This is a genomic window from Parachitinimonas caeni (genome assembly GCF_030129945.1).
Lineage (GTDB): Bacteria > Pseudomonadota > Gammaproteobacteria > Burkholderiales > Chitinimonadaceae > Parachitinimonas > Parachitinimonas caeni.
The window spans coordinates 57,672-113,636 of record NZ_JARRAF010000013.1; the positions used below are offsets into that span (position 1 = coordinate 57,672).

Below are 55,965 nucleotides of genomic sequence, written 5' to 3' on the forward strand. Positions count from 1 at the left end.
CAGCGCGGCGTAGCGCTCGTCGTCGGGATGGACCATGACGGCGACGTCGCCCAGCATGGTTTCCGGGCGAGTGGTTGCAACCGTGACATGACCGGAGCCGTCTACCAGCGGATACTGGATATGCCACAAATGGCCGTCTTCCTCGGTGTTTTCCACCTCAAGGTCGGAAATCGATGTTCCCAATACTGGGTCCCAGTTCACCAGACGCTTGCCACGGTAAATCAGGCCCTGTTCAAACAAGCGGACGAAAATGTCGCTGACAATTTCCGAGCGCACGCTATCCATCGTGAAGTATTCACGCTGCCAATCCACCGAGCAGCCCATCCGGCGCATCTGGCTGGTGATGGTGCCGCCGGACTTTTCCTTCCACTCCCATACCTTGCTGATGAACGCATCGCGACCGAGATCGTGACGGCTGATCTTTTGCTCGGCCAGTTGGCGTTCGACCACAATCTGGGTTGCGATACCGGCATGGTCAGTACCTGGTACCCACAGGGTATTGAACCCTTTCATGCGGTAATAGCGCGTCAACCCGTCCATGATGGTCTGGTTGAAGGCGTGGCCCATGTGCAAGGTGCCGGTGATATTGGGGGGGGGCAGCTGGATACTGAACGAGGGTGCGGCAGCATCCATGCTGGGGCGGAAGTAACCGGCATTGTCCCAATGCTGATACCAGCGGGATTCAATGGCGGCGGGGTCGAAGCTCTTGGCTAGTTCCATGATGGCTAGGGGAAAAGGAAAAATCGGTGGGTACAGTGCTGAGCACTGCGAAACCACCGATTATATGTGAATAATCCCCGAATTCCGTGCGCGATAGCGCAGCGATCCGGCTATTTGTGTGCGTCTACCAGACTGGTAGCGAGTCGGTTAGCCGGTATCTGTATGGAAAAGCGACTACCTTTGCCGGGTTCGCTCTGGATATCGAGCTTGGCCTGATGGCGTTGCACGATATGTTTGACAATGGCCAGGCCGAGCCCTGTGCCGCCGGTGGCGCGAGAGCGGCCCCGATCAATCCGGTAAAAGCGCTCGGTCAGGCGAGGAATATGGATGGGATCGATACCGATGCCAGTGTCCTCGACCGAGAAGCTGCCTTGTGCGGTTGTGGCATCGTATTTCCAGCTGACGCGGATTTCGCCGCCATCCGGCGTATAGCGCACGGCGTTGGACACCAGATTGCCAAAGGCACTGTGCAATTCATCGTAGCTGCCGTACATCGGCGGGGAGTCGTCAATGCTCAGTGTGATCTGGTGCCTGCCCTGGCTTAGCCCTCTCGCTTCAGAAGCGACCAGTTTGACCAGCTCTGCCACTTCGAAGCGCTCATCCCGAATATCCACGCCGTTTTCCAGCCGTGACAGGGTCAGCAGGTCTTCAACCAGCCGTTGCATACGCATCGCCTGCTCATGCATCAGGCGCAGTTGCTGTGACCGCAGTTGCGGGTCGATATCGGGAATGTCTATCAGGGTTTCAATGAAGCCGCCAACCACGGTCAGCGGGGTGCGCAGTTCGTGTGAGACGTTGGCCACGAAATCGCGATGGATGGTTTGTACCCGTTCGATCTGCGTGATGTCGCGAGACAGCAGAAGCTTGCGGGTCGAGTCGAAGGGCACCAGCTGTACCGACAACACCACCTCATTGCCTCGCAGATTGCGCAGGATCATCGGCTGGCCAAAGTCTTGGGCGCTCAGATATGCATTGAAGGCGGGCTGCCTGACCAGATAGGAAATCTGCTGGCCCAGATCCTGTCGCCGATCCAGGCCCAGATGCAGCATGGCTTTGGGGTTGCACCATTCGATCCGGTTCTGCTCATCCAGAACTACCACGCCTTCCGGCATGGCTTCGCCTGCCAGCACGAAGCGATCAAGCGCAGCCGACAGCATGCGCTGACTTTTGTGCTGGGCCCGCACCAGACGATAGAGGCGGTTATAAACAATATCCCAGGCACCAAAGCTCTCTGGCACCGTGTCCTGCTGCGGGTCGGTCAGCCAGTTGCCCAGCCGCACCAGATTGCGGGTGTGAATGGCCAGAACCAGCAGGGTGATGATCAGCATCACCCAGAGCGCGGTAACTGGCCCCGCAAAGAGATAAACGATGCCTGCCATCAAAGCGCCAGCCAGCAGGGCGCTCGCGGTACGCCACCAATACACCAGCGAGCGCATCATGGCTGCCCTCGCGGCTTTGAACCTTCATGACCTTGCAAACCAACCTCCTGTCGGCATCAGCCTATACGTGCGCTGATAACCGATAGCCCGTGCCGCGCACGGTCTGAATCAACTCGTTATGGCCTGTGGGCTCCAGAGCGGAACGCAGGCGGCGGATGTGAACATCCACTGTCCGCTCTTCAACAAACACATGGTCACCCCAGACATGGTCGAGCAACTGTGCCCGCGAATGAACGCGCTCCGGGTGGGTCATGAAGAAATGCAGCAGGCGGAATTCAGTCGGCCCCAGCTCGACAGGCGAGCCGTTGCCCGAAACTCGGTGGGTGGCAGGGTCGAGTTTCAGGCCTTTGACTTCAACGGTGTCGTCGGTCATCTGCGGGGCACGCCGGCGCAGGACTGCCTTGATGCGTGCCTGCAGCTCCCTCGGACTGAAGGGCTTGGTGATGTAGTCATCCGCACCACTTTCCAGTCCGTGGATCTTGTCGTGCTCGTCGGAGCGGGCGGTCAGCATGATGACAGGGACGGTGCGGGTACGCTCGTCGGAACGCAGCTTGCGGGCAAACTCGACGCCCGACATGCCGGGCAGCATCCAGTCGAGCAATACCAAGTCAGGCAGGGCATTGCGGACCATGTTCATCCCGATTTCGGCGGAGTCGGCCCTCAGGACATGGTGACCTGCCTGTTGCAGATTGAACGCAATCAACTCCTGAATTGCCGGCTCATCTTCCACCAGCAGAATATTGGCAGCCATGGGTGCAAAACCTCATTTGTGTCGGCGGGAACTTTGCAAGCTTAAGTAGCGCGCATGACGTTAATATTACAAGTATCGATGCGGGTCGTTGCGGCCGCACACATTGGGCCAGTCGGATGCCCTGTTTGGCCCATATCTTGAGGCGATGACAGAGGGCTCTGTTGGGAAAACTGGCAGGGCGCACGGTATCATCGCAGTCTGCCCACATTTTTAGTTTCTCAAGATCTATGTCTGGCCTGACGCCTAACACCCCCAATCCAACCGAAATTACCCTGCACAGTGAATCACGCCTGCTTGACATCGCTTTCGATGACGGCAGCCATTTCAGCCTACCATGCGAATACCTGCGCGTTTTCAGTCCATCAGCCGAAGTTCGTGGTCATTCGCCCGATCAGGCTGTGCTGCAGGTAGGGAAGCGCGATGTAGGCATCCGCGCTATTGAGCAGGTTGGGCACTATGCGGTCAAACTGATTTTCAGCGATGGCCACGATAGCGGCCTCTATAGCTGGGATTATCTGTATGAACTGGGGAAGAACCAATCAGCACTCTGGCAGAGCTACCTCGACCAATTGGCCGCTGCTGGCGCTTCGCGTGACCCTTCCTGATTTACTGGAGCATTTGAAATGAGCGAACCTACAACCCATTTCGGCTTTGAGACAGTCGAAGAGTCGCAAAAGGCACAGAAAGTCGCCGAAGTCTTTCATTCGGTGGCGCGCAAATACGATGTGATGAATGACCTGATGTCGGGTGGTCTGCATCGGCTCTGGAAAATTTTTACCATTGAACAAAGTGGCGTGCGGTCGGGTCACAAGGTACTGGATATCGCAGGAGGAACCGGCGATCTGTCATCCGCCTTTGCCAAGCGCGTGGGCAAGACCGGTGAAGTCTGGCTGACCGACATCAACAGCTCGATGCTGGGCGTGGGGCGTGATCGCCTGCTGGATAGGGGCTTTACCGTGCCAGTAGCCCAATGCGACGCCGAAAAACTGCCGTTTCCCAGCGATTACTTTGATTGCGTTACCGTGGCGTTCGGCCTTCGTAACATGACCCACAAAGATGTCGCGCTGAGCGAGATGTACCGGGTTCTTAAGCCGGGTGGGCGCCTGCTGGTGCTGGAGTTTTCCAAAGTCTGGAAACCGCTGGCCCCGGTTTATGATGCTTACAGCTTTAAACTGCTGCCGCAGATGGGCAAGTTGGTAACCAATGACGCGGATAGCTATCGCTATCTGGCCGAATCGATCCGTATGCATCCAGGCCAGGAAGAGCTGAAGCAGATGATGAGCAATGTAGGGTTTTGCAAAGTTGATTACTTCAACCTGACGGCCGGCGTGGTGGCGCTGCACAAGGGATTCAAGTTCTGACATCACTTTCTCGAAGAACCTGAATACACGGTGCGACAGCGTGCTGGCATTGAATGGAGCTGCGCATGAGCGAAATGTCCGAGACACCTCAAATAAAGGAAGGTCGTATGTCCCGCTTGCTGGCCGGTCTGGCCATTGTTCTGGTTGGCGCCTTGTTTCTGGCGCGCAACCTAGGCGTCGATCTCTCGTTTATCTGGTTCGATCACTGGTGGGCGACTTTCCTGCTGATTCCCACTGTCTTGCAACTGCATCGTGCCTGGGTACGCTTTCAGGCCAATGGCGGGTACTTTACCGGTGAGGTGACCAGTGCGCTGGTGGGCGGCATCGCCTGCGGCATGGTGGCAACCTTGTTCCTGTTGGGGTTGAGTTTCGGCCGCTGGTGGCCCTTGTTTGTGATCCTGGCGGGGCTGGCGGTGATGCTGCCAACGCATCGCACCCGCTGAGGCCCAGATGCTCGCGGGTATCGACAACCTGGGCACTTTTGTCGCGGCCGGCCTTGTGCTGAATCTGTTGCCAGGGCCGGATAACTTCTACATCGTCGGGCGAGGATTGGCCCAAGGGCGCAAGGCAGCAGTGTTGTCAGCAGTCGGCATCGCACTAGGGTCTCTATCGCATACGGTATTGGCTGCCCTGGGTTTATCCGCCGTGCTGGCGCAGTCAGCACTGGCATTTACGATCGTGAAATGGGTCGGCGCACTTTATCTGGTCTGGTTGGGTTGGGGCTTGTTACGCCAGACCGCGGCGCAGCCAGACTTCAGTGTTGATCCGGCTGTCAGTGGCCGGCGCATTCTGTGGCAGGGCTGGTTGACCAATCTCCTCAATCCGAAAGTCGCGCTGTTTTTCCTGGCGTTCCTGCCACAGTTCATTGATGCCAAAGTGGCTAACGGCCCACTCCCTTTCCTGCTACTGGGAACCCTCTTTACGGTAAACGGCTTGATATGGTGTCTGATGCTGGCGTTTTTCTCGGCTGAGATGGGGCGCTATTTGCGGCGCAGTCAGACCTTGGCCCGCTGGCTCAACCGTCTGACGGGGTGGATGTTTATCGGACTTGCCGTGAATCTGCTGCGGACTAATCTGAAGCACAGTGCAGGTTGAATGTCTGTATGCGAAATACGATCGCCCGTTGAAAGATCGGAACCGGATGTGCTTGTGTTGGAGCCAAATAGGAGAATTTGATGTTCCGTATAGCGCCATTGCGGCATCTGCTTGCGCAGAATGCGCACCTTAGGGCGGATCTTGCTCGTCATGCCGGCAAGACAGCTTGCATCGTCGTCCTGCCGTTTCGCGTGTCATTCAAAATTGAGGCGGACGGCCAGATTTCTGATAACGCCAGCGCAAGCCCTGACGCTACCCTGACAATTTCGCCATTTCTGCTGCCTCGCTTGGCATTGAAAGATCCGACGGCACGTCAGGCAATTGGCTTTGCGGGCGATTTGCCATTTGCGACTGAGCTGGGGCAAGTGATCGCCAGCCTGGAGTGGGATGCGGAGCAAGATCTGTCTCGGGTCGTCGGTGATGTTGCCGCACATCGGCTTGCGCAGACTGCGCGCGATGCCGTGGGCGATCCGGGGCGGTTGGTCCGAAATCTGGCAGACAGCGCTTCAGAGTACTGGAGTGAGGAAGCTCGTCTACTGGTAAGACGGCCGACCGCCGAGCAGCTGTTCGGCGGTATCGAATCTTTGCGAGATGATGTTGCCCGACTGGAAAAGCGCCTTGAGGCGCTGGAGTCACCGGAGAAGACATTAGAGAAGAATTTGGACCATGCTGATCAACACGCTGGATGAACTGGAAGCCGTCAGAGAGCAGTGCCGCCGGTTTGTAACCTCGCGTGCTGCGATTTCCGCTGGCGCGGCAGCGGTACCGCTACCGGGCCTCGATATCGGGACCGATGCGGCAATACTGGTTGCCATGATTCCTGAAATCAACCGTCGATTCGGCTTGAGCCACGAACAGCTCGATACGATGGACCCACAGGCCAAGCGTGTGATTCTGATTGCAGTGACCAGCATCGGCAGCGAGTTGATCGGGCGGTTCATCACCCGTGAGATCATTCTGAAAGTGCTCACCAAAATGGGGCTGACTGTGAGTTCACGCATGGTGACGCGCTTCGTACCGGTACTCGGATCGGTGCTTTCTGCTAGCGTCAGTTTTGCGGCAATGAAGGCGTTGGGCAATGCTCATGTCGAGGATTGTTACCGTGTCGCCAGACAGGCGCTGGAATCCCGCCTGGCACTTGAAGATCTGACGGTGATAGAAGGCATTTCCAGTCGCGAGTAAACACCAACTATTCCTCAACGCCCTGTCTCTTCCGAATCCGGCGGTCAAGGTAGGCGGGCTTCCCCTCACGGCCTCGGGTACACTTGCCGCGGTCTGTTTCCTAGTTCTGAGTGCCTCATGTTTGTGCTTCGTTTGTTACGCATTCTCTACACCATTATCCGATATGGACTTGACGAGTTTTTATTAGGTCACGAGCGGATTCGCGGGCTTGAAAAGCTGGTCAAGACGGTGTTGTTCTGGCGTAACCTGCACCAGCCCAGAGCAGTCAGATTGCGGCTGGCACTGGAGTCTCTTGGCCCCATTTTCGTGAAGTTCGGTCAGGTTTTGTCTACCCGGCGTGATTTGATGCCACCCGATCTGGCTGATGAGCTGGCGAAGCTGCAGGACCGTGTGCCGCCCTTTGAATCTAGCGTGGCCGAAGCAGTGATTGAGGCCAATCTTGGGCGCAAGCCAACCGAGCTGTTTTCGCGTTTTGATCCGATCCCCGTGGCCTCAGCATCGGTGGCGCAGGTGCATTACGCCGAGTTTGCCGATGGGCGGTCGGTTGCCGTCAAGGTGCTGCGGCCGGGCATAGGGATCATCATTGAGCATGATCTGAGCTTGTTGCGGGTCATGGCTTGGCTGGTGGAAAAAATCTTCGCCGATGGTAAGCGCCTCAAGCCTCGCGAGGTTGTTTCCGAATTTTCCCGCTATCTGCACGATGAGCTCGATTTGCAACGTGAGGCAGCCAATGCCAGTCAGCTGCGGCGTAATTTCCAAGGGTCCGATATGCTGCTGGTGCCTGAAGTATTCTGGGACTACACCAGTCGCGAGGTGCTGGTTCTGCAGTGGATGCAGGGCATTCCCATTTCCCGGATTGCTGAATTGCAGGCGGCAGGAATTGATTTGCGCAAGCTAAGCCGCTTCGGCGTGGAGATTTTTTTCACCCAGGTGTTTCGTGATGGCTTTTTCCATGCAGACATGCACCCCGGCAATATTTTCGTAGCACCTGATAATCGCTATATCGCGCTCGATTTTGGCATTGTGGGCAGCCTGTCGGATTACGACAAACGTTATCTGGCCATCAATTTTCTGGCGTTTTTCCAAAGAGATTACAAGCGGGTCGCGACGGCACACATCGAGTCGGGGTGGGTGCCGGAAGGGACCAATGTCGAGGCATTGGAAGCGGCGGTACGGACTGTGTGCGAGCCGATTTTTGATCGGCCCCTAGCTGAGATTTCGTTCGGGCAGGTTTTGCTGCGCCTCTTCGAGACATCACGTCGCTTCAATGTCGAAATTCAACCACAGCTCGTATTGTTGCAGAAGACGTTGCTGAATATTGAAGGCTTGGGGCGTCAGCTTGATCCGCACCTTGACCTCTGGCAAACCGCCAAGCCTTTTCTTGAGAGGTGGATGAATGAGCAGATCGGTTGGCGTGGACTGATCCGTCAGATCAAGCACGAAGCGCCTACGTGGGCAGAGACCCTGCCCCAACTACCTAGAGCATTGGTGCAGCTGGCGAATCAGCAGCATCAGCAACAGCTACTCAAGACGACCACACTATTGCTGGAGGAACAACAAAGACGTAATCGTTGGTTGGCGATTCTGGCCGGTTTGTTGGCAGCTTTGCTGATTACGCATTGGATATAACGAAGCTGGTCCCGGCCTATCAAAGAAAACGGCCAATGCTTGTTGGGCATTGGCCGTTTTCTTTGCGCTTAATCCATCATCAGGTACTTTTGCAGGTCAGAGAATTTTCGTGTGATATCAACAGAACGCTTGAACTTGTCGGCATCTGCCATGCGCTCATTGTTCATTACCAGCTGTTGTTCCTGAAAGAGCAGAACATCAGCAATCCGGCTCAATTGTTTGTTGCTGGAACGCTTGAAGCCAATAATACCGCGTGCTTCTTTAAGCATTTCTCGCTCACGGCTGGCTTTGCCATAGCTGAAGATCAGCTGCTCAATGGCTTTTTTGGTTTCGTCATCCAGATCACGGCGGTACAGGACCGGGTCCGCCGGGATGGCTTCTGAGCGCCAAATGACCTTGATACTTGCGTATTCCATCGGGTTTTCGTCTTTGAATTCCCCTTCAAGGTAATCCGAGGCCACACTGGCGACACTGACCTGATGCATGGCAACTGCCATGAAGTTGTCCTTGTGATTGCCAACACTGACTTTCTTGAACACCTGGGAAGGCGAGACGTTGTTGCGGCCAAATACGTAGTAGTTGGGAATCAGTGCGCCAGACGTTGATTGTGCTTCGCCCGTCTGATAGGTGTACTTGCCGCGTTGTGAAAGAAAATCCTGGATCGTATTGATTTCGCTATCTTTGTGCGTAATCAGCAAAGATTGAAACCCGCCACCGCCCTTGAGGTTGACCACATGGGCAAATACCTGAGCATTGGCTTGCGATACGGCCTCCAGTGCTGGGACATGCCCCATGATCGCCACCTGGACTTTGTTCGCTTTCATCTGCGCCAGCAGATCATCGTGCTTGCTTGCAACATAACCGGAAACGGTCATCTTCAACCGCTTTCCCATGTCGTCAAAGATGGGTTGCCATTTCGACAGCTCTTCCTTGGCATCCGAGTTGTTTCGGCTGTCGGAAAATGTCATGCCAACGACCAGCTCGCCCTTGGGGGCAGGAGCCGCGCCAGCGAACACTGGAATAGCGAAGGCTAGGCCGATCAAATTCGCAAGTCGCATCTGTGCTTTCCCTAATGGCTATCGACTAAAGCCTCTGATAATAGCAAAGGAAATTTCTGTATGCGACAAATTTACCAGCAAAATCATACAATTATGACAATTGGGATTTTTACTGTTGCAAGCCGCCGCCGAGTATCGGGCTTTGGTCTGATGCTCGGCGGGGAAGGAAAAATTTACTTGGTAAGCAGATAACGCTGCAGATCGGCGAATTTGCGCGAGACTTCCTCGTGCTTTTTGTTTTTCTCTTCCATTGTCAGCTTTTCATCCTGCATCAGGCTCTGTTGGGCTTGAAACAGCTCAATGTCGGCAACCTGCTGCAGCTGCGCATTGGTGGATTTTTTAAATCCTGTCAGACCACGAGCTTCTTTGAGAGTCGCTTTTTCTTCTGGGGCCTTGCCATAGCCCAGGAAGAATTTTTCAACAGCCTGCTTCATGTCTGCAGGCAGGTCTTTGCGATACAACAAAGGATCGTTCTTGAGTGGGTCTGAACGCCAGATGACCTTTACCTTGGCGTATTCGGCTGCGTTTTCTTCCTTGTAGTCCCCTTCCAGCAGGTCAGAAGCGACGGTTGCGACGTCAACCTCTTTGTTTGCAACGGCCAGGAAGTTGAGCTTGTGGTTGCCACGAGTCACCTTTTTGAATACTTCCTCAGGGGTCACGCGGTAGCGGCTGAAGGCGTAATACAGCGGGACGAGGGTTGAAGAGGTGGATTTCACGTCGCCAAGCTGAAGCGAATATTGCTTGTTGCTGGCAAGCATCTGTTCAAGGTTGGTGAGCTTGCTGTCTTTATGAGCAATGATTAGCGACTGGTAGCTATCTCCACCTTTTATCTTGATAACCTGGCCAAAAACCTGAGCGTTCGCCTGAACCAAGGCATCCAGTGCCGGGACGTTGCCCATGAGTGCAACATGAACCTCGCCCTTCTTCATCCGCTCGACCAGGTCTCCAGCTTTGGTACTGCCCACGCCAGTGACTTTAACCTTCAGCTGCTTGGACATGGCATCAAGCATAGGTTGCCATTGTGCGATTTCATTCTTAATTTCTGCTTCGGATTTGACGCTTAAAGCCGTGAAGCCAAAAACCAGTTCTTGCGTTGGTGCGGCAAATGCGGTTTGTATCAGCAGTGCCGATGCTGCCAGCACGGTATATGGCATCAATTTCATACTCGCTACTCCTCATCCAATCAGAGTTAACACAGTGGCCTGCGCAATGTTGATCCGGCTTGCCGATGATTGAAACATAGGCTGACATCATCGCATTTACAGAATTTTACTTGGCAGGTACTAGGGCAAAGCCAGGTCGGCAGATAAGCTTAATTATCATGCCAGTTTGCCTTTCGGAGTCCATTTCGCAGCTGCAAGCGCTGTCAGAGAGAAAAGCCCATGGCCTGCAAGTATCTGGCTGACTATCGAGCTTGATTGCGTCTTTCTGGCGATACGCGATGGCAAAGCTTGAACTGGAGTGATCCCAATAGGTTGGCTGCCGGCTTGTACTACAAAACTACCGATTTCGTCGAGCATTGCCTGATTGATGAAGAGGTGGCGTGCAGTGGCAAACCCGGATCTTGCTGGCAGATTGTTTTCCGGGGGCGTGGAAGGCAGTCTTCGCTTTTCGTCCCGAATTGTTGTTGCCCTTGCTTGTTGTTGGTTGGGCGTGTTCTACCAGAGGTGTGCCATGCGTTTTGTTCTTTATGGCTTATTGCTGTTTGCGCGTATTGGATTTGCCGCTCCGCTCGGAGAGGAGGGGGCTCGCCATTTGTTGAACCGGAGTGGTTTTGGTGCGAGTCCGCAGGAAGTGACGATGTTTGCACGGCTTGAGCGTGCAATGGCGGTTGATCAGTTGCTGGCCCAGGCTCAGTCGGTCGCCATGACTCCGCCTCCTGGCTGGGTGAACGAACCATTGTCGCGGCGCGGTGAGGCGATGACCGAGGAAGAGAAGGTCATGCGCCTGGAGGAGCAGAAACAACGAGGCTTTGAACTACGTGGTTGGTGGTTGGCCGAAATGGCTAGCACTGCGTCGCCTTTGACTGAGCGGATGACCTTGTTCTGGCACAACCACTTCACCTCGTCCATGCAGAAGGTCAAGCATGGTCAACTGATGTATCGACAGAACTTGCTGCTACGGCAGCATGCACTTGGCAGTTTCTCTGATCTGCTGCATGGGGCCGCCAAAGATCCGGCAATGTTGATTTATCTGGATGGCGTGAGAAACCTGAAGGGGGAGCCCAACGAGAATTTTTCCCGTGAGGTCATGGAGTTGTTCACGTTGGGAGAGGGGCGGTATACCGAGAACGACATTCGGGAAGCGGCACGGGCGTTCACGGGCTGGGGGGTGGATCGGGATAGCGGGGAGTTTCGCTTTCGACGAAATCAGCACGACGATGGCAGCAAAACGATCCTTGGGCAGACCGGCAATTTTGATGGGGATGATGTGCTCGATTTGCTGCTGGGTCGGCCAGAGACGGCAGATTTCATCACACGGAAGTTATGGCGTGAGTTTGTGTCGCCTGTGGCTGATGAGCGCGAAGTCAGACGCCTGGCAACAGTTTTCAGAAGCAACCGCTATCAGATCAAGCCGCTGCTGCAAGGTCTCTTTATGAGCGAAGCCTTTTGGGCGGGTGCCAATCGGGGCAGTTTGGTTAAGTCTCCCATCGAATTGACGGTTGGTACCCTGCGGACTTTTGAATTGCGCCCACCGGACTGGCGCCCGGTGATCCAAGTGAACCGGGCGATGGGCCAGGACTTGTTCAATCCCCCCAATGTAAAAGGGTGGCCGGGAGGTGATGCCTGGATAAACAGCCAGACTCTGCTTTTGCGCAAACAGACATTATTGCGCCCCTTTGTTGGTCCTCCTATGCGTGGGGATGCTGAGGCTGACTCTCGCCGATTTGAAAACCGACGGGCACGAATGGAGTTGCATTTGAGTCGCTGGCTGGATCAACTTGGGAACGACATGGTGCGGGCCACCCGTCTGTTACTACCATTGCCGGCAGATTCACTGCCAGTGGGTACGGCATCGGACCGAATATCTGCTTTGTTGCAGCACCCTTATTACCAGTTGAAGTGAGGTTGTGATGAATCGTCGTCAGTTCCTTAATCTGAGCCTAGTAGGGCTGAGCGGATTGCCGAGTATTAGTGGGGCGGCGAATGTCGGTAGTCACGCATCCAACAGGCTGTTGATATTGGTCGAGTTAAAAGGCGGCAATGATGGGCTCAATACAGTGGTTCCTTACACTGACCGGCTCTACTATCAAGCCCGACCCAAGTTGGCAATTCCGGCGGCCGATGTCCTTCGCCTGGATCACCAACTTGGTTTCAACCCGGCGATGCGAGCACTGCTTCCGATATGGGAACAAGGTGAATTGGCTGTGATTCAAGGCGTTGGTTATGCCTCCCCAAATTTGTCGCACTTTCGTTCCATTGAAATCTGGGAAACCGCTTCGAATAGTCAGCAGTACCTGAATCAAGGCTGGTTGAGCCGGCAATTTCTTCATCTGCCACTGGCCTCTCGCATGATCGCGGATGGCGTGATTCTCGGCAGTCAGGAACTGGGTCCGCTAGCTGGTGGGGCGCGGGCATTGGTGCTGAGTGACCCGGCAAGCTTTATCAAACAGGCAAGGCTGGCGGCCGGTGCCGCGCCCGCAACCAATCCCGCGCTGGCTCACCTCTTGAAGATAGAAAATGACATCCGGGGTGCTGCGCAGGGGCTTGGTGGAAACGCCGCACTGCAGACTACATTCCCTGAACATGGCTTTGGCAAGACAGTAAAAACGGCCTGTGAAGTGTTGGCTATCAATCGCAATATCGGTGCGCTCCGACTGACTCTGGGTGGCTTTGATACCCACTCCAATCAACGGCAGATACAAGATCGCTTGTTGAAAGAGCTGGCCGAAGGCTTATCTGCGCTACGCAGTGGTTTGCGCGAGCTGTCTATCTGGCAAGATTGCTTGGTGCTGACATATGCCGAGTTCGGTCGAAGGGTGGCAGAAAATCGTAGTGGCGGCACAGATCATGGGACGGCGAATGTCCACTTTGCACTAGGTGGTAAGGTAAAAGGGGGCTTTTTCGGAAGTGCACCCGATTTCACAGATCTGGATGCCGATAATCTTCGATATCAGATTGATTTTCGCCAACTCTACGCAACGGCCTGTCGCTTTTGCTGGAATGACACGGGAGAGGCGGGTTTGGGAGGGCGCTTTCCTGAGCTGGCCATTATTTAAAAACCGGGCATCATTCTAATGACGCTTATTCATTTCGATAATATTACCAAGTCATTTCCTCAATTTCGCGAAGAAGCTGCCGAAATAGCGCATGAATCTGCCACTTTTGGGCGAGCACAAGGCTGATTGGTTTTGAGGATTTCAGGTTTCCGCTAATATTACACAGGAATATCTTTACGCCACGCGTTGATGTGGCTGGCTTGTGGTGGCAGTCGATAGCAAAGGCTGCGTCTTTGCACAAGAATTGCTTGCAATCACCGAATCAAACAATTGATTCGGCTTACGGGAGACCCCTTATGAATAAAGTATTTACCCTGCGTCATGCCTTGCTCTGCGGCGCCGTCTCCGCGGCACTGGCTGGCTCGGCTTTGGCGGTTACTCCGATGATCGCAACTGGCGGCGGTCATAGCATGGCCCTGCGTAGCGATGGCACTGTACGTACCTGGGGCTGGAACAACTCCGGGCAGTTAGGCGATGGTTCTTTTCAGAATCGGACAGTTCCTGGTGGAATTTCCGCCTTTGCCGGCATCAGCCAGATCGCGGCAGGGGGCGACCATAGCTTGGCAATTGCCGAGGATGGCAATCTTTATCTGTGGGGCGATAATTCCTTCGGTCAGCTTGGCAATACGCCCCAAGCTCCGGGTCGTCCACAGCAGGTTTGGAGTCTCAATGGCGTCACGGCGGCGTCTGCAGGCTGGTTTCATACCGTGGCAGTCCGGCATGATGGAACGGTTTGGTCTTGGGGCTTGAATGATCGCGGGCAGTTGGGGGATCAGCAATCTGCACTTAAGAATCAGCCAACACCTGTGCAAGTGCCGAATTTCTATGGCGCGATTGCGGCTGCTGCGGGCTTGAATTTCACATTGATTCTAAAGCGGGATGGTTCGGTGTGGGCATGGGGGGACGGAAGCCGAGGTCAATTGGGTGTCGTATATGGAATGTCCGCTAGTGCTGCTACCCAAGCCGCGACCCTACAGACGCAGATCACGACTTTGCAAGGACAGATTGCAGCGGAAACTGATCCGACTAAATTGGCAACACTTCAGGCGCAGCTGGCAACTGCCCAAGCAGCATTAAGTAAGCTAAATACTACTGCTGCGAATTTTTCTTATAACAGAACTATTGTGCTTGGGGGGGCGTGTGGAACCAAAGAGACGACTCTCTACAGCGATATCTGTACCGAGTGGCCAAACCAAGTCCATTTTGATAATGGAGAACCGCTGACTAATATTGTCCAGATTGCAGCAGGTGGGTATCACGCTTTGGCGCTTGATACTGCTGGGCAGGTCTGGTCTTGGGGGTGGAACCATAAAGGGCAGCTTGGGCGTCCGGAAGTTTCCCAGGCGGATACTGATACTCCGGCAAAGGTTACTTTCTCCGAGGCTCCTGGCCGAGTAATTTCTATTGCTGCAGGTGAATATCACTCTGCCGTGCTGTTTGATGATGGTTCGGTATGGGCTTGGGGTTACAACGTCAAAGGCGATCTTGGTGATGGTACCTACACAGATAGATCGAACCCGCGCCCAGTCCTGGCTGGCAATGCCGCAGATTCGCCCCCTCTAAAAGGTGTTGCGCAGATTGCAACCCATGCCGGTGAGCACACCCTTGCGTTGAAGACGGACGGAAGTTTGGTGTCTTGGGGCTCCAACTTCTGGGGACAACTGGGTCTTGGCTATACCAGCTTTGCGCAGAATTCCCCGATTCTGGTGAAGGGGGAAGGTGGTATCGACAAGTTGAAGTTGGGGACACCGGATACCAGTGCCATGGATTCCTCTGCTCGGCTGTTTGGCTGGGCTGAACGTGTTTATGCAAGTTACTTTCCAGGAGCCAAGAGTAAGACGGAGTCTTGGGGGGGCTATAAGTATCGTAAGTATGCAAACGGTGCTTATCTCGGGACCAAGGATGGCCGCCTGTTCTATGTCGATCCACAAGCTGCTGGTGACGTGAAGGACTTGGGGCTGATTGATAGCTGGCTGCAGCAAGCTGTCAGCGCTGGATACTAAGCACAGCAGATAGGATGTTTGTGGCGAAATCGCCACAAATGGCAACCCCCGCCTAGCTTGAAAGAGCTAGGCGGGGGTTTTGCATTTTGGCAAAGCCATTCGAGATCAATGATTGATTGACGACGAATGTTCAAGGCCCCGGACCGTCAGACGCAGAGCCTTGGCGATGGGTTTTAACTGAAAAATTCTTTGACCTTATCCATCCATGATTTGGCCCGAGGATTATGAGTAGCAGCGTCCCCCTGGCTGATCATGTCAAATTCTCGTAGCAGTTCTTTCTGTCGTTCGGTCAAATTAACGGGGGTTTCAACGACGACATGGCAGAGCAAGTCTCCTTGCAGGCTGCTGCGTACACCCTTGATGCCCTTGCCACGGAGGCGGAATGCTTTGCCACTTTGGGTTTCTGCGGGGATTTTGATCTTTGCTGCACCATCCAGTGTGGGGATCTCAATCTCACCGCCAAGAGCTGCAGTGGTGAAACTGATTGGCATTTCGCAATGCAGATCATTGCCTTCGCGTTGGAAGACCGGGTGCTGCTTAACGTGGATGACGACGTATAAATCTCCCGGCGGACCGCCATTGACGCCGGCCTCGCCTTCGCCCGACAGGCGTATCCGGTCACCTTCGTCTACACCGGCAGGGATCTTGACCGACAGGGTCTTGTGGGTCTTTTTGCGGCCAGCGCCACTGCAATCGCGGCACGGGTCTGGAATAACCTTGCCGGTACCGTGGCAGGTTGGGCAGGTCTGCTGCAGTGAGAAGAATCCTTGCTGAATGCGGACTTGCCCATGCCCACTACAGGTGGAGCAAGTCTTTGCCTCGGTTCCGGGTTTAGCACCTGAACCATGGCAGGTCTCGCACTCTTCATGAGTAGGGATGCGAATACGAGATTCAGTACCTCGGGCAGCCTCTTCTAGGGTTACCTCAAGGTTATAACGTAGATCGGAGCCTCGATACACATTCGATCGACCGCCACGACCGCCGCCGCCGCCAAAGATGTCACCAAAGATGTCACCAAACGCATCAGCAAAACCACCAAAGCCGCCGGGGCCAAAGCCGCCACCAGCTTGAGGGTCAACACCAGCGTGGCCGTACTGATCATAGGCGGCACGCTTTTGCGCATCCGACAGGATCTCGTAGGCTTCCTTGACTTCCTTGAATTTCTCTTCGGCGGTCTTGTCGCCCTGATTGCGGTCAGGGTGATACTTCATCGCAAGCTTGCGATACGCCTTTTTGATGTCGTCTTCGCTAGCGTCTCGATTGACGCCGAGGACTTGGTAAAAATCTTGTTTGGACATGGTTCAAAACCTTGCAGGCGTTCAGACCGGCTGCCCCATGCGGCGCAGGTGGCGAAAGTGAGCCAGGATTGCCGCACGTGTGGTGCCGAAAGAGTGATAAACGATGCCGAACTCACGGCAGGTGTCACGCACAATCCGGCTGATTGCCGGGTAGTGTACATGGCTCATTTTGTGGAACAGGTGATGCTCGACCTGATGATTCAGTCCGCCAGTGTAGAAGTTCACCAGACGACTGCCTGGGGCGAAGTTGGCGGTGGTGCGCAGCTGATGCTCGGCCCAGTCGTACGGCATCAGGCCATTGGCATCGGGTAGTGGAAAATCAGCCCCTTCGACGGTATGCGCAAGCTGGAATACCAGAGACAGTGTCAGACCAAACAGGAGATGCATGCCAATAAAGAAGCTAAGCACCAGCCACCAGGGATGCAGCAGCATCGGGACCAGCAACGCATAAGCAAAATAAGCGAGCTTTACGCTGAAAAAGTACGGTAACTCCCACCACTTTCTGGGTTGCAGGGCCGTTTCACCAATGCGACCCGTGAAGACCTTTTGAAAGTCGCTGAAAAACAGCAGGTACAAGGACAGAAGGCTATACAGCAGTGGCGCGTACCAGTGTTGCAGGCGATGCCAGGGTTTTCTGGGTTGGCTCGGGCTGAATCGCATCAAGCTACCGATGGCGATATCGTCGTCCTTCCCATCTACATTGGTGTAGGTGTGATGCAGCATGTTGTGCTTCTGTCGCCACAACATACTGCTGCTGCCCAGCACATCCATCGTAGCGCCAGCCAGCCAGTTCAGCCAGCGCCGGCGCGACAGGCTGCCGTGCGCTCCGTCGTGCATGACGCCAAACGCGGTCAGCACCATACCCTGCACCATGACAAACGCCGCGAGCACGGCTTGCCACAGGGAGTCTGTCAAAAACACCAGCCAGACATAGCCACCGAACATGGCCCCCAGCGCCAGCAATGCCTTGGCAGCGAGACGCCAATTACCGGTGGGCCGTTTGCCTTCCGCCTGCAAATAGCCATCAACCCGAGACTTCAGCGTCTCGAAAAAAGCCGTACGTGGTGGAAATTGCAGCCGTTGCTGTGTCATTGCGCCTCCCGGTAGGGTGTTGACGAGAAAGCCCGACTCCGGCTGGTGGCCTATGAGCCGGGCTAAACCCGGATCTTCCTCCAATTGCGCAGTTTGTGCCGGATTTTCCCGTTTGCGCACATCGGAATGCCGGTGTGCGCACGAATGGAAAATTATCCGGCCCGTAACTTGCGCAGCCTGCAGGAAGATCTTGGCACTACGCTTACTTGTTGTCTTTGACTTCAGTGTATTCCGCGTCTACGACGTCGCCGTCATCGCGCTTGCCCGCTGCTTCTGCTCCTCCTGGTGCTGCGCCAGCTTGAGCGCCCTGTTGGGCGGCATACATCTTTTCAGTCAGCGAGTGGGAAGCCTTCATCAGCGCTTCGGACTTGGCATCAATGACGTCCTTGTCATCACTCTTGACCACTTCTTCCGCTTCCTTCAAGGCTGATTCAATCGTTGCCTTTTCATCGGCACCGATCTTGTCACCGAAATCGGTCAGGCTCTTCTTCACTTGGTGAATCAGACCTTCCAGCTGGTTACGGGCTTGCACTAACTCGTGCAGCTTCTTGTCTTCCTCGGCGTTGGCTTCGGCATCCTTCACCATGCGCTGGATTTCGTCTTCCGACAGACCCGAGTTGGCCTTGATGGTGATCTTGTTCTCTTTGCCAGTGGCTTTGTCCTTGGCGGAAACATGCAAGATGCCGTTGGCGTCGATATCAAAAATCACCTCGATCTGTGGTGTGCCACGCGGAGCAGCGGGAATGCCTTCCAGATTGAACTGCCCCAGCGATTTGTTGGCCGACGCTTTTTCACGCTCGCCCTGCAGAACGTGGATGGTTACGGCTGCCTGATTGTCGTCAGCGGTCGAGAACACTTGCGAGGCCTTGGTAGGGATCGTGGTGTTCTTGTTGATCAGCTTGGTCATGATGCCGCCGAGGGTTTCGATACCCAGCGACAGCGGCGTCACGTCGAGCAGCAGTACGTCCTTGCGGTCACCCGTCAGAACTGAACCCTGAATCGCAGCGCCTACGGCAACGGCTTCGTCTGGGTTCACATCACGGCGAGGGTCCTTACCGAAGAACTCCTTGACCTTGTCCATGACCTTGGGCATGCGAGTCTGACCGCCAACCAGGATCACGTCATCAATATCACTAACTTTGACGCCCGCATCCTTGATTGCGATACGGCAAGGCTCAATGGTGCGCTCAACCAGGTCATCAACCAGCGATTCGAACTTGGCACGGGTGATCTTCATGGCCAAGTGCTTGGGGCCCGTTGCGTCAGCGGTGACGTAAGGCAGGTTGATTTCGGTCTGCTGGCTGGAAGACAGCTCAATCTTGGCTTTCTCAGCAGCTTCTTTCAGGCGTTGCAGCGCGAGTACGTCTTTCGACAGGTCTGTGCCTTGTTCTTTCTTGAACTCGGTCACGATGTAGTCGATCAGGCGTTGGTCAAAATCTTCACCGCCGAGGAAGGTGTCGCCGTTGGTGGACAACACTTCAAACTGCATTTCGCCATCGACATCAGCAATTTCAATGATCGAAATATCGAAAGTACCGCCACCCAGGTCATACACGGCAATCTTGCGGTCGCCCGAACCCTTCTTGTCCAAGCCAAAAGCCAGTGCAGCGGCGGTTGGTTCGTTGATGATCCGTTTGACTTCCAGACCTGCGATCCGACCTGCATCTTTGGTAGCTTGGCGCTGGCTGTCGTTGAAGTAAGCGGGAACGGTAATGACGGCTTCAGTCACTTCTTCGCCGAGATAGTCTTCGGCGGTCTTCTTCATCTTGCGCAGCACTTCCGCTGAAATTTGCGGAGGGGCCATCTTCTTGCCGCGTACTTCTACCCATGCGTCACCATTGTCGGCTTTGGCAATGGTGTAAGGCATCAGGCTGATATCTTTTTGTACTTCCTTTTCTTCAAAGCGACGGCCGATCAAACGCTTTACGGCATAGAGAGTGTTGCGGGCATTGGTAACCGCCTGGCGTTTGGCCGGTGCGCCAACCAGAATTTCACCATCTTCGGCATAAGCGATGATCGACGGAGTCGTGCGTGCGCCTTCGGCGTTTTCAATGACCTTGACATTGCCACCTTCCAGAACTGCCACGCAGCTGTTGGTTGTGCCAAGGTCGATACCAATAATCTTACCCATAGTGTTTTCCTTCCAATGTCTTAGTTGCTGAATGGTTGTCAGCAAGAATCCGAATAACCTTGTTCGCTAAGTGGGGATGTCGCTGCACATTTCAAGCGACTTAATCAGACCAAAAGCGCAGGTTTTTGCAGGCCCGCCAGGAATCGGGGCTGACGCATTGCAGTCGGGCGTCAGACATGTTCCAGGCATGTCGCCAGTGGCCGGCACCCAGCTGGGTGCTTACTTGCTCTTGGCAACGACCACCATGGCGGGGCGCAACACACGCTCGGCCAGCAAATAGCCCTTTTGCATGACGTTGATGACGGTATTGGGCTCTGCATCGGCTTCGATCATCGAAATGGCCTGGTGCTTGTGCGGGTCCAGTTTTTCACCGATGGGGTTGATTTCTTTCAGCTGAACCTTGTCGAAGGCGGCAACCAGTTGTTTGAGGGTCATATCAACCCCCATCTTTAAGTTGTCGATATTGCCGGAGTTGTCAGCCAGAGCCATTTCCAGGCTGTCTTTTACGGGCAGCAACTCGCCAGCCAGCTTGGAGACGGCGTACTTGTGTGCGCTAGCGACATCTTCCTGACTGCGGCGGCGCAGGTTCTCGGTATCTGCACGGGCGTACAGCACTTCATTTTGCAGTGCAGCGACACGGGCTTCCGCGTCGGCGAGCTTTTGCTCCAGGCTGGGTTCGGCAGATGTAGTGGCGTTTCCACTGGTTTCAGAATTGAGTGATTCGGACTTAGATTCTTGTTCCATCTCGGGTTCCATGTGGTGATGCATCTGGAGTTCTCCTAACAATACCCACCCCAGTTGGGGGTGTTTTCGGGTAATTTCAATAGTGGTAAACCCGCAACAATACTGTTGCATTTCTGTAATTTCATGTCGCACCGGCGAAAATGCTTGCTGCACTGCACATGAAACTTCATATAATCGAACTACACATCGCTGAGGATCACGCACGCTGCGAGGCCACCATTATCTCGCTGCGTTCCTTGCCTCCGGGCGCTTGACCAGGCTCGGAATAGCCCTGCTGGACGACGATCTCCGGCCCCTAGTGACGCACCTCGCGCTTGATTTATCTAACTTAAGTCGGGCGCTTGCCGACTTTGGCTTTGAATTCCAAATCTTGGGGTAACTGACATGACGACTCGTGAACAACGTATTGCCGCCATTCAACGCGAATGGGACGAAAATCCGCGCTGGAAGGGTATCAAGCGTGGCTACACCGCTGCTGATGTCGAACGCCTGCGCGGCTCGGTTCAAAACGAGTACAGCCTGGCTCGCCGTGGCGCAGAAAAACTGTGGAACCTGGTCAACAACGAACCTTACGTCAATTGCCTGGGCGCCTTGACGGGCGGTCAAGCCATGCAGCAGGTCAAGGCTGGCGTAAAAGCCATCTACCTGTCTGGTTGGCAGGTCGCGGCCGACAACAACGAATACTCGGCCATGTACCCCGATCAGTCACTGTATCCTGTGGATTCCGTGCCTAAGGTGGTGGAGCGCATCAATAACGCGTTTTCCCGTGCCGATGAAATTCAGCACAGCAAGGGAATCGAGCGTGGCGACAAAGGCTTTATCGACTACTTCGCCCCTATTGTAGCGGATGCTGAAGCCGGTTTTGGCGGCGTACTCAACGCCTACGAGCTGATGAAGTCGATGATCCGTGCGGGTGCGGCTGGCGTGCATTGGGAAGATCAGCTCGCTTCGGTAAAGAAGTGCGGTCATATGGGCGGAAAGGTATTGGTTCCCACGCAGGAAGCCGTGCAGAAGCTGATCGCTGCGCGTCTGGCTGCGGATGTTTACGGCGTGCCGACCCTGGTGATCGCTCGTACCGACGCTGAGGCGGCCGATCTCTTAACCAGCGATTACGATGAAAATGACAAGCCTTTCCTGACGGGTGAGCGTACAGCCGAAGGCTTCTACAAGACCAAGAAGGGGATTGAGCAGGCGATCAGCCGGGCGATTGCTTACGCTGACTATGCCGATCTCGTCTGGTGTGAAACCGGTACGCCAGATCTGGAGTTTGCCCGCAAGTTTGCTGAGGCAGTACACGCCAAGCACCCAGGCAAAATGCTCGCTTACAACTGCTCGCCATCGTTCAACTGGAAGAAAAATCTCGACGATGCCACCATTGCCAAGTTCCAGCGTGAGCTAGGGGCGATGGGCTACAAGTATCAGTTCATCACTTTGGCCGGCATTCACTCCATGTGGTACAACATGTTCGACTTGGCACAAGACTATGTGGCTCGTGGCATGTCTGCCTACGTTGAGAAGGTACAGGAGCCGGAGTTTGCTGCGCGTGACCGTGGCTACAGCTTTGTCAGCCACCAGCAGGAAGTCGGTACAGGCTACTTCGATGACGTCACCACAGTGATTCAGGGTGGCGCATCATCGGTAACCGCCCTGACCGGTTCGACCGAGGAAGAGCAGTTCCATTGATCGACGAATTGATAAGTGGGCGTCATCGTTCACTTATCATTCTGGATGAGCAAACGCCGCCCAACTCAGCAGAGTTCGGGCGGCGTTTTCGTTTATGCAGGCCTGGGCTGGCGCGACCGGAAATATAACGTCAATAGAGCCTAGGCTTCGAAAGGTGTTGCCATGACCGAACGTATTCAACACGGCAATCTTGCCGTAGACCGCGAGCTTTACGACTTCATCAACAATGCCGCGATTCCCGGCACGGGTGTTGAGATCGCCGCCTTCTGGTCTGCTTTCGAGCAGATTCTGGCCGATCTGACTCCCCGAAATAAAGCGCTGCTGGCCAAGCGTGACCAGCTGCAAGCGCAGATCGATACTTGGCATCGTGCCAATCCCAAGGCCGATTTCGCGGCTTATAAGGCTTTCCTGACTGAAATTGGCTATCTACTGCCAGAAGGGGCGGCATTTGAGGTGACCACATCGGGTGTTGATGAGGAAATCGCCACTCTGGCCGGCCCACAGCTGGTAGTGCCCGTGAAGAATGCCCGCTATGCGTTGAACGCCGCCAATGCGCGATGGGGTTCGCTCTATGACGCACTGTATGGGACGGACGTCATCGCTGACGAGGGCGGGGCGGAAAAAGGCAAGGCGTATAACCCGGTGCGTGGGGCCAAGGTCATCGCCTTTGCCCGGAAGTTTCTGGATGACACCTTTCCGCTATCGGCGGGCTCGCATCGTGACGCGACGGCCTATGTGGTGGTGGCGGGACAGTTGCGTGTGACCTTGAAAGGTGGTGAGGCCGTAAGCTTGCAGAACCCAGCCCTGTTTGTCGGGTATGTTGGGGATGCGGCGGCGCCCTCTGGCGTACTGCTCAAACATCATGGCTTGCATGTGGAAATTCAGATTGATGCTGCGCATCCAATTGGTGCGACCGATCTGGCGCATGTCAAAGACCTGTGCCTGGAAGCGGCAGTCACCACGATCCAGGATTGTGAAGACTCGGTTGCCGCCGTCGATGCGGAGGACAAGCTGGAGGTCTATCGCAATTGGCTGGGCCTGATGCTGGGAACACTCGAAGACACTTTCGAAAAGGGGGGTAAGCAGCTTACCCGCCGTATGCAGGGAGACCGGACTTTCACGGCCGCATCGGGCGGAACGCTGACCCTGCACGGCCGTTCCCTGATGTTGCTGCGAAATGTGGGGCACCTCATGACCAATCCGGCCATTCGCTTTCAGAATGAGGATGTGTTCGAGGGCATCATGGATGCCATGGTGACTGCACTGATCGCCAAGCACGACCTGCTCGGTCGTGGTCAGCTACGTAATTCCCGCGCCGGGTCGATGTATATCGTCAAACCGAAAATGCATGGGCCGGAAGAAGTGGCATTTGCGGTCGAGCTATTCGCGCGGGTGGAACAGGCCATCGGGCTACCTGCCAATGCGCTGAAAATTGGCGTGATGGATGAAGAACGCCGCACTTCAGTCAATCTCAAGGAATGTATCCGGGCGGCCAAGGATCGCATCATCTTCATCAATACAGGATTTATGGATCGCACAGGAGATGAGATTCATACGGCGATGGAGGCTGGAGTGATGGTGCGTAAAGAAGCGATGAAGGCGACACGCTGGATTGCTGCTTACGAAAATAGCAACGTCGATGTTGGGCTGCTCTGCGGTTTGCAAGGCAAGGCGCAAATCGGCAAAGGTATGTGGCCCAAGCCAGACATGATGGCTGAAATGGTCAGGACAAAAGTCGGTCATCCGCAGGCTGGCGCCAATTGTGCCTGGGTGCCCTCGCCGACCGGGGCAGTGCTGCACGCGCTGCACTATCACCAGGTGGATGTATTCAAGCGTCAGGATGAGCTGAAGTCACGGGCACGGGCATCGGTTGATGACATCCTGACCTTGCCGCTGGCGGCAGATACCCATTGGTCTGCCGAGGAAATCCAGGCAGAGTTGGAAAACAATTGTCAGGGCATTCTGGGGTATGTGGTGCGCTGGGTGGATCAGGGAGTGGGTTGTTCCAAGGTGCCGGATATCCATAATGTCGGATTGATGGAAGACCGCGCCACGCTGCGTATCTCCAGCCAGCATGTTGCCAACTGGTTGCGTCACGGCATCGTCCGTTCGCAGCAGGTGCAGGAGGTCATGCAGCGCATGGCAGCGGTTGTGGATGCCCAGAATGCACATGATCTCGCTTACCGCCCGATGGCAGGCAATTTTGAAGGCAGCATTGCCTTCAAGGCGGCGTGCGAGTTGGTGTTCGATGGGGTGAATCAGCCCAATGGCTACACCGAACCGATTCTGCACCGTAGCCGTTTGGCCTTGAAAGCCAGCCAAGGGCATTAAGCCCCTCCGGGTGCCCGTTAAAGACAAAGCCCCTGCTTGCAGGGGCTTTGTCACGATTGGTGGCGGGGGGTCATGCCTGCAGCAGTGGCATCAGGCCGCCTTGTCTATCCAGGGCTGCTAGATCATCAAAGCCACCAACGTGATGATCACCAATGAAAATCTGCGGCACGGTACGACGACCGCTGCGTTGCATCATTTCGTCACGCTTGGCTGGGTCGGCTTCAATATTGATTTCAGTGGCGGTCACTCCCTTGCTTTGCAGCAGTTGCTTGGCGCGTTGGCAATAAGGGCACCAGTTGGTGGTGTACATGATGACGGTGGGCATGATGAGCTCCAGAGGGCCTTGAGCAGCAATTACGCAACTTGGGGCGGATCAAAAACAGGTCAGATCATCCCTCTATGCGGAGTCTGAACCCGGTTTCCAACCATACAACCGGGGCTGGGTTCGCAAAAATGCTGCGCAGGTTTGCAGACGGGCAGGACAATCTGGCCAATACTCAACAGATGGGGTTGCCTGCCTGCAGAGTCAAGCCCTGGCAGTTCTAAGCTATTGGCACGGCACAGTCGCGTTGCTTGCATTGGCAGCGGTCGGGCGGTCTTGTTATCGTGTCAGCGCTATCTTTCGATATTTTCCACTGGCTTATGCATGCTGCTTTGACCTTGACCCCGCCTGAACCGATCCGGGCTATCGAAATTTGTGATGTTGCAAAGTGGCATGCTTTGCCGGCTGCTTCGCAGCAGCAGATCGACGATGAGTTGGCAGTGATACTCGATGGCCTGCTGCGACAAGACTTGCAGGCACCAGCCTTTGCCTCGGCGGTAGATCAGGTCTTTCTGCTTGGTCGGGAAGAAATGCGTCAGTCCGCACAGCTCATCAGCCTGAAATTGTTACCACGCAATCAGCGTGGGGTATCCGATGGCCAGGCCATGCTGGCGATGACGGAGATGCGTCGCTTGTTGGAGGCGTTGAATCCCGCACGGGCAGGGGATTTATCCCCCGCACGCAAATTATTCGGTCTGATACCGCGTAGCGGTGGTTTGTCTGCGTATTTCAAACGCTTTCAGCAATCGGGTGCAGCCTTGCAGGCGGCGATGAATCAACTGTATGTCGCCAGGGATGATCTGGCGCGGGATGACATTGAATTGGCCGTGCTGGCCACCAAACTGCAGACCGAGGCCCAGCGGTTAGCCGAGGCTGCCCAGAAGCTGCAGCAGCTGGACGAGCAACTGGCAGCGGCGCAGGCCATGATGTCGCAGACTGATCCTGAACGTAGCCGGCGCCTGCGGCAGGACGTGAGTTATTTCGTGCGGCAGAATCTGCAGGATCTACAAACACAACAAGCGGTGTGTCTGAATGGGTATGCGTCGATTCTTGTATTGCAAAAGGCTGGCCGCGAGCTGAGCCAAGGCTGTGAGCGGCTGGCGGTGATTGGGATCAGCGCGTTGGCCGTTGCGCAGATGGTGGCGCGACAGGCTGGCGAGCAGCTGAAAGTGACGCAGCTGCTTCAGGGAATCAATCAGTCGATTGAGCAGTACGCCAGCGATAGTGGCCCGTTGCTTGGCTTGATACAGGGGCCGGCCGCTGCCCTGCCAACCGATACCGCAACAGGGGTGGAGCGCTTGAAAGCCATGTTCGACTTGAGTCTGCGCGCCCTGGATGCGATAGAAACCTTTCGACAGCAGACTGCACAGACTGCTGGTGATAACGAAGCGATCTTGCGTTCCCAGCTTCAACAAGTCCGACAAGCCATAGACAAACCGGCATCTATGCCGATAACCTCCGGTCAGGTAAGTGGGCCAGTGGTGCGGTAAAGGCTGCAGACCGCTGGTCTGCAATGAGTGCCCTAGATAAGGAGAAACAGTGATGGCCAAGCAGTATTTGATTCGTCGTGATACCAAGGGCTGGATCGTGCAAGTCTGGGCGTCCTTTGCGCTATCGGTTGGCGCTTGTGGTATGGGGGTCTGGAATTTGCCGCACGAGACGCTGGATCGGGCATTTCTGGCGTTGGGTTATTTTTTCTGCCTGTTTTCTGCGTTTTCGGTGGCCAAATTGATCCGGGACAACCGGGACGAACGTGTAGACACCGGAGCCTGGATGGTGACCGTGTGGGTTGGCTTTGCTGTAGCTGTTGGACTGACGGGTTGGGGCTTGTACCGGATGACGATCCCGGAGGGGCAGCGCGCCTATATGATCGTGTCGTGGCTCTTTCTCATGAGCTCGGTTTTTACCCTGGCCAAGACCGTGCGTGACAAACAGGACGCCGATATGCTGGAACATGCGGCAGCGGTAGAGCCGCAGACCATTGCACAGACGCTACCTCGTGGAGAGCGCATCCCCTCGCCGCGCGTACCGGAGTCGCAACGGGTGCCTGAGTAATCGGCCCGAGGTGGAAGACTGTTAAAAGCGCGAGTCATTCTCGCGCTTTTATTTTTGGCGGTTGCGTTATTGCTTGCTACGCAGAAAGGCTTCGTGATTCGACAGGCGTTCGGTCTGGTCTTGCAGGACAAGTTGCAGACACTTGTCCAGCCGGGCCTGTAGCAGATCCAGCTGATTCAAGAACGACTGCTCGGCCGGACTATCTGCAGGCAGGTTATCGCCTGCTGTATCGAGCAAGGCCAGATAGTGCTGGCAGGCATCGGGCAGGTAGCGACTGACCAGTTGGCCCATGAAAAAACGCTCATCCATCGGCAGACTGGCCAATCTGGCTTCGTCGGTGAGCAGGGGTAGCAGACGGGCCAGTGATTCCTTCAGGTGCGTCAACGGTTGCAAAGCGGCTTCCGGCAGGCGCGGCGCAATATCGGCCAGATAGTGGTCTAGTTGGTGGGCGTCTGCCGGGTTGACGATGGGAGGGGCGGTTGGCGTGCTTGACGAAGCACGCGGCCATAAAAGCCAAGCGCCGCTGGCCAGCAAGGCGCCACCGAGTGCCAATACCGACCATGATCGCAACGCCAGACCGCCAATGGCGGCGGCGACCCCGCCGGCAAGGCAGATTGCGCCACCAATCAGCGCCTTGCCTTGTGCCCGGTGCGGCGGCGATGTCTGCAAGCTGCTGGCCAATGGTTTTCCAAGCAGATCACGTTGATTGGCGCGTAACAGGCGTTGTACGGCTTTGTCGCTAACGGGTTTCGGCGCGGTCGGGACGACCCGGCTGGGGCGTTTACTGGGGGGGCCGACCAGCCACTTGTTCTGTTGACTCATACCTGGGCTCTGTTGACGTTTCTTTTCCAGCCTTGCAGGGGGCGAAGGGAAGGAGTGTGGCGGTATCGCATCTCGGCATCTGGCCATGCCAGATGGGCATGGCCGCAGCCGAAGCTACGACAACGCCGAGTGTCGTGCCGCTTAATCGGAAAGCTTTACGCTCACTTGCTCGCTGGACTTGGCAAACACATAGGCAATGGCAATGCCGGCAGCGAAGCTCGTGTCTTTCTTGAGCAGAGGGCTGTCGTGATAGACCGCTCCCCGCATATTCTGGGCCCGTACAAATCCACCAAACCAGTAATTGCCGCTGCGTCGGGATAATGAGGCCGTGAATTGCAGGCCGCTGTAGCCGCCACCGGCTTCGTAAGCGGGGCGAGTGGTCGTGGCGTGAACCTGGTCTACCCCATAGTAATAAGTGTGATAGGCCCGGCTGCCAAACAGAGGGCCGGTGTTGATGCCCAGATTCCAGCCATTGCCGATGGCGTCGCGCACATCCAGATTCAGCGCTGGTGCGGCAACGGCGCCGATGGCGTGAACGTGCAGCCGGTCGGCAGCGTAGACCGCCCGTATTGGCAGGCGTAGATCCAGCCGGTTAGAAGCATCATCGCTTTTATAAAGATGCCAGCGAACTTCCGGGCCGAATTCAAACGTCGGATCAAGGTTGGGCATGCCTTGGCGGGCAGCACTCTCGTTGCTGCGAACCGGGGCAGACGCCGCAAGGCTCAGTTGTACTTCCAACCGGTCCGAATCAAACAGCTTGCCGCGCAGACCATTGCGATCAGCCTGGATCGTATCCCCGCGATAGACCAGATAGGGCACCGGCAGAACGTAACCTTTCTGCTTATCCGAGCCAGGGTAGTCAGCCATGCTCAGTAAGCCAACGCCCAGGCCAGCTTCCCAACGCGGCTGGGTGGTGACAGGCTCATCAGCCGCCATGGCCGGGCTGGATAACAACCCAAGACAGAGCAGGAGCGGGGCGGCACGAACAAGTAAGCAAGAGGGAGGTGTGGGCATGGTGTGGCCTGTGCTGCGAAGTGATGAAATGGCTATCGGGGGGCTGACTCAGGGTATTGGCGCCTCATCAATCATGCCGGGATGGGACGTGCTGCGGTTTGATTGCCGGATCGCGCTTTGCCGGAAAATGGCCCGGAACAAGGCGTAAAGCGCGCTGTATAGTCAGTTCTAGGCAAGCGTTCTGTAACGCAGAGCCAGGCCGTTCTTCGGTGAAACCCGGCGCGACCGGAAGTAAACGTCAACAAAGCCTGGCACCTTGCAATAGGCCACAATCTGACAAAATGCGATCCGCCAACAAAGCGTCAGCGTGGCTTAGTCGGCAATCTTGGCGTAAGTACCCTTCAGCGTAACACCGACTACGAAGCTGCCTGCGTGGCAGCGGAAGGTTTTGGGGTCTTTGGTTTCTTCTTTCCTGTAGTAGCTGACCATGTCGATGACCGCATTGGCCCCTTCGCGTTTAGCGGACTGCTGGAAGGCCGCCAATGCAGACAATGCCGCCCACTTGCAGCCGAATTCATCGCTTTTCCCAACCCCATTCGTCTTTTTGTTGGAGGTGTCGCTGCCGAATTTCTTGATGATTTTTGGCGTTTTAGCACCACTCAGAAAGAATTTAACCGAACCGTCGAGTTGGTCTTTGGCTTCCGGCATGGACAACACGTCTTCCAGCGGGATATCCAGCACAGTGTCGCGTGCCAGAGCAGGGGCAGACAAACCAAGGCTGATCAGACTGAGGACAAGCAGTTTCTTCACTTACATTCTCCTGGGTGGTTAATGGCTTTTTCAGAATCACGGGACTTTGCTGGGTGATTAATCCGGCCAACGGCGGAAAATCAACGACGTATTGATACCGCCAAATGCAAAGTTATTGCTCATGACAACATCGGTTTCAATCTGTCGGCCTGTGCCGGTGATGTAGTCCAGATCGCCGCAGCGCGGATCAACCGATTCCAGATTGAGCGTCGGCGCAAACCAGCCCGTTCGCATCATCTGTATCGACATCCAGGCTTCGAGTGAGCCGCAGGCGCCGAGTGTGTGGCCCATATAGCTTTTCAGCGAAGAGATGGCGACCTGATTGCCAAACACGCTATGCGTGGCCTGTGTCTCGGCGACATCGCCCTGATCGGTGGAGGTGCCATGGGCATTGACATAAACAATGTCGGAAGGCGCCAGCTTGGCGTCATCCAGGGCCAGCCGCATTGCGATCGCCATGGTGTCGGCATTGGGGTGGGTGACGTGCTGACCATCGCTATTGGTGCCAAAGCCGATGATCTCGGCGTAGATTCTGGCTCCCCGTGCCTTGGCGTGTTCGTACTCTTCGAGCACGAAAGTACAGGCACCTTCGCCCAATACCAGACCATCGCGATTAGCGTCGAAGGGTCGTGGCGTCAGCTCGGGGGATTCGTTGTGCTTGACGCTGGTGGCAAACAGTGTGTCGAACACGGCTGCCTCGGTAGCATCAAGCTCTTCGGCACCACCGGCCAGCATGGCCACCTGCCTGCCAGACTGGATCATTTCATAGGCATAGCCGATCCCTTGGCTGCTAGAAGTACAGGCGCTGGTGGTGGTGACAATGCGGCCGGTAATCCCGAAAAACACCCCGATATTGACGGCGGCGGTGTGCGCCATCATGCGGATATAAGTGGTCGCAGAAATTCCTTCTACGGTTTTTTCCACGATCATGCGGCCGAAGTCGCCCATATTGGCCGGGGTGCCGGAGCTTGAGCCGTAGGAAATGCCCATGCGTCCCGACTTGACCAGCGGGTCACCCAGCAGACCAGCATCGGCAAGTGCCACTTCGCTGGCGCGGGTGGCCATCAGTGCCACCCGGCCCATGCTGCGGGTGGCTTTGCGATTGTAGGCAGGCTGTGGGAGCTCGAAGGGGGCTGCAGGCACACCCACCAGGGTGTTCAGTCCTTCATAGATCTTCCAGTCTTCCATTACCTGTACAGCGTTACGGCATGACTTCAAGCGTGCTTCTACGGTTGCCCAGTCATGTCCGAGTGGGCTGATCGCGCCAATTCCAGTCACTACTACGCGCTTCATCCGATCATCCCTCCATTTACCGATATAACCTGCCGCGTGATATAGGCGGCGTCTTCACTCATCAAAAAACTGACTGTTGCGGCAACTTCTTCCGGCTTGCCCATGCGCCTGGACGGGATGATTTTCATCGCTTCTTCCAGGACATGCGGTTCGATCATCTCGGTGTCGATCAGGCCTGGTGCGACACAATTCACGGTGATTGCTCGGCTGGCCAACTCGACAGCCAGCGCTTTGGTCGCGCCGATGATGCCGGCCTTGGCTGCGCTGTAATTCACTTGCCCACGATTGCCCATCAGGCCGGACACCGAGGCCAGGGTGACAATGCGGCCGGGCTTGCGACGCCGCACCAGAGGCATCGTCAAGGGGTTGAGTACGTTGTAAAAGCTATCGAGGTTGGTATGGATGACAGCATCCCAATCCTCGGCAGGCATCGCGGGAAAAGCATTGTCACGGGCAATGCCGGCGTTGCAGACCACCCCGTAGTAGCAGCCGTGTGTTTCCACATCCTGCAGCAGCACTTCAGCGGTCTGCTGCCGTTCGGCGACATCGCACTGCAGGATGCGTGGCCGCATGCCACGCAAGGCTTCGATTTCATCGGCAACGGCGGTGGCTTCATCCAGCCGGCTGCGGCAGTGCAATACCGGCATATAGCCATCGCGCGCTAGACGCAAGGCGATGGCGCGGCCTATGCCACGGCTTGAACCGGTCACCAGGATCGTTGTGTCACTCATGGCGACCTCCTTGTAAAAATTGCTCAACATTGTCGGGCCGGAAGGCAGTGAGTGCTGCATTCGCCACCGGCTCGCCCTGGATGCAGATCGCGCATTCAAACTGGCTCAGGCCGTTGTCGGCCTGAAACTGCCTGTGTACTTCAATCTGCAGGGTTTCTCCGAGCAGAAAATGGGCGCGGTTGCACTCATAGCGCCGGGTGCCCAATAGAAATCCCACCTTGGGGGCTTCGCCCTGCTGTCGGCTCTGCCAGCCCGCCCACGCGGCGATGGCTTGAGCCATGTATTCAATTCCGACCCAGGCGCCGACTCCCGCACCATCAAAAAACAGGCTGTCCGGCCGTATGGTGACTTCGGCCAGCAAGCTAGCGTCATCGCCCTCCAGCGCGCGATCGAGCAGGCTCATTTTGCCGGCATGGGGGACGATGTCTGCAATCGGATAGCGAATGGCTCGACGCATCAAACTCTCCCCAGAATCAGGCTGGCGTTGCTGCCACCAAAGGCAAAGGAATTGCTTAAAGCGTAGTTCAGCGGGCGGCCGAGTGCTTTGCCGGCCGCTGCCACTTGCAGTGCCGGCAGCGCTGGATCGGCGATGCCGTCCCACCAGTGCGGGGGCAAGCGGCCTTCCGGGTTGTCGGTCAGCGCCAGCCAGCACAGCGCAGCTTCGAGCGCCCCGGCGCCGCCGAGAGTGTGACCGGTCAGTGGTTTGGTCGAACTGACCGGGGTAGTCGTACCAAACAGCTCGCGTACAGCCAGGCTCTCCATGGCATCGTTCTGTGGCGTAGCGGTGCCATGCAGGTTGATATAGTCAATGTCTGCTGCCTGTAGTCCAGCCCGTTGCAGGGCGGCGCGCATCGAGGCCAGGGCGCCACGACCGTCTGGGGCGGGAGCTGAGATGTGATGGGCATCCGATGATTCGCCCCAACCCGCCAGAACAACCGGCCCTGGTTCGCGGCTCATCAGGAAGAGAGCGCCACCTTCGCCGATATTGATGCCGCACCGGTTCAGGCTCAGCGGGTTGCAGCGCTCGGCGCTGACCGAGTCGAGTGCCGCAAAGCCGGATACAGTGAAGGCGCACAGGGCGTCCATGCCGCCCGTGATCACGGCATCACAAACGCCGGCCTTTAGCAGGCGGGCGGCACTGGCCAGGGATTTGGCGCTGGAGGAGCAGGCGGTCGAGACAACAATGGCAGGCCCCGCCAGATCCAGCAGGGTGGTCAGGGCCTGTGCGGCCGAGCCCATCTCCTGTTGGCCGATGTGGAAGTCCGGGCCGAGGCTGCCGGTATGATGATGCCGTGCAATCGCTTGCTCGCCTTCGCCGATGCCAGAGGTACTGGTCCCAAGCACAACGCCGACACGGTGGGCACCATAGCGTGCAATGGCGGCATCGACTGCCGGGCGGATCTGTGCGAGTGCCGTCAGCAACAGGGCGTTGTTGCGGCTGCGCAAGGCGGGTGGCAGCACAGCCAGACTGGCCAGCGGCCGGTCGATGGCTCCCAGATGCAGCGTCCGGCCCGGCAGGACTTGGCTATTGGGCTGCACGCCTTGTGGTGCGTCGGCATATAAGGCCTGTCGGCATTCGGCGATTCCTGCGCCCAGAGCACAGAGGATACCGAGTTCATTCAGATAAACGGGGCTATTCATGATGATTACTGTCCCGTTTGCGGGGTCGAGTCGATAGTCAAACGGTAGCCTTCCAGCAGGTTGTCGAGCTCTGCCCGACCCGCCCAGCGAGGTTCGGCCTGGTAAGTGATAGTCAGCAATGGCCGACCCTCAAATTGCAAGCTGCGCTGCCGGGCTGCATCCACGACACGCCAACCGGCAGGTAGTGCGGCATTCAGGCTGGATGCCGGCCAGTACACGAGCTGTACGTCGCGCAAAATGGTTTCAGCTTCCACTTCTGCCGGGAGCAGCGGATGGCGCTGGCTTGTCAGGGCATTGCCATTCCAGCTCAGGGTGAGGATGCGTTGCCCTAGAGCGAAACCTGCCAATTGGACGGTTTCGGTATCAATTTCCAGCTGGGCATCCAGGCTGCGCGGCATCCCGCCACGAGGCAGGCGGGCCTGGTCGCTGACTTTTTCGAGCGTCAACCTCTGCGCCAGGCTGACGTTGCTGCCAAAAGCCGAAGGCGCCAGCTGTAGACGCGGCAGGGCTGGTTGCGCCTGCGGAACGTTGACGCAAGCGCTCAGGCATAGCAGCAGAAGCAGGGCGGTTACACGGCGCACAGTTGCTCCAGAGTCTTCAGGCGACGCGGATCGGCCACATAGGGATTCTGTGTGTCCCAGGCATAGCCGGCCAGGATGGCCGCAATCATGCGACGCACTTCCGGGGATTGATTCTTGTGGAAGATCACATCCTGAAAGCCACCGCTATACCAGCTCTCAACGAATGAGCGGAAAGCATCGACACCGCCCTTGAGTGGGTCGGCATAGTCTTTCTGCCAATCCACGGTTTCACCGTTGAACTCGCGTTCAATGGCTGCGGCAGCCAGACTGGCAGACTTGAAGGCGATGGTGACGCCGCTGGAGAACACCGGATCAAGAAATTCGCCGGCATTGCCAAGCAAGGCATAGCCTTTACCCCATAGGGATTTGACGTTCGCCGCGTAGCCAACCAGCCGGCGCGCAGGGGTATCCCACACCGCGTCTTTCAGCAGATTGGCAAGTGTCGGGGTTTCGCTGATGATGGCCTGCAGTCTTTCAGTTTCGCTGCCGCTATAGCGTTCCAGAAACTCGGTACGGGCTACAACACCTTGTGAACAACGGCCATTCGAGAACGGGATGGTCCAGAACCAGACATCGACATGCTCGGGGTGGACGCTGACCAGAATCTTGTTACGGTCGAAGCTGCCCACGGGAATATTGTCCTGGATGTGGGTGAAGTAGGCACCGCGAACCGGAAAGGCCGATGGGGTTTCCAGATCCAGCAGCCGTGGCAGGATGCGGCCAAAGCCGCTGGCATCCAGCAGGAAGCGAGCGGTGACCTGATAGGTTCCGCCATCGGGTGACACAACATTGACCAGAGGACGTTCGCCCTGCACATCCACCGCAACCACCTGATGCTGAAAGCGGATTTCGGCCCCAGCCTTGATGGCGGCCTTGGCCAGGACGTGGTCGAAGTCGGCTCGTTGAACCTGATAGGTGGTACCCCAGCCCGGGCTGAATTTATCGCGGAAATCGAACGCAGTGGCTTTATCGCCTCGCTGAAAGGCTGCGCCATTTTTGTATTGAAAGCCCGCTTCAACCACATCTTGTAAAAAGCCGGCTGCTTCGATGTAGGCCATCGATTGCGGCAACAGGCTCTCGCCAATCGAGAAGCGCGGAAACTGTTCTTTTTCAATGACCAGCACTTGCCGGCCCTGCTTGCGAAGCAGGCCAGCAGCTACCGAACCCGAGGGGCCGGCACCGATGATGAGAATGTCGGCGTGTTCAATGCGCATTGCGTTCTCCTGACTTGAGGACTTGGCACTTCAGTGAATGACCTGGCTGGCACGCAAAATGCCGACAATACCAACCAGAATCCAGAAACTGTTCAACAGGGTGTAGGCCGGGTCTTTGCGCAGGGCCGAGCACCAGGCCAGCATGGCGGCGTCGATGGTGTTGAAGATCCATACGAACATGAACGGGCTATTCGGGCCCATCCAGCTGACCAGACTGAAACTGACGATGCGCATGATCACACCGATCATTTCAATGACGCGGATATTACGGAATATGAATTGATTGAGCTGACGCATGGTCACAACTAATAGATTTTGGGGGGGTGAGGCTGCCTGCAGTGGAGTCATGCGGCGTCCTTTCCTGTCGTCGAGGTGTTGGGCGGCATAAAGGCCGGGGTCAGTAGCCAGGCCAGACCAATGCCAAACAGCATGGTCAGGCCAAAGGCGCGCAGGGCCGGAGTGGCCGACAGCGCCAGCAGACCAAATGCCAGCAAGGTTGAGGCGGCTGCCAGGGTAATGGATAAAAACGGGCGGATCGCTTCGCGTTGCGGCTGTTCCAGCAAGAAAATGCCGTAATCGACACCCATGCCCAAAATCAGCAACAGCGCCAGCACGTTGAAAAGCTGCAAAGGCTGTCCGGCGAGCGAGAGCAATGCCAGGGTCAGGACACTGGCAAGGGCGGTCGGCGCAAGAGCCCGCCAGGCACGTTTACCAAAACGATAACTCAGGGCCATAAACACCAGCAGATAACTGATGGCAATGACCCAGGCCATCAGATGACGATAACGCGCCATGACGCTGGAGACTTCGCCGACTTTGTCCACCCAGTGGACCCCCTCAAGCTGAGCAGCTAGCGGGGCCAGTTTGGTCTGTTTCGTGGGGTGGTCCAGACCACGCAACACCAAGACACTGGCAAATCCCCCTTCCAGTGATCCCAACCATTGATGACGCAAGGGTTCGGACACGGGGGATGCCAGCCATTGGCGCGGGGTCAACGGGGCGGGTGTGTCTGCTACGGGTTGGGGCAGGTCTTCCCCAATCTGGCTGCGTATGTGCGACATGACGCCATTCGCGCCATAAACGACTTGCCGTATCAGTGCAGCGTCGGCTTCCTGTCGCGTTTCGGAGGGCAACCAGTCGGAAACGGCTTGATAGCCGCTGATCACACCTTGATTAACGAGCGGAATCAGCTTCGCTTTGAGCGCTTCTTCCCTTTGCAGCACTTCCTGTTCGGTGCGGCCTTGTATCAGATAGAACTGTGCCATGCCCGGCAGATCCAGCAATTTGCCGACGCGCAGCTGTTGGGCGATCAGGTCGGGCGGTGAGTTCTGGAGCAGGCGGATATCGTCGTTGGCCTGCAAGCGCATTCCCCCGGCCAGCAGGATGCCCAGAATCACCAGCACTACCAGTCCGCTGTATGCGTTTGCCTGAAATGTGGGCCAGAGGGCGCGACGACTGCCCAGCCAGGTTGAAAGGCGGGTGTAGGCCATTTCCCCCTTATCGAGGTAGGGAAACCACCAGAGTACGGTGACGAATGCCGCCAGCAAGCCGCTGGCTGAGAACACTGCAATCTGCCTTAAGCCTGGGAAGGGGGTGAGTGCCAGCAGGGCGTAGCCGATAACCGTTGTCAGCATCGCCAGCCCCATGACCGGCATCTGTTCGCGCAGCATGGCCCAGCGTTGCTCGGCGGGTCGTCCCAGCCGGCCACTGAAATAATTGGTGCCATAGTTTTCGGCGACACCCACCAAGCTGGCACCAAACACGAGCGTAATCAGGTGCAGGCCATCAAACAGCAGGCTGCATACGGAAATTGCAACCAGTAGGCCGACCCCGATCGACAAGGTTACCAGCAGGCGCGGCCGCAAGGCGCTGAAGGCGAACAGCGTGAGCACGACAATCCCGATCAACGAGCCGATGCCGATGGTATGCACTTCACGCTCGGCCTGCCGGGCCGCCGCAGCGGCGTGCAGGGGGATGCCGACAGTGAGGACTTCGATGCCTGCCCCAGTGGCCAGTGCTGCAGTCCGGGCGTGATCAAGCTGTGGCAGCAGGGCCTGCTGCGCGGCTATCGAGAAGGCCGATCCTTGTTGTTCCAGCATCAGGACTGCGTAGTGTCGCCCTTCTGCTTGCAGGGCCAAACGACCGTTATTCAGGCGGACTTTGCTTTCGCCGGCTCTGGCGGTCAGCCAGCTGCCGAACAGATTCAGTGGGTCATCCTGCCACTGGCCGAAGCGAGGCATGCCCATCGGCCGGTATAGCGCTTCAATGGCACGCTGTGCGAGTAGTGCGGGGGGCTGTTCGCGCAGGGCCTGTCTTTGCTCGCTGGTAAGCAGTTGCTGACGGTAAGGGGAGAAGAAGTTCAGCCATTGCTCGGAAGTGGCCTCACCAACCTGATAGCGCAGGCCTAGCGGCTGACCACTGGCGCGCAAGCTATTGGCGTAAGCATCCCCCGCTTTTTCTGCAGCCGGCCAATCATTGGCGCCTACCAGCACAACGATGCGCCGGGCGGCGGCATCCGCGAGGCGGCGTGTCGCATCCTGCACGGCAGGATTGCGCTCATCCTGCGGCAGCATCGCCAGCACATCGGTGTCGATCTTGATGTGCTGGCCCAACCATAGCCACAAGTTGTGGCCGACGATGGCCAGTACCAGCAACAGCCAGAACAGGGCAAGGCGTCGGGCCAAGCGGGAGGGGTGGAGCCTTTCAATCAAACCGGGTGGCCTCTTCGCGGCTTAGTTTGGCCGGTTCGCTGTTCTGGGCCGAGAAACGGATGCTGGTCTTGTCGCCATTGGTTTCGTCGATGTCGATGCGGCGCACATACTGGTCGCCTGTCAGTTCTACTTTGCTCATCAGTTTGGCCAAAGCGGCCTGGCGTGAGGTCAGTACCAGTTTCCAGGTCTTGGCATTCGCTTCCCCTTCGATCTTGAAGTGCTCGCCAAGCTTGCTGACATCGCCATTGAGCAGGGAGAACAGCAGGCCGTTGATCACACGGACGGATGGCTCTTTGCTGGCATTCAACTTGAAGGCGACGTCGTTGCCTTGGGTGGCGACGATTTCATCGCGTGTGAGTTTGAGTACGCTGGCGAAGGGTTCGCGTGTGCGCCAGACCACGCCACGCTCGTTCACCACCAGAAAATCACCGCGTGACAGCAAGGGTTTTTTGAAGCCGTTGACCTGCTTGCTTTGTTCAAATTCGCCGCGCAGCACTTCCGGCCGCAAGAGACGCTCTTTCACGCTACTGGCGATGTCGGCCGCCCAGGTGGAGGCGCTACCCACACTCAGCAGGCAGGCGAGAATCAGGGCTCTGTGCTTCATGCCGCGTCCACTCCCAGCTTTTGCCAGAGCACGGGGGGGCAGACGTAGAGCATCTCGCGACTGGCAATTTCAACGGCTACCTGAATCGTGTAGGCCTTGTTCAATTTCTGACCCGTGGCGGCATCGGTGATCAGGTAGTCGATCTTCAGGCGGTTTTCCCATTCGGTGATTTCTGCACGAATTCGCAGCTTCTGGCCAAAACTGGCTGGGCGTACATACTTGAGCCGCATATCGACGATTGGCCACGCGTAGCCGGATTCGCGCATTTGCGGGTAGTCGTAATCAAACTTCGAGAGCAGGGCGCAGCGCGCCAGTTCGAGGTATTTCACGTAATGACCGTGCCAGACAATATCCATCGGGTCGAGATCATGAAAGGCTGGGCTCAGCTCGATTTCCGCAAAAAAATCAGTCTTCATACAACCCCCATGCCTGGGTGCGAATGGCCACCAGCAAGGCTTGCAGATCCTGATCAAGCGCCCGGTCTTCCTGCACCAGCGCAATGCGATCTTCCAGGTCGGCCTGCATGGCCGCCAGAGGTTCTGGCAACGGGCGGCCGTCGATATGGTGGCGCAGGGTGATGGCCTGACGGGCTGCAATCAGCATGGCGGCCAGGACTTGCTCGGAGAGCTCCAATACGCGCAGGCAGTCACGTGCGGCGATCGTCCCCATGCTGACCTTGTCCTGGTTGTGGCATTCGGTTGAACGGCTGAAAACCGATGCGGGCATGGTTTGTTTGAGGGCTTCGGCTGTCCAGGCGGATACGCTGATCTGCAAGGCTTTGAGGCCGTGGTTGATCGCGGCGCGCGGGCCAGAGGCGCCGGACAGATTGCTGGGCAGGCCGTGGTTGAATCGGGCATCCACCAGCAAGGCCAGTTGGCGATCAAGCAGGTCTGCCACATTGGCCACTGCGTTTTTCAGACCATCCATTGCAAAGGCGATATGGCCGCCATAGAAATGTCCCCCATGCAGGACGCGTTCGCTATCCGGGTCGATGATGGGGTTGTCGTTGGCGCTATTCAGCTCGTTTTCGATCTGTGTGCGGAAGAAAGGCAGCGCGTCTTCCAGTACCCCAATGACATGAGGTGCGCAGCGCAGGGAATAACGGTCCTGCAATCTTTGTTCATTTCGACTGGGACGATCACTGGCGAGGTCATGGCGAATGCGGCGGGCAATGCGCTGCTGGCCGACATGAGGTTTGACCGCAAACAGGGTTTCGTCGAAATGATGCGCGTTGCCGGCGCTGGCAAACACATTCAGGGCGGTCAGGCGTGTTGCCAGACGGCACAGGTAGTCGGCACGTTCCCAGGCGAGGCAGGCCAGGGCGGTCATTACTGCAGTGCCATTCATGATGGCCAAACCTTCCTTGGGTCGCAGCTGCAAGGGGGTAATGCCCAATTCTGCGAAGACTTCCCCCGCATCGCGGCGCTGACCTTGATACATCACTTCCCGCTCACCGCAGAGCACAGCGGCGAGATAAGACAGTGGCGTCAGGTCACCACTTGCCCCAACCGAGCCCTCGGCCGGTATCAAGGGCAGGATGTCGTGTTGTAGCAGACGTTCGATTTGCTGTAGCAGGCCAACGCTTACGCCGGATACGCCCTGCGCCAGAGATGCCAGGCGGGTGGCAAGTACCGCTCGGGTTTCCTCTGCCGTCAACATGCGGCCGGCGCCACAGCCATGGTAGGTGTACAAATGGTGCGGGAGCTCTGCAACCAGAGCCGGGGGAATGGTGACGGTGCAGGAATCGCCGTAGCCGGTTGTGACGCCGTATACCACTCCGTCTTCCGCAAGCAGGCGGTCCAGAAAGTCGGCACCACGGCTGATGCGTGTTTGAAAGTCATCAGCCCTTGAGAGGTGGGCGACGGCAGACTTTCGGGCTAAGGCCGTGATGTCCTCAATGCGCAGTCGGCTGCCATCAAAAATAACGGTTTCAGGGTTTGGAGGCAGGTGTGGCATGGCTTTGGTCCCAGAAAGGGAAGAAGTTGAACCAGTCATAAGGTGAATCTTTCAGCAACTTGGTCAGGGCGTCGGCGTAGCGTTGTACATGCTCTGCAATCGCCGCCTCCCGTTGGCCGCGCGGTAATTTCACGCTGTCTGCGAGTCTTTCGAAGTGAATCAGGTATCCGTCTTTGTCGTGAATGCAGCCAAGTAGCCATACCGGGCATTTCAGCAAGGAGGCCAGTATCCAGGGCCCAACGGGAAACGGTGCCTGATGGCCAAGAAAGTTGGCGCTGACCGTCTGGCTGGCGAATACCGGCACACGGTCTCCGGCAATCGCCACAAACTCGCCAGCGGCAATTTTCTCGTTCAGCAGCACTGCCGTGGCTGGGCTGACTTCGGTTACTTCCAGCAGGTTGACGTCGTTATGGGGGTTGAGTCGTTTCAATAACCGGTTGAATTGCTCGGCATGGCGGGTGTGAACCAGAATGTTCAGCTTGAGTGCGCTGCGTTGCTCCGCTATGGCACGGCAAAGTTCCAGACAGCCGATGTGGGCGGTGACGATGATGCCGCCCTGTCCCTTGGCGGCGGCAGCGTAGATTTCTTCACGTTCTGGCCCGCTACGAACCCGGCTGAATTGGTACCGGCCCGACACGGCCAGCAGCTTGTCGAGCATCGTTTCGGCAAACAGGGAGATATGGCGCAGGCTGTCCCGTACGGTGGGCTGCTTGCCCAAAGCGTCGGTACTCGTTTGCAGGCGCTCAAGGTATTGCTGTGAGGCTTGCCGGACGACAGGCTTGCGCAGCCAGTGCATCAATACAACTGGATACAGGCAAAGCCGGAAAGGCCAGCGCCCAAGCAGGCGATGTATCCAGTACAGCAACCAGATCCCGAAGACGAAAGTGCTCTCGCCCATTTGCGCCCAGTGATTGACCTTTGGCGTGCTCATGGCCGTACCTTGTGCCACAGCAGGATGGGCAGGCGCAGCAACATGCCGGCAAACAGGCGGGCATGCATGCGGGAGATCAGCAGGTTATCGAGCCAGACCTTGAAGTGTGAAACCCCGTCTGCAGGATAGGTGACCCTGGTCGGCTGATTGACGATGCGCATGCCACGCCAGTAAAGGCGCACCAGAATTTCTGTGTCGAAATCCATGCGCTTGCCAATGTTGACCGAGTCGATCAAGGCAACGGTGGGGGCGAGGGGATAGATACGAAATCCACACATCGAGTCGCGAATGGCAAAGGAGAGGGTGTTGATCCAGACCCAGATGTGGGTAGCGTAGCGACCATACAGGCGACCCTTAGGCACGCTCTCGTCATAGATCGGACAACCACAGATCAATTGATCGGGTAGGGCGAGAGATTGTTGCAGAAAGGCGGGGATATCTGAGGTGTTGTGCTGGCCGTCTGCATCGATTTGCAGTGCATGGCTATAGCCTTGTCGCAGCGCTTCGCGCAAGCCCGCCATCATGGCGCCGCCTTTGCCCTGGTTGACGGGCAGTCTAAGCAAAGAAGTGCCTGAGGGGTCTTTGGCCGCAAGGGCATCCAGTACGCCAGCGCAGCCGGGTTCACTGCCATCATCGACCAGAATGCAGTGCAGGCCGTGCGATCGAACCGAGGCGACGACACTGCCGATTGCCCCACCGTGGTTGTAGACCGGGATCACCGCGCAGGTTTTCATGTCCGGTCTCCAAACAGAATGCGGCCACTGGCGTGGCTGCCTTGGTCAGACTGCAGCTTGAACGTCAGCATGCCGCGATCTGGCTTGAATGCAAGCTCCAGGGTGACTTTGGTACCTGGAGGAATGACCTGCTGGAATTTGATGGCTTCCATACCGAGAAATGAGCCAGGCAAAGGGAAAAGTTCCCGACCGAACAGGATGGCCAACTCTATCTGCGCCACGCCAGGCAGGATGGGAGCAATGGGGAAGTGGCCGTCGAAGTAGGGCAGTCCGGCTGAAATGTCGAGCTGCAGCCGCACCAACTCGTTTTCCTGATGAAGCAGGCGTGCTGACGGGCGTCGTGGGTCAAACAAAGCCTGGATGGCGTTGTCGCGGACTTTGCCCTGACTGTTTTGGGGTAAGGCCCAGACATAGCGCCAGCGTCGCGGCAGAACGCTGCTTTCGACCTCCGCCGCCAGAATCCGGCGCAGTGTCTGGTTAAGGCTACGTTTGCCTTCTGCGTCATGCAGCGCCCAGGCCTGTGGCGAAGGGACGGCCGCGACGGCCAATACGGTGCGATGGCCGGGTAGCAGGCACACGCGGGCTTCGTCGACCCAGCCGCTTGCTTGCAAAGCCTGCTCCAGGGCGCTAAGCGATACCCGTTTCTCTTCGATCTTGACAATGCGATCAGCGCGTCCGAGCAGTTCGAAGCCATCCGGGGTGGCACGTACCCGGTCAGATGTCTGGAACCAGCCAGTATCGGCAAGATGCGGTGAATTCACACTCAGCATGTCATCCGTAATGGCAAATTCGACATTGGGCAATGGTTGCCATTGGGTGGCGCCGTCTACCTGGCGCTGCCGCCAGGCGATGCCACCAGTTTCTGAGCTACCGTAGATTTCAATCGGTGCTTGCCCAAGTAGTTGGCGGCACTCCGGTAGTGCTTCTGCAGGCAGCGGGCCGCCGGATGAAAAAACCGCGCGCACATGCGATTTCCCGGTCGCCCACGGCAGGTTGTCCGGAAGCCGCTTCAGATGAGCTGGACTGGCAATCAGAACACACTGTTGATGGCTCGCTAGCGCTGCTGCGATGTCCTCTGGAAAGGCCAGGCGCTGTGCCGAAAAGGGCCTGCCAGAGGCCAGTGGCCAGAGGATGTGGAAGAGCAGGCCATAAATATGTTGATGCGATACGGTGGCCAGAATCTGGGATTCGCCGACAGTTGGATCGAAAAGCGATGCCAGGGCTTCGACTTCGTCAAATAGCTGCGACAGCTTTTTGGGGATCGCACTGGGTTCGCCGCTGGAGCCGGAGGTGTAGACCACCAGAGCTTCGGCTTGACGATCAAGTGTTGCCCATGTGGGCAAGTGCTCGGTAATTGAAGCGACGCTGGCGGCTTGCAAAGTCTCTGCGACGGGAAAGTCGCCGACAAATGCATCAACCCCAGTTGCCAGGCGCTGGCAGGTGGCGGGCAGGTTGTCGCCGGGCAGGTAGACGCATTTGCCTGCATGCCAAGCCGCCAATAAGGCGGCAGCAAAGTCGATGCTGTCTGCAAAATACATGGCAAAGCGCTGGCCTGGGCTCTGCAGAAAGGCGGTGTGCCAAGCGCTTATCAACTGCTCGAACTGATCGAAGTGGATCGCTTGATCGGCGCGGGTAGCGATCACGAAATGATCGGGGCGGCGCTGGTTGAGCAGCCTGTCCAGTGGCAAAAAATCAGACATGGTTGACCCTGGCACGAACGTGCTGGCGCACCAGCCATTCGGCGGCAAACAGACAGCCCATCAACAGGTAGGATAGCAACCCGTTGTAGAGCGCCCAGATGGCATCCGTGGCCCAGACTGCTGTCAGCAAGGCCACGCTGCCATTGAAAATGAAGAACCCGCACCAGACCTGGGTGACTCGGCGTGTATAGGCGATACCTGCAGGGGGTAGATCGGGTTCGCGCAGCCTTGCCAGCCGCTCGATGATGCTGGGCGGATGGCGCAAGCTGGTGGCAAAGACCGCCAACATGACAGCGTTGACCAGTACCGGGTACAGCTTTAAAGGGAAGGTCTGATTGCCGAAAGCGCTGACGCAGGCTAACAACAAGGCGCCTGCAGCAGAAATCAGCCATACCTTTTCACGAGTTGCCAGAGCGCGCACTATGGCCACCCCGGCCAGCAACAGCGCCAGCCAGCGTGGCTCGAATCTGCCCAGGCCGAAGTAGACCACTGCCGGGTAGGCGAGCGTCAGCACGGCGATGATCAGAGTGCGCATCCGCTCAGACGGCGGGATCGTTCATGAGTCCGTACAGGGCGTCTACAACGTCCTGCAAGGTGCGAACCGATTTGAAAGCATCCGGTTGCAGACGTTTGCCGGCAATCGGCTTGAGTTTGACGATTAAATCCACCGCATCAATGCTGTCGATGTCGAGATCTTCATACAGCCTGGATTCGGGCTTGATGCGGTCAGCGTCGATGTCGAAGGTTTCTTGCAGGATCGCACTCAGGCGATCAAACATTTCCTGTTTGGTCATGATCTTCCCCTGGCAGGTGAGGCAAAAAATAAATACTCCGTGCCAGACAGTGCCAATGCAGCTGGCAGGTATCGGATGTGTCTTACGCGGGCTCTGTGGCCTGCTTTATTTAGTGCGATGTGCGGTGACGAATTCGGCCAGCGTGCGAACACTAGCAAAATGCCGGCGTGTTTCTTCCGAGTCGGCAGACATGGCAACACCGTAGCGCTTTTGCAGTGCCAGCCCAAGTTCCAGCGCATCAATCGAATCCAGTCCTAGCCCCTCTACAAATAGCGCGGCATTGCTATCAATGTCGTCAGGGGTGATGTCTTCGAGATTGAGTGATTCGATGACGAGGTTTTTGATTTCCAGTTCAAGCGCCTGCATGGGCTTGGTTCTCCGTCGAAAAATAATTGTGTAGGTAGTCGGTCAGCTGGCGGGCTGCCAGGGCTGGCTCGTTCTGGCTCTGGTCCAGAAAGGGCTGGACAGCGATATCGTCTTTAACTTCTATGGTGAACTGCATGCGGCGTGGCGGCACCTTCCACCAGGGTAGTCCCTTGGTCAGGCTAAGGGGCTCGCAGCGAATGGTTACCGGAGTGATGTTGCACGGGCCGCGCGTTGCAATATTGGCAGCCCCGCGCTGCAGCTTCATTGGCCCATTGACCGGGGTGCGCGTGCCCTCCGGAAAGATGATCAGATTATGACCGGTCTGGATTGACGCAATGCAGTCTTCAATCAAACCTGCACCAGAGTCGTTGCAAATATAGTTGGTGGCACGTACTGGTCCGCGTGTGAAGGGATTGCGGGCCAGGCTGGCTTTAACGACGCAATCGGCGTCCGGTACCAGAGAAATCAAGAATACAACGTCGATAAGTGTGGGATGGTTGGCGAGAATCAGCAAGCCAGGACGCTGCAGTTTCTCGATTCCCCGAATTTCATACCGCAGGATGCCCAGTACCCGCATCAGTTCGATGAACAGCTTGAAGGTGTAATGCACAGCCAGTCTGGCTTTGCGCGTCTGGGCCTCGCGTTGCCTCACCAGCAGCTGCAAGAGTGGAAAGTAGGCCAAGCGCAGCACCAAGCCTCCGAGGCCGAATGTCGAGAAGGCTATAGCTGTTGCGATGACCCGCCAGCCACGATCAAGACGTTCACGCATGTTTTTGCCACCGCCACTGTCGTTTGCCGGCTATATGCAGGTGCGCTGTCGATTCGCTGAGCAGGAAATGCAGGATTTCGATATCTGCCGTTCGTGAGGCGGGCGGTGTTGCGTCGGTATGCGGAGCGCACTCCAGGCTGATGCCGCCAGAGGCCGCGTGTTCCAGCCTGCAAGCCCAGGCACGCGGGAAGTTGTCAGGCAGATTGGGTAGAAAGTGCTGGTGCGGAGCGGGTAGTGGCTCATCGTAATACACCACCAACACGGCTTCCGCGCCGTCTGCCAGCTGGCCAATCGCTTCGGTAAAGGCGGCTTCGACGGTTTCTTCTCCGGCTGCGATGGCCGTATAGCTGGTTGGATCGGCACGGGCAATCGAAAACAGCGCGCCGATGGCGTTATGAACGGACATGCTGAAAGCCGTTGGTGAAAGCGTCTCGCCCTGAGCCAGTTGCTGCAGTAAATCGACCGAACGGCTGATGTCACCAAAGCGCGAGGCGAAGACAACCGGGCAGGATGGCTGTTCAGCCAGTCCCCAGTAGCTGGCTTGCAAGGCAATCCGGCCAAGACGTTCAACACGGCGACGCATCATGGCGGGCATTTCGCTCAAGGTTGGTTGTCCGGCCTCGGCTTCGGGCTGGCTGGGGTGCCGGAGCCAGTGCTGCCATGCAGCTTGGTCGGTTAATCCGGGAGCCCAGGCTGCCCAATTGGAAATAGCAAATCGCAGAGTCATTTCGCGCAATAGGGTATTGATTTTGGGTGTGAGATGTCTCGATTGCCCGTGGCTCAGGCAATAGGCCCTCGGCAATGGCACGGCGTGAACGTTGGAAAAGCTTATTATCCTATCAGATCAGCTGTTTAAAAGACATTGCTGGGAGTAGGGCTGTCATAAAAATGACTGGATCAAGGGGTTTGGCGTGTAAATATTCCCGTAAATGATCTTGTTTATAGGACGTTTGCGTCATTCTTTCCTGACCGCACAAATATGGATTGCCGCTTTGCGTTGGCTGGCATATGGCAATCATCCATCAAGCATTAAATCGAATTGAGTTATCCGAATGGATAGGTTTTGCTGCTGATGGTTGCAATTCAAAATGCCAGCACAAAGCAGGCACCGCCTGCTGCACGCTTGGCATAGCGAACGGTGCCTCCCATGCCATGAATTTGATTGCGCACCAGCGCAAGGCCCACCCCGAGACCACCTGTTTTCGTACTGAAGAAGGGCGTGAAAATGCGCGACTCCAGGCCGGCGGGTACGCCTGGCCCATTGTCGATGATCTCTATCAACAGCCGGCCACCCCGAATCAGGCGTGCGGACACCTCGACCGCCGGATTGGGCAAGTGGCGCGTCGCGTCAGCGGCGTTCTTCAATAGATTAAGCAGGGCTTGTTCCAGCTGGCCTGGGTCTGCCTGCAGTTCCAGCGTGGCCGGCTGCACGGTGAAAGTGGCGCTGCCCTGCCGTTGTTGCCAGTCGGCCTGAACCAGGACCGCCAGGCGGCCAAATAGCGGGGTCAGGGCAACGGGCTGCAAAATGGGTGCCGGTAATTGGCTCACGCTACGGTAGCCGGCAATAAAGTCGGCCAGCTGGCTGGCGCGGCGGGCGATCGCTTCCAGCGCGGTGTCCAGATCTTCGGTGGCGGGGCCCTGGCATTCCGTTGCCAGCTCCTGCGCGGTGCGCGAGAGCGAGGCAATTGGCGTGAGTGAGTTCATGATTTCATGCGTCAACACATGCACGAGTTGCTGCCAGGCTGTCAGCGTTTCCGTTTCCAGTTCCGATTCGATAGGCATCAGGGCCAGCAGTGTCTCGGGCTGGCCGGCGATCACCAATTCAGTCGCGGCCAGGATGGCCCGCTCGGTGCCTCGTTCACTTTCAAACGAAATCAGATGGCGTTGGTTGCCCGGTGTCTGGGCGATCAGGTTCAGCAGAACGTCCGGCGAGTTGGCGCGGCCGGGTGCCAGCAGCTTGTAGGCTGCCGCATTGAGCGGGGCGGGTGTGCCATTGCTGAGCTGCCACAAGGCAACCGGTGCGTGTTCGAGTCGGCTTTCCAGCTGCAGAAGTCGGGATTGCTGCAGTTCGGTTACCGGCGCCGCCGGGCTGGAGCGTTCCACCATTCTGGGAGCCTGCAAGCGTAGTAACGCATACCCTCCTGCCCATAAGCTGGTCAGGCCGATAAGCCCGCCCGAGACCAGCAGTCGTAGCGAGTCCTGACTGTGGCTGAGGAGGACGCTTGCAGCCATCATGCCAAGGGTGGCCACGAGCAGCTGAAGGCGCAGTCGCCGGGTTTGCTGCTTGTGATCAGAGCCCATGCTTTTCCAATTTCCGGTACAGCGCAGCGCGGCTGATGCCTAGTCGTCTTGCGGCCTCGCTGATATTGCCTTCGGCTTGTTGCAAAGCCGTGTGGATGGCGTCCTTCTCGCGCATGGCGAGGCGCAGATCATCGCCGTTAGCCGATGGGGCGGGCTGCGAACCGGGACTCGCATGGATGATCGGCAAGCCAAAGTCGATGACCTCATACTGCGGAAGATTGCCGAGTATGACGGCCCGTTCGCAGGCGTGGCGCAGGCTGCGTACATTGCCCGGCCAGTCAAAGGTGTGCAGGGCCATGAGGGCGGCCGTGCTGACGGCCTTTCCCGGCTTGCCATACTGGGCGGCGTACTGGCCCAGATAGTGATTGAGCAGTAAGGGAATATCCTCGCGCCGGTCACGCAGAGGGGGCACGCGCAGCACGATAGTGTTCAGGCGATACAGCAGATCCGCGCGGAAGTAGGCGGGGTCGAAGAGCTGGGCTTCAGCCAGATTGGTTGCGCTGATGATCCGTACATCAATCGGCTCTGGCCGATCCGCGCCAATCGGTGTGACTTCCCGTCGTTCCAGCGCCGTCAGCAGTTTGGCTTGACCTGCAAGGGGCATGTTGCCGATTTCATCCAGAAACAGGGTACCGCCCTGGGCTGCCTGGAACCGTCCCTGACGGTCACTGCGTGCATCGGTGAAGCTGCCTTTCTTGTGGCCGAACAGCTCACTTTCAAATGTCGAGGCAGGTAAGGCGCCCATGTCCACCGCCAGCAACGTCTGGGCCGCCCGGTGGGATGCCTGGTGCAAGGCACGGGCGACCAGCTCCTTGCCTACGCCGTTCTCACCAAGGATCAGTACGCTGGCGTCAGTGGGTGCCACGCTACTGATCAGCTGGCGTAGTGCATTCATCGGAGCGGATTCGCCAAGCAGGGCGTGGTCGGCCGGGCTCTTTGCCGGCTGCGCCAAGGCCAGGGCGGCGCCGACAGTCGCGATCAGCTTCGGGTTGTCCCAAGGCTTGGTAACAAAGTCGAATGCGCCAAGCTTGACCGCTTCCACGGCCAGCGGCACGTCGGCATACGCTGTCATCACGATCACCGCTGGGCGTTGCGGGCGTAAAGATAGTTGTCGCAGCAGGGCAAGCCCTTCTTCGCCATCGGCCCGTCCGGGGGTGAAGTTGAGATCGAGCAGCAGCACCGCAGGCTGCAGCTCGTCGAGACGATCAAACAGCTGACGCGGGTGATGCAGTTCATGCACCTCGCCGAAGCGGCGGCGAAGCAGCAAGCGCGCTGCGCAGGCGACGTCGGGGTCATCGTCAAGAATCAGAATGGCAGGGGCAGTCATGGCGTCGTGGTGAGCAAAGGTCTGCCAAGACTAGCAGTACCTTGTCTCTGGTCAATCCAGCTGTCCGGAACCGGACACTGTCCGTTGTCCGGTTCCGGACAGCGGACAGGTCATCGCGCAACCGGTGGGAATGCAAGTTGTTGATCTGAAAAGATCAAGCTGGCTGGCACGGTGTTTGCCATAGCGATGGCATCGTGACTCAAAGTGACTCGCTAATGAACGCGCCAGACTCTCACCCCTTTCCGTCTTCCGCTATTCCCGCCAGTGGGGCTGGCATGGACCGGCGACTTCCATCCCGGCCCGGTCTGCGCTGGCTGAAGCTTGGCGCAGCAATGCTGGCCAGTGGTCTGGCCGGTGGCCTGCTCTGGCTGGCGATGCCGCAGGGTGTCGCCATCAATCTGACGGAGTTGGAGGTCGCCCCGGTGGTGCAAGGGCAATTTCGTGATGAGCTGACTGTTCGGGCAACGGTACAGCCCCTGGCCTCAGTCATGCTTGATGCCACCGAAGGGGGCCGGGTCGAAGCGGTGCTGGTTCGTGACGGCGCCTTGGTCAAGCGCGGGGATTTGCTGTTTCGCCTGTCCAACCCGCAGCGTGAGCAGGAAGTGCTGGCGCGTGCTGCGGATGTGGCCCAACAGGTGGCCAATCTGGCCGGGCTGAAGGTCGGTCTGGAATCGAGCCGGGCTGAGCACCTGCGACGGCTGAATGATCTGGGCTATGCGCTGGATCGGCAGCGCAAGGCCCATCAGCGCAACCAGCAGCTGGCGACGCAGGGCTTTCTATCGGCGGCAGCGCTTGAAGAGTCCTACGACAGATTGGCCGACCAGCAACATCAGCTCGACCAGGCCACACTGGCCATGCAGGCTGAAATAACGACCCGGCGGCAGGCGATTGCGCAGATGGAGCGGGCGATTGCTGGTCTGTCTGCCGGGTTGAAGCTGGTCCAGACCACTGCAGCAGGTCTGGCTGTACAGGCCACCGCAGACGGCCGTCTGACGGATTTTCGTCTGCAACTGGGGGAGTCGATCAAGCCGGGCGATAGGCTGGGGCGGATCGATTCGCCTGATCAATTCAAGCTCACGGCAAATGTTGATGAGTTTTATCTGAATCGTCTGCAGCCAGGGTTGAAAGCTACGGTATTGCTGGCTGGGCAGTCGATGGTGTTGACGGTCAGTCGCCTGAATCCGCAGATCAAGGACGGGCGGTTCAGCCTTGAGCTGGTTTTCGATCAACCTCCGCCGGCTGGGGGGCTGAAGCCAGGGTTGGGGCTGGATGGCCGCCTGACGCTGGGGCAAGCCCACTCTGCGCTGCTGGTGCCGGACAACAATTTTTATGCCGATACCGGAGGCACCTGGATATTTGTGCTGAGCGCCGATGGGCAGCGGGCCGAGCGTCGTGCAGTGAAGTTTGGGCGTCGGGCGGCAGGCCAGATCGAAGTGCTGTCCGGCTTGATGGCCGGAGAGAAGGTAATCGTGTCGAGCTATCGCCATTTCCAGGATGCGCAGCGGCTGCGCCTGACCCGCTGAATTCCTGCGGACCGGGTCGATTTTTGGGGCGGGACGTTGTCAGGGTTCGCTGATTTAGGCGGCTAAACAGTGCTCATCCTGCGGTGCGTGATGGTTTGGGGCTTTAGCCCCTTACCGGCCACGGCCTACTCCTTGCGGGTATAGCCCCGCCCCAAAACGCGGTCCGGCACGACAGTAAACCCAACGTCAACAGAACCTGGAACCACAATCTTTCATGGAGAATCAATCATGCCAGCAGTAATCATGGATATGCCCCCGGTTTCTATCGTAATGGCTCTGGGCTGGGTCGCCAGCCAGCAGTCCACACAGAGCCAGATCCGACAAGCGGGAGAAGTGCGCTTTCAGTGGGATCAGCCGATTCCGGTGCAGACCGGCAAGGGTGGTTGGCTGGAGATCAGCCAGCAACAGGGGGAGGACCATTACGAGTTGTCAGTGCGTGGCGGCGTGCTGCGCTATCGCATCAATGGCCAGGAACGACCATTTGATGCCAGGGCCCGGCAGTGGCTGAAACACCTTATCAGTACTCAGCCTGCCGTACCCGCGCCACCCAAAGCGAGTTGAGCCAACCGCATTGCGGAATGCAGAAATTCGGAAATACATCACCTCTCATCTAGCGAGTCAGCCATGCTCAAGCTACGCAATATCAGCAAGTTTCATCGCAGTGGCGATATCGAGACCACCGCGCTGCATCAGATTGATCTGGAAATCGAACCGGGGGAATACCTTGCCATTACCGGGCCATCTGGTTGTGGAAAGTCCACGCTGCTGGGGATTCTGGGGCTGCTTGATCCGCCAAGTTGCGGCGAATACTGGTTTGATGGTCATAACGTTGCGGGCTGGAGTGAGTCTCGCCTGAATCTGCTCAGACGCGGTCGCATCGGTTTCATCTTTCAGAGCTTCAATCTGATCGATGACCTGAGCGTCGCAGAAAATATCGGCCTGGCGCTGGAATACGGTGATGTACCGGTCCGTGAGCGAAAACAGCGGGTTGACGAAGCCATGCACCGCCTGGGTATCAGCCACCGTGCCGGGCATCGGCCCTCGCAGCTGTCTGGCGGCCAGCAGCAAAGGGTGGCGATTGCACGCGCCATTGTGTCGCGCCCCGCGCTGCTGCTGGCCGATGAACCGACCGGCAATCTCGATAGCGCGCATGGCGATGAGGTGATGCGCATCCTGCGAGATCTCAATCGGGAGGGGACCACGCTGGTCATGGTGACGCACTCGCCAGCCCATGCGGCACAGGCGGCCCGCACCTTGCGTCTGCTCGACGGCAAGATTCTGGTGGATGCGCTGGCTGTCTGAACGTTGACTGGAACCGGTCAGCACCGGTTGGATGAGGAGGGAGAATAAGCATGTCACCGACAGATTTACGCATGACAGTGCGCCAGCTCTGGCAAGACCCGGCCTACTCGGCGGTGGTGGTGCTGGGGCTGGCGATCGCCATGGCGATTGCACTGCTTCTGACGGCTTATGTCCGGCAGAACAGTACATCGGATGACGATTTGCTGGCGCCGGATCGTCTGGCGCGGGTCGAGGTGAAATACGGTGGTACAGGGGAAGGCCGCAAATGGACGGCCGCCATGATGATGCCGTTCAAGGAGGCGATTGAGCGTAGCGGTGCGCCGGTACAAGCCGTGCGGTTTTATACCCGAGATCTCTCGGTGCGCGTGGGGGATCAGGTGCTGGGCCTGCGCATGGCGTTTGCCGACCAGACGCTACCCGCCGTGCTGGGCATCCAGCCCCTGACCGGCGATGTGTCGCGGGCCTTGTCGCAACCCGATGCCGTGGCCCTGAGCAGCCGCGCCGCCGAGAAGCTATTTGGCCGGCAGTCGCCATTGGGCAAGGTGGTACGGGTGCAAGGCCATACTCTGCAAGTCGTGGCCGTGATGCCGACTCGCCCCGCCAATAGCCATTTCCAGTATGACTTGCTGGCCTCGCTCGGTTCTTCGGCGTGGGCAAACCGGCAGGAGGCGATGGATGACTGGGGGCATCACGCCGGACGGATTTTGGTCAGATTGCTGCCGGGGGCAGACTTCGGGCAGGTTGGCAGAACCTTGCAGGCGGCGTTCGATGTCTCGCCGCGTCGTGAGCAGACCTCGCCGGACACGTTTATCGATGGTCATCCGGGCCTGATCCGGTTGATTCCGGTACCGCGTCTGGCCTTGGACGGTGCCGATTCCGAGGGAAATCGGGTGATGTTGACCGGACTGCTGCTCTTGGCGGGGCTGATTGTGCTGCTGGCGGGAATCAATTACGTCAACCTCAGCACGGTCCGTACGCTACGCCGGCAGCGGGAAATCGGCATCCGCAAGGTGCTGGGGGCCGCGCCGGGTCAGATCATTGTGCAGTTTCTGCTGGAGTCCTGTCTGGTAGCGGTGCTGGCGACGCTATTCGGGATGCTCCTTGCTTGGCTCGTCTGGCCAGTATTGGCAGAGCTGATGAATGTGAAGCTCGACACCCTGCTGGATGCGCCGATGGTCGTCGGTGCTCTGTTGTTCGCACTGCTGGTGGGCGGGCTGTCTGGGCTTTACCCCGCCTGGCTGGCCAGTCAGGTTGCCGTCGCCCAGGCGCTGGCAGGCCGGGATCGACAGGAAAGCCGGAATGGATTGTGGCTGCGACGGGGGCTGACGGTTGTGCAGTTTGCGGCAGCGGTCGGGTTGTCGGCACTGGCGGTGGTGGTTTTCTTGCAAACCCGCTTTGCCAGCCGCATGGATCCCGGTTTTGATAGCCACCCGCTGCTGGTAATCGATCTGGCAGAAGGCACGCCGTTCTCTGCTCAGGAGTCCATACAGCGGGCGTTGCGGCGTATCCCCGGCATAGCCGCCGTGGCGCGCAGCGCAGATGCACCAGGGCGTGCCTGGACGCATGTACACCGCAGCCTGATTCAGCCAGGAACCGGCAAAAACCTGAATATTCAAGTTGAAATGGTGGATACCGAGTTCTTCACCACTTATGGCATCAAGCCGCTGGCCGGACGGGTGTTCGATGCCAGTCGGGATCAGGTGGTCAAGGATAATCCGAATGTGGTGCTGAATCAGCGTGCGCTGGCACTCCTGGGTTTTCGCTCGGCTGCCGAAGCGGTCGGCCGCCATATTCAGGATGGCGATGGCGTCGATCTGGTGGTTGTCGGGGTGATTCCCGACATCCGACATGACTCATTACGCGAGCCGGCGGCAGCGATTGTCTATCGCGCAGTGCCCGAGCTGCTCGGAACGCTGACTTTACGGGTCAGCGGAGATCGGCAGGCGGCCAAGGCGGCGATCCATCAGCTGTGGCGCCAGTATTTTCCCGATGAAAAGCCTTATGTCGCCTGGCTGGACGAGATTATCACCGGCCGTTATCAGACCGATCTGCAAATGGCGAAAGTGCTGATGGTGGCAGGAGGCATTGCGACCTTGATCGCTGGCTATGGCTTGTATGCCCTGGCGGCATACAGCGTGCGCCGCCGTGAGCGGGAAATCGTGATCCGTAAGTTGTATGGTGCGGGCCGGGGCCAGATTCTACTGCTGATGGTGCGGGAATTTGGCGTGCTGCTGCTGGCCGGGGCGAGTTTGGGGCTGCCTTTGGCGCTGTTTGCAATCGAAAGCTATCTGGTGGGGTTTACCGCGAGGGCACCTATCGGCCTGTGGCCAGTGCTGGTGGCTTTGCTGATAGCAGGGCTGGTGGCCCTGACGGCGACCCTGCGTCACACCCTGCAGGCGATGACCCTGCAGCCGGGTCGGGCATTGCAGGGGTGATGGGGGCATGGCCGCTTGCCCGCACTTGGCCCTCCACGGCCAGTGAAGGTGGTGCGTCAACCGGCCGGAGAAGTCAATTCAGCAGGCGTTCCATCTCATCGACCACATCGCATACCAGGTCGCGTGCATCGGCCGAGTACCAACCGCCATTGACTGCTTCCTCATGCTCCAGCGCGGCCATCAACTGCAGGAGTTGACGGCTGGGGCCGGTGCCGGCTGGCAAGCGCTCGATGGCCGGGCTGAGTTGCTGCAGTTTGCTCAGTGGCGAGCGCAAAGACTTTTCACCACCATTGAAAACCTGATCGAGCAGATTATCGAGCATGTCTTCCGCCAGCTCGACCAAGGTGGGGCGGGCATTGTTCAGGCTGCTGTATGAGGCGTTGTCATGCTGCAGGAGGGTGCGCATTGTCGGCCCTGGTAGAGTGAAGAGAGCATAGACTCTAGTCAAATATCCGGCCTGTCAACGTTTGTTCGTTTCATTTGAATAACTGATTGATTATTCAGACATAGACTTTGTGACATCCATGCAAAACAGGCACTTTGCAGTGCCTGTTGTTTGTTGGACAAAATCGAATTGTCTATTGCTGAAAACCGCAGGCGAGAGGCTGGGGTTTCAGAATGCGCGAGACTCTTCCCTACAGCCGAACGTGAACTTCGGCACCCCGACGCTCCAGCCCCAGATCAGCACCCAGCTCATGGCTCAGTTGCGTCAGCTCGCCTAGTACCTTGTTTACCTGTTGCAGATTGGCTGACCAGGCCGGGCGATCTTCCTTGAATAACTCTGGCTGGGTCAGCCAGTATTCGTATTGCTGCTTGAGCTGAGTCAGCTTGTCCGCCATCAGGGCGATGCCGAATTTCTTCGCATCGTGGGCATGCACCTTGGCCCAGTCTTCACCTTGATCGAAGTCTTTGGCGGCCAGGTGCAACACTTCCGTGTAATGCTGTAGCAGCGCTTTGGGCGTGCCTTTGTCCACGGCTTCCCGTCTGACGGCCCAGTTATGATCTCCAGACTCGAAGCGCGAGGTGATGAAATTGACGCTATGGCCAATGCAGCGGAACACCGAGGCGAGGCGGCCATGTACTTTGCCGGACCAACCACTCTCGGCATCGGCATGGGTACCGCCCCCGAACACGGTCGGGGTGCCTACCGACTCCCATTTCATGAACAGCCGGGGTTCGCCACCGGCAGGCACGGAATCGAGCTTGTCAAACAGCAGGCAACCTTTTCCTGACGGCATGCGGCTATCGTAATCTTCAATGCCGCGCTGCGCGCCCTGATTGCCGGTGAGTCCGGCCAGCATGCCGGCGGCGCCGGTGTTGAGTGGCCCTGCGACTGGCGAAGCGCTGCGCTCA

At 57.4% G+C, this 55,965-nt stretch carries 54 protein-coding genes (2 of these 54 running past the window's edge); 18 read left to right on the forward strand and 36 right to left on the reverse strand.

Features of this window, described 5'->3' with window-relative positions; translation table 11 throughout:
• From PZA18_RS12585 to phoB, 3 genes are all read right to left on the reverse strand, one after another.
• A protein-coding gene (locus PZA18_RS12585; RefSeq protein WP_284101196.1) for a valine--tRNA ligase crosses the window boundary here: on the reverse strand, positions 1-720 show its 5' portion. Its footprint begins 2,136 nt before the window's first position; 720 of the gene's 2,856 nt are visible here — the first part of the coding sequence; its start codon is at positions 718-720; its stop codon lies off the left edge, out of view.
• A gap of 110 nt (positions 721-830) precedes the next feature.
• Positions 831-2,159: a phosphate regulon sensor histidine kinase PhoR gene (gene phoR, locus PZA18_RS12590; protein ID WP_284101197.1), complete on the reverse strand. Its 1,329-nt coding sequence runs from the start codon at positions 2,157-2,159 to the stop codon at positions 831-833.
• Between the two features lie 61 nt (positions 2,160-2,220).
• Positions 2,221-2,910: a phosphate regulon transcriptional regulator PhoB gene (phoB, locus tag PZA18_RS12595; RefSeq protein ID WP_284101198.1), complete on the reverse strand. Its 690-nt coding sequence runs from the start codon at positions 2,908-2,910 to the stop codon at positions 2,221-2,223.
• Positions 2,911-3,137: 227 nt separating this feature from the next.
• Here phoB and PZA18_RS12600 point away from each other — a divergent pair, with 227 nt between their 5' ends.
• From PZA18_RS12600 to ubiB, 7 genes are all read left to right on the forward strand, one after another.
• Positions 3,138-3,515, forward strand: a complete 378-nt coding sequence (locus PZA18_RS12600; protein WP_284101199.1) for a DUF971 domain-containing protein — start codon at positions 3,138-3,140, stop codon at positions 3,513-3,515.
• Between the two features lie 18 nt (positions 3,516-3,533).
• Complete coding sequence (gene ubiE / locus PZA18_RS12605) at positions 3,534-4,271, forward strand: bifunctional demethylmenaquinone methyltransferase/2-methoxy-6-polyprenyl-1,4-benzoquinol methylase UbiE (RefSeq protein WP_284101200.1); 738 nt, start codon at positions 3,534-3,536, stop codon at positions 4,269-4,271.
• Between the two features lie 65 nt (positions 4,272-4,336).
• Entirely contained in the window at positions 4,337-4,714 is a 378-nt protein-coding gene (locus PZA18_RS12610; protein ID WP_284101201.1) for a LiaF transmembrane domain-containing protein, read from the forward strand.
• Positions 4,715-4,721: 7 nt separating this feature from the next.
• Positions 4,722-5,366, forward strand: coding sequence for a LysE family translocator (locus PZA18_RS12615; RefSeq protein ID WP_284101202.1), 645 nt, complete (start codon positions 4,722-4,724; stop codon positions 5,364-5,366).
• An 80-nt stretch (positions 5,367-5,446) separates the two neighbouring features.
• The gene (locus PZA18_RS12620; protein WP_284101203.1) at positions 5,447-6,055 is read left to right on the forward strand and encodes a ubiquinone biosynthesis accessory factor UbiJ; all 609 of its coding nucleotides are present in this window, start codon (positions 5,447-5,449) and stop codon (positions 6,053-6,055) included.
• Complete coding sequence (locus tag PZA18_RS12625) at positions 6,033-6,548, forward strand: hypothetical protein (protein ID WP_284101204.1); 516 nt, start codon at positions 6,033-6,035, stop codon at positions 6,546-6,548. The genes PZA18_RS12620 and PZA18_RS12625 overlap by 23 nt, the downstream gene beginning before the upstream one ends.
• A 117-nt stretch (positions 6,549-6,665) precedes the next feature.
• Complete coding sequence (gene ubiB, locus PZA18_RS12630) at positions 6,666-8,177, forward strand: ubiquinone biosynthesis regulatory protein kinase UbiB (protein ID WP_284101205.1); 1,512 nt, start codon at positions 6,666-6,668, stop codon at positions 8,175-8,177.
• Positions 8,178-8,245: 68 nt separating this feature from the next.
• Here ubiB and phnD (PZA18_RS12635) read toward each other — a convergent pair whose 3' ends face one another.
• Both phnD (PZA18_RS12635) and phnD (PZA18_RS12640) read right to left on the reverse strand, forming a co-directional pair.
• Positions 8,246-9,235, reverse strand: a complete 990-nt coding sequence (gene phnD / locus PZA18_RS12635; RefSeq protein WP_284101206.1) for a phosphate/phosphite/phosphonate ABC transporter substrate-binding protein — start codon at positions 9,233-9,235, stop codon at positions 8,246-8,248.
• Between the two features lie 173 nt (positions 9,236-9,408).
• Positions 9,409-10,398, reverse strand: coding sequence for a phosphate/phosphite/phosphonate ABC transporter substrate-binding protein (gene phnD / locus PZA18_RS12640; protein WP_284101207.1), 990 nt, complete (start codon positions 10,396-10,398; stop codon positions 9,409-9,411).
• Positions 10,399-10,909: 511 nt separating this feature from the next.
• Here phnD (PZA18_RS12640) and PZA18_RS12645 point away from each other — a divergent pair.
• From PZA18_RS12645 to PZA18_RS12655, 3 genes are all read left to right on the forward strand, one after another.
• Positions 10,910-12,301 (forward strand): DUF1800 domain-containing protein, encoded by a 1,392-nt coding sequence (locus PZA18_RS12645; RefSeq protein ID WP_284101208.1) that lies wholly within the window; start codon positions 10,910-10,912, stop codon positions 12,299-12,301.
• 7 nt (positions 12,302-12,308) lie between these two features.
• Entirely contained in the window at positions 12,309-13,454 is a 1,146-nt protein-coding gene (locus PZA18_RS12650) for a DUF1501 domain-containing protein (RefSeq protein WP_284101209.1), read from the forward strand.
• A 296-nt stretch (positions 13,455-13,750) separates the two neighbouring features.
• Complete coding sequence (locus PZA18_RS12655) at positions 13,751-15,457, forward strand: RCC1 domain-containing protein (RefSeq protein WP_284101210.1); 1,707 nt, start codon at positions 13,751-13,753, stop codon at positions 15,455-15,457.
• Positions 15,458-15,630: 173 nt separating this feature from the next.
• Here PZA18_RS12655 and dnaJ read toward each other — a convergent pair whose 3' ends face one another.
• The 4 genes from dnaJ to grpE form a co-directional block, all read right to left on the reverse strand.
• A complete protein-coding gene (dnaJ, locus tag PZA18_RS12660) occupies positions 15,631-16,755 on the reverse strand; it encodes a molecular chaperone DnaJ (RefSeq protein WP_284101211.1) in 1,125 nt (374 codons plus the stop codon).
• Between the two features lie 21 nt (positions 16,756-16,776).
• Positions 16,777-17,847, reverse strand: coding sequence for a fatty acid desaturase family protein (locus PZA18_RS12665; RefSeq protein WP_284101212.1), 1,071 nt, complete (start codon positions 17,845-17,847; stop codon positions 16,777-16,779).
• Positions 17,848-18,049: 202 nt separating this feature from the next.
• Positions 18,050-19,978, reverse strand: coding sequence for a molecular chaperone DnaK (dnaK, locus tag PZA18_RS12670; protein WP_284101213.1), 1,929 nt, complete (start codon positions 19,976-19,978; stop codon positions 18,050-18,052).
• Between the two features lie 219 nt (positions 19,979-20,197).
• Positions 20,198-20,746, reverse strand: coding sequence for a nucleotide exchange factor GrpE (gene grpE, locus PZA18_RS12675; RefSeq protein WP_284101214.1), 549 nt, complete (start codon positions 20,744-20,746; stop codon positions 20,198-20,200).
• A gap of 360 nt (positions 20,747-21,106) precedes the next feature.
• On the opposite strand from grpE, the gene aceA reads away from it, so the two are divergent.
• On the forward strand, positions 21,107-22,405 hold the full coding sequence (gene aceA, locus PZA18_RS12680) for an isocitrate lyase (protein WP_284101215.1): 1,299 nt from the start codon (positions 21,107-21,109) through the stop codon (positions 22,403-22,405).
• 162 nt (positions 22,406-22,567) lie between these two features.
• The gene (locus tag PZA18_RS12685; RefSeq protein ID WP_284101216.1) at positions 22,568-24,736 is read left to right on the forward strand and encodes a malate synthase G; all 2,169 of its coding nucleotides are present in this window, start codon (positions 22,568-22,570) and stop codon (positions 24,734-24,736) included.
• A gap of 70 nt (positions 24,737-24,806) precedes the next feature.
• Here PZA18_RS12685 and grxC read toward each other — a convergent pair whose 3' ends face one another.
• The gene (grxC, locus tag PZA18_RS12690; RefSeq protein ID WP_284101217.1) at positions 24,807-25,061 is read right to left on the reverse strand and encodes a glutaredoxin 3; all 255 of its coding nucleotides are present in this window, start codon (positions 25,059-25,061) and stop codon (positions 24,807-24,809) included.
• Positions 25,062-25,378: 317 nt separating this feature from the next.
• Between grxC and PZA18_RS12695 the strand changes: the two genes are divergently transcribed.
• Together PZA18_RS12695 and PZA18_RS12700 are read left to right on the forward strand one after the other, a co-directional pair.
• Complete coding sequence (locus PZA18_RS12695) at positions 25,379-26,548, forward strand: toxic anion resistance protein (protein ID WP_284101218.1); 1,170 nt, start codon at positions 25,379-25,381, stop codon at positions 26,546-26,548.
• Between the two features lie 52 nt (positions 26,549-26,600).
• Positions 26,601-27,113: a YiaA/YiaB family inner membrane protein gene (locus PZA18_RS12700; RefSeq protein ID WP_284101219.1), complete on the forward strand. Its 513-nt coding sequence runs from the start codon at positions 26,601-26,603 to the stop codon at positions 27,111-27,113.
• A gap of 66 nt (positions 27,114-27,179) precedes the next feature.
• Here the strand turns inward: PZA18_RS12700 and PZA18_RS12705 are convergent, their stop codons facing one another.
• From PZA18_RS12705 to PZA18_RS12820, 24 genes are all read right to left on the reverse strand, one after another.
• The gene (locus PZA18_RS12705) at positions 27,180-27,935 is read right to left on the reverse strand and encodes a hypothetical protein (protein WP_284101220.1); all 756 of its coding nucleotides are present in this window, start codon (positions 27,933-27,935) and stop codon (positions 27,180-27,182) included.
• 141 nt (positions 27,936-28,076) lie between these two features.
• Positions 28,077-28,949: a MipA/OmpV family protein gene (locus PZA18_RS12710; protein WP_284101221.1), complete on the reverse strand. Its 873-nt coding sequence runs from the start codon at positions 28,947-28,949 to the stop codon at positions 28,077-28,079.
• 312 nt (positions 28,950-29,261) lie between these two features.
• On the reverse strand, positions 29,262-29,699 hold the full coding sequence (locus tag PZA18_RS12715) for an excinuclease ATPase subunit (protein WP_284101222.1): 438 nt from the start codon (positions 29,697-29,699) through the stop codon (positions 29,262-29,264).
• A 57-nt stretch (positions 29,700-29,756) separates the two neighbouring features.
• A complete protein-coding gene (locus PZA18_RS12720; protein ID WP_284101223.1) occupies positions 29,757-30,992 on the reverse strand; it encodes a beta-ketoacyl-ACP synthase in 1,236 nt (411 codons plus the stop codon).
• Positions 30,989-31,723 (reverse strand): 3-oxoacyl-ACP reductase FabG, encoded by a 735-nt coding sequence (fabG, locus tag PZA18_RS12725; RefSeq protein WP_284101224.1) that lies wholly within the window; start codon positions 31,721-31,723, stop codon positions 30,989-30,991. Before fabG ends, PZA18_RS12720 begins: the two co-directional genes overlap by 4 nt.
• A complete protein-coding gene (locus PZA18_RS12730; RefSeq protein WP_284101225.1) occupies positions 31,716-32,180 on the reverse strand; it encodes a hotdog family protein in 465 nt (154 codons plus the stop codon). Before PZA18_RS12730 ends, fabG begins: the two co-directional genes overlap by 8 nt.
• Positions 32,180-33,364 carry a beta-ketoacyl-ACP synthase gene (locus tag PZA18_RS12735; protein ID WP_284101226.1) on the reverse strand — a complete coding sequence of 395 codons (1,185 nt, stop codon included), beginning with the start codon at positions 33,362-33,364 and terminating at the stop codon, positions 32,180-32,182. Before PZA18_RS12735 ends, PZA18_RS12730 begins: the two co-directional genes overlap by 1 nt.
• A 5-nt stretch (positions 33,365-33,369) precedes the next feature.
• Complete coding sequence (locus PZA18_RS12740) at positions 33,370-33,945, reverse strand: DUF3261 domain-containing protein (RefSeq protein WP_284101227.1); 576 nt, start codon at positions 33,943-33,945, stop codon at positions 33,370-33,372.
• Positions 33,933-35,159: an NAD(P)/FAD-dependent oxidoreductase gene (locus PZA18_RS12745; protein WP_284101228.1), complete on the reverse strand. Its 1,227-nt coding sequence runs from the start codon at positions 35,157-35,159 to the stop codon at positions 33,933-33,935. The genes PZA18_RS12740 and PZA18_RS12745 overlap by 13 nt, the downstream gene beginning before the upstream one ends.
• A gap of 30 nt (positions 35,160-35,189) precedes the next feature.
• Positions 35,190-35,507 carry a hypothetical protein gene (locus PZA18_RS12750; RefSeq protein ID WP_284101229.1) on the reverse strand — a complete coding sequence of 106 codons (318 nt, stop codon included), beginning with the start codon at positions 35,505-35,507 and terminating at the stop codon, positions 35,190-35,192.
• Entirely contained in the window at positions 35,504-37,870 is a 2,367-nt protein-coding gene (locus PZA18_RS12755; RefSeq protein ID WP_284101230.1) for an MMPL family transporter, read from the reverse strand. The genes PZA18_RS12750 and PZA18_RS12755 overlap by 4 nt, the downstream gene beginning before the upstream one ends.
• Positions 37,863-38,474 (reverse strand): LolA family protein, encoded by a 612-nt coding sequence (locus PZA18_RS12760; RefSeq protein ID WP_284101231.1) that lies wholly within the window; start codon positions 38,472-38,474, stop codon positions 37,863-37,865. Before PZA18_RS12760 ends, PZA18_RS12755 begins: the two co-directional genes overlap by 8 nt.
• The gene (locus PZA18_RS12765; protein WP_284101232.1) at positions 38,471-38,890 is read right to left on the reverse strand and encodes an acyl-CoA thioesterase; all 420 of its coding nucleotides are present in this window, start codon (positions 38,888-38,890) and stop codon (positions 38,471-38,473) included. Before PZA18_RS12765 ends, PZA18_RS12760 begins: the two co-directional genes overlap by 4 nt.
• Positions 38,880-40,430 carry an HAL/PAL/TAL family ammonia-lyase gene (locus tag PZA18_RS12770; RefSeq protein ID WP_284101233.1) on the reverse strand — a complete coding sequence of 517 codons (1,551 nt, stop codon included), beginning with the start codon at positions 40,428-40,430 and terminating at the stop codon, positions 38,880-38,882. The genes PZA18_RS12765 and PZA18_RS12770 overlap by 11 nt, the downstream gene beginning before the upstream one ends.
• The gene (locus PZA18_RS12775) at positions 40,405-41,361 is read right to left on the reverse strand and encodes an LpxL/LpxP family acyltransferase (RefSeq protein ID WP_284101234.1); all 957 of its coding nucleotides are present in this window, start codon (positions 41,359-41,361) and stop codon (positions 40,405-40,407) included. Before PZA18_RS12775 ends, PZA18_RS12770 begins: the two co-directional genes overlap by 26 nt.
• Positions 41,358-42,095: a glycosyltransferase family 2 protein gene (locus tag PZA18_RS12780; RefSeq protein ID WP_284101235.1), complete on the reverse strand. Its 738-nt coding sequence runs from the start codon at positions 42,093-42,095 to the stop codon at positions 41,358-41,360. Before PZA18_RS12780 ends, PZA18_RS12775 begins: the two co-directional genes overlap by 4 nt.
• On the reverse strand, positions 42,092-43,795 hold the full coding sequence (locus tag PZA18_RS12785; RefSeq protein WP_284101236.1) for an acyl-CoA synthetase family protein: 1,704 nt from the start codon (positions 43,793-43,795) through the stop codon (positions 42,092-42,094). Before PZA18_RS12785 ends, PZA18_RS12780 begins: the two co-directional genes overlap by 4 nt.
• Entirely contained in the window at positions 43,788-44,330 is a 543-nt protein-coding gene (locus PZA18_RS12790) for a COG4648 family protein (RefSeq protein WP_284101237.1), read from the reverse strand. Before PZA18_RS12790 ends, PZA18_RS12785 begins: the two co-directional genes overlap by 8 nt.
• 4 nt (positions 44,331-44,334) lie before the next feature.
• The gene (locus PZA18_RS12795; protein ID WP_284101238.1) at positions 44,335-44,589 is read right to left on the reverse strand and encodes an acyl carrier protein; all 255 of its coding nucleotides are present in this window, start codon (positions 44,587-44,589) and stop codon (positions 44,335-44,337) included.
• Positions 44,590-44,694: 105 nt separating this feature from the next.
• A complete protein-coding gene (locus tag PZA18_RS12800; protein ID WP_284101239.1) occupies positions 44,695-44,955 on the reverse strand; it encodes a phosphopantetheine-binding protein in 261 nt (86 codons plus the stop codon).
• Positions 44,942-45,724: a lysophospholipid acyltransferase family protein gene (locus PZA18_RS12805; RefSeq protein ID WP_284101240.1), complete on the reverse strand. Its 783-nt coding sequence runs from the start codon at positions 45,722-45,724 to the stop codon at positions 44,942-44,944. The genes PZA18_RS12800 and PZA18_RS12805 overlap by 14 nt, the downstream gene beginning before the upstream one ends.
• The gene (locus PZA18_RS12810; RefSeq protein ID WP_308447380.1) at positions 45,717-46,451 is read right to left on the reverse strand and encodes a beta-ketoacyl synthase chain length factor; all 735 of its coding nucleotides are present in this window, start codon (positions 46,449-46,451) and stop codon (positions 45,717-45,719) included. The genes PZA18_RS12805 and PZA18_RS12810 overlap by 8 nt, the downstream gene beginning before the upstream one ends.
• Before the next feature lie 356 nt (positions 46,452-46,807).
• The gene (locus PZA18_RS12815) at positions 46,808-48,025 is read right to left on the reverse strand and encodes a sensor histidine kinase (protein ID WP_284101242.1); all 1,218 of its coding nucleotides are present in this window, start codon (positions 48,023-48,025) and stop codon (positions 46,808-46,810) included.
• A complete protein-coding gene (locus PZA18_RS12820) occupies positions 48,015-49,352 on the reverse strand; it encodes a sigma-54-dependent transcriptional regulator (protein WP_284101243.1) in 1,338 nt (445 codons plus the stop codon). The genes PZA18_RS12815 and PZA18_RS12820 overlap by 11 nt, the downstream gene beginning before the upstream one ends.
• Positions 49,353-49,567: 215 nt before the next feature.
• On the opposite strand from PZA18_RS12820, the gene PZA18_RS12825 reads away from it, so the two are divergent.
• The 4 genes from PZA18_RS12825 to PZA18_RS12840 all read left to right on the forward strand — a co-directional run bounded on the left by PZA18_RS12825 (position 49,568) and on the right by PZA18_RS12840 (position 54,612).
• The gene (locus PZA18_RS12825; protein ID WP_284101244.1) at positions 49,568-50,875 is read left to right on the forward strand and encodes an efflux RND transporter periplasmic adaptor subunit; all 1,308 of its coding nucleotides are present in this window, start codon (positions 49,568-49,570) and stop codon (positions 50,873-50,875) included.
• Positions 50,876-51,103: 228 nt separating this feature from the next.
• Entirely contained in the window at positions 51,104-51,436 is a 333-nt protein-coding gene (locus tag PZA18_RS12830) for a hypothetical protein (protein ID WP_284101245.1), read from the forward strand.
• A gap of 63 nt (positions 51,437-51,499) precedes the next feature.
• Positions 51,500-52,177 (forward strand): ABC transporter ATP-binding protein, encoded by a 678-nt coding sequence (locus tag PZA18_RS12835; protein ID WP_284101246.1) that lies wholly within the window; start codon positions 51,500-51,502, stop codon positions 52,175-52,177.
• Positions 52,178-52,227: 50 nt separating this feature from the next.
• Entirely contained in the window at positions 52,228-54,612 is a 2,385-nt protein-coding gene (locus PZA18_RS12840) for an ABC transporter permease (RefSeq protein ID WP_284101247.1), read from the forward strand.
• Positions 54,613-54,685: 73 nt separating this feature from the next.
• On the opposite strand, the gene PZA18_RS12845 is transcribed toward PZA18_RS12840, so the two are convergent.
• On the reverse strand, positions 54,686-55,018 hold the full coding sequence (locus PZA18_RS12845) for a hypothetical protein (protein ID WP_284101248.1): 333 nt from the start codon (positions 55,016-55,018) through the stop codon (positions 54,686-54,688).
• Positions 55,019-55,247: 229 nt separating this feature from the next.
• Positions 55,248-55,965, reverse strand: partial view of a hypothetical protein gene (locus PZA18_RS12850; RefSeq protein WP_284101249.1) — the final stretch only. Its footprint extends 866 nt past the window's final position; the window shows 718 of its 1,584 coding nt (coding positions 867-1,584); the start codon falls outside the window, past its right edge — the gene reads right to left on this strand; its stop codon occupies positions 55,248-55,250.

What these genes read in the sequence shown, in the direction of transcription:
- phoR (WP_284101197.1), bottom strand. Translation starts at nt 2,159, where the DNA reads ATGATGCGCTCGCTGGTGTATTGGTGGCGTACCGCGAGCGCCCTGCTG.
- phoB (WP_284101198.1), bottom strand. Translation starts at nt 2,910, where the DNA reads ATGGCTGCCAATATTCTGCTGGTGGAAGATGAGCCGGCAATTCAGGAG.
- PZA18_RS12600 (WP_284101199.1), top strand. Translation starts at nt 3,138, where the DNA reads ATGTCTGGCCTGACGCCTAACACCCCCAATCCAACCGAAATTACCCTG.
- ubiE (WP_284101200.1), top strand. Translation starts at nt 3,534, where the DNA reads ATGAGCGAACCTACAACCCATTTCGGCTTTGAGACAGTCGAAGAGTCG.
- PZA18_RS12610 (WP_284101201.1), top strand. Translation starts at nt 4,337, where the DNA reads ATGAGCGAAATGTCCGAGACACCTCAAATAAAGGAAGGTCGTATGTCC.
- PZA18_RS12615 (WP_284101202.1), top strand. Translation starts at nt 4,722, where the DNA reads ATGCTCGCGGGTATCGACAACCTGGGCACTTTTGTCGCGGCCGGCCTT.
- PZA18_RS12620 (WP_284101203.1), top strand. Translation starts at nt 5,447, where the DNA reads ATGTTCCGTATAGCGCCATTGCGGCATCTGCTTGCGCAGAATGCGCAC.
- PZA18_RS12625 (WP_284101204.1), top strand. Translation starts at nt 6,033, where the DNA reads ATGCTGATCAACACGCTGGATGAACTGGAAGCCGTCAGAGAGCAGTGC.
- ubiB (WP_284101205.1), top strand. Translation starts at nt 6,666, where the DNA reads ATGTTTGTGCTTCGTTTGTTACGCATTCTCTACACCATTATCCGATAT.
- phnD (WP_284101206.1), bottom strand. Translation starts at nt 9,235, where the DNA reads ATGCGACTTGCGAATTTGATCGGCCTAGCCTTCGCTATTCCAGTGTTC.
- phnD (WP_284101207.1), bottom strand. Translation starts at nt 10,398, where the DNA reads ATGAAATTGATGCCATATACCGTGCTGGCAGCATCGGCACTGCTGATA.
- PZA18_RS12645 (WP_284101208.1), top strand. Translation starts at nt 10,910, where the DNA reads ATGCGTTTTGTTCTTTATGGCTTATTGCTGTTTGCGCGTATTGGATTT.
- PZA18_RS12650 (WP_284101209.1), top strand. Translation starts at nt 12,309, where the DNA reads ATGAATCGTCGTCAGTTCCTTAATCTGAGCCTAGTAGGGCTGAGCGGA.
- PZA18_RS12655 (WP_284101210.1), top strand. Translation starts at nt 13,751, where the DNA reads ATGAATAAAGTATTTACCCTGCGTCATGCCTTGCTCTGCGGCGCCGTC.
- dnaJ (WP_284101211.1), bottom strand. Translation starts at nt 16,755, where the DNA reads ATGTCCAAACAAGATTTTTACCAAGTCCTCGGCGTCAATCGAGACGCT.
- PZA18_RS12665 (WP_284101212.1), bottom strand. Translation starts at nt 17,847, where the DNA reads ATGACACAGCAACGGCTGCAATTTCCACCACGTACGGCTTTTTTCGAG.
- dnaK (WP_284101213.1), bottom strand. Translation starts at nt 19,978, where the DNA reads ATGGGTAAGATTATTGGTATCGACCTTGGCACAACCAACAGCTGCGTG.
- grpE (WP_284101214.1), bottom strand. Translation starts at nt 20,746, where the DNA reads ATGCATCACCACATGGAACCCGAGATGGAACAAGAATCTAAGTCCGAA.
- aceA (WP_284101215.1), top strand. Translation starts at nt 21,107, where the DNA reads ATGACGACTCGTGAACAACGTATTGCCGCCATTCAACGCGAATGGGAC.
- PZA18_RS12685 (WP_284101216.1), top strand. Translation starts at nt 22,568, where the DNA reads ATGACCGAACGTATTCAACACGGCAATCTTGCCGTAGACCGCGAGCTT.
- grxC (WP_284101217.1), bottom strand. Translation starts at nt 25,061, where the DNA reads ATGCCCACCGTCATCATGTACACCACCAACTGGTGCCCTTATTGCCAA.
- PZA18_RS12695 (WP_284101218.1), top strand. Translation starts at nt 25,379, where the DNA reads ATGCATGCTGCTTTGACCTTGACCCCGCCTGAACCGATCCGGGCTATC.
- PZA18_RS12700 (WP_284101219.1), top strand. Translation starts at nt 26,601, where the DNA reads ATGGCCAAGCAGTATTTGATTCGTCGTGATACCAAGGGCTGGATCGTG.
- PZA18_RS12705 (WP_284101220.1), bottom strand. Translation starts at nt 27,935, where the DNA reads ATGAGTCAACAGAACAAGTGGCTGGTCGGCCCCCCCAGTAAACGCCCC.
- PZA18_RS12710 (WP_284101221.1), bottom strand. Translation starts at nt 28,949, where the DNA reads ATGCCCACACCTCCCTCTTGCTTACTTGTTCGTGCCGCCCCGCTCCTG.
- PZA18_RS12720 (WP_284101223.1), bottom strand. Translation starts at nt 30,992, where the DNA reads ATGAAGCGCGTAGTAGTGACTGGAATTGGCGCGATCAGCCCACTCGGA.
- fabG (WP_284101224.1), bottom strand. Translation starts at nt 31,723, where the DNA reads ATGAGTGACACAACGATCCTGGTGACCGGTTCAAGCCGTGGCATAGGC.
- PZA18_RS12730 (WP_284101225.1), bottom strand. Translation starts at nt 32,180, where the DNA reads ATGCGTCGAGCCATTCGCTATCCGATTGCAGACATCGTCCCCCATGCC.
- PZA18_RS12735 (WP_284101226.1), bottom strand. Translation starts at nt 33,364, where the DNA reads ATGAATAGCCCCGTTTATCTGAATGAACTCGGTATCCTCTGTGCTCTG.
- PZA18_RS12745 (WP_284101228.1), bottom strand. Translation starts at nt 35,159, where the DNA reads ATGCGCATTGAACACGCCGACATTCTCATCATCGGTGCCGGCCCCTCG.
- PZA18_RS12750 (WP_284101229.1), bottom strand. Translation starts at nt 35,507, where the DNA reads ATGACTCCACTGCAGGCAGCCTCACCCCCCCAAAATCTATTAGTTGTG.
- PZA18_RS12760 (WP_284101231.1), bottom strand. Translation starts at nt 38,474, where the DNA reads ATGAAGCACAGAGCCCTGATTCTCGCCTGCCTGCTGAGTGTGGGTAGC.
- PZA18_RS12765 (WP_284101232.1), bottom strand. Translation starts at nt 38,890, where the DNA reads ATGAAGACTGATTTTTTTGCGGAAATCGAGCTGAGCCCAGCCTTTCAT.
- PZA18_RS12770 (WP_284101233.1), bottom strand. Translation starts at nt 40,430, where the DNA reads ATGCCACACCTGCCTCCAAACCCTGAAACCGTTATTTTTGATGGCAGC.
- PZA18_RS12775 (WP_284101234.1), bottom strand. Translation starts at nt 41,361, where the DNA reads ATGAGCACGCCAAAGGTCAATCACTGGGCGCAAATGGGCGAGAGCACT.
- PZA18_RS12780 (WP_284101235.1), bottom strand. Translation starts at nt 42,095, where the DNA reads ATGAAAACCTGCGCGGTGATCCCGGTCTACAACCACGGTGGGGCAATC.
- PZA18_RS12785 (WP_284101236.1), bottom strand. Translation starts at nt 43,795, where the DNA reads ATGTCTGATTTTTTGCCACTGGACAGGCTGCTCAACCAGCGCCGCCCC.
- PZA18_RS12790 (WP_284101237.1), bottom strand. Translation starts at nt 44,330, where the DNA reads ATGCGCACTCTGATCATCGCCGTGCTGACGCTCGCCTACCCGGCAGTG.
- PZA18_RS12795 (WP_284101238.1), bottom strand. Translation starts at nt 44,589, where the DNA reads ATGACCAAACAGGAAATGTTTGATCGCCTGAGTGCGATCCTGCAAGAA.
- PZA18_RS12800 (WP_284101239.1), bottom strand. Translation starts at nt 44,955, where the DNA reads ATGCAGGCGCTTGAACTGGAAATCAAAAACCTCGTCATCGAATCACTC.
- PZA18_RS12805 (WP_284101240.1), bottom strand. Translation starts at nt 45,724, where the DNA reads ATGCGTGAACGTCTTGATCGTGGCTGGCGGGTCATCGCAACAGCTATA.
- PZA18_RS12810 (WP_308447380.1), bottom strand. Translation starts at nt 46,451, where the DNA reads ATGACTCTGCGATTTGCTATTTCCAATTGGGCAGCCTGGGCTCCCGGA.
- PZA18_RS12815 (WP_284101242.1), bottom strand. Translation starts at nt 48,025, where the DNA reads ATGGGCTCTGATCACAAGCAGCAAACCCGGCGACTGCGCCTTCAGCTG.
- PZA18_RS12820 (WP_284101243.1), bottom strand. Translation starts at nt 49,352, where the DNA reads ATGACTGCCCCTGCCATTCTGATTCTTGACGATGACCCCGACGTCGCC.
- PZA18_RS12825 (WP_284101244.1), top strand. Translation starts at nt 49,568, where the DNA reads ATGAACGCGCCAGACTCTCACCCCTTTCCGTCTTCCGCTATTCCCGCC.
- PZA18_RS12830 (WP_284101245.1), top strand. Translation starts at nt 51,104, where the DNA reads ATGCCAGCAGTAATCATGGATATGCCCCCGGTTTCTATCGTAATGGCT.
- PZA18_RS12835 (WP_284101246.1), top strand. Translation starts at nt 51,500, where the DNA reads ATGCTCAAGCTACGCAATATCAGCAAGTTTCATCGCAGTGGCGATATC.
- PZA18_RS12840 (WP_284101247.1), top strand. Translation starts at nt 52,228, where the DNA reads ATGTCACCGACAGATTTACGCATGACAGTGCGCCAGCTCTGGCAAGAC.
- PZA18_RS12845 (WP_284101248.1), bottom strand. Translation starts at nt 55,018, where the DNA reads ATGCGCACCCTCCTGCAGCATGACAACGCCTCATACAGCAGCCTGAAC.